Source organism: Desulfitobacterium sp. PCE1 (assembly GCF_000384015.1).
GTDB lineage: Bacteria > Bacillota > Desulfitobacteriia > Desulfitobacteriales > Desulfitobacteriaceae > Desulfitobacterium > Desulfitobacterium dehalogenans.
In genome coordinates this window covers 59,691-117,361 of record NZ_KB913023.1, presented here as the reverse complement: position 1 = coordinate 117,361, position 57,671 = coordinate 59,691, and the positions used below count along the sequence as shown (strand labels likewise).

Below are 57,671 nucleotides of genomic sequence, written 5' to 3'. Positions count from 1 at the left end.
CCTTGCCAACCGAGCGCCCGCCTGCGCATGGTCTTCCTGGCTTTCATATTCCACCCACCGGCCGATATCGTGCAAAATCCCCGCCGCATAGATGCTTTCCTTACCTACGCCATAACTCTCTTCCAACCTGATATTGGCATTATTTGTCCCGGCCTCAGAAAGACTGCCCCTGTCTTCTATGTATTTCTCTAAAAGATAAATGTAGGCAATTCTCGCTACTGCGAGGCCATGATCCGAGCCATGACGGCAGTACACTCGCTCCGCTTCAGCTTGTTTATTTTTGTCCGAAAACTCTTCATAACTCCTATGTTGAAGAATCCGGTTCACCCGAGGCATGGAGATCATGCCGGTACTCCTCCTGTCCAAGACTATCTTCTATAATCTGATTATACCTTTCCCACTTCCACTGTAAAACATTAAACTTAACAACCAAGGGGTTTTATAAAAAGCTTATCCGGGTCGGGTAGCTTTACGCACATCGCTCACTCAATAGCTCCAGAGCTGGTTAACTCGCTTTCTTAACAGCTACGCCAAACCTCTGGGCAATACCTGATGTGAACCGGTGGCTCCGCTATGTTAAGAAAGCCTCGTTAACCCGACCGCCCTTCCGCTAAAGCCGTTCGCTCTTGTGCGTAAAGCTACGCTCACGGATTTTCTTTTCGACTCTTTTCTGGGGTCTTTTTTTAAAGTAGCCATCCATGCCGCGGGGTGGCATCAGCAGCATGAAAACGGCTCGGGTCAGGTAGCTTGTCCGACATCCGCGCCACTCAAGCCCGAAAAGCAGCCTAAGGATTTTGCTTTAAGGCAGAGAACGGATTCTAAGCGAGCAGGTAAGCAATCTTCGCGAAAAGACTGCAGCGGAGTCGGGTTGGAAACAGGACGTTTCCAACCGCCCATTGAGAACAAGTGCGAAAGCAGTGCTTTCGAGGAGCGATTTGGGCACGAAAGCCGAATAAGGGTTTCGCCCAAGCCGCCACAGAGACTACTTAGCGGCGCAGGTAGACCCGGCGCAGCGGAGGTCTTGAGCGATTAGATTGCTCCGCGCAGCTTATAGAGTGAACGCCGAAAGCAAAATCCTGGAGAATCAGCTTTCGAGAAGCCGATGCCTAACGAAAATAAGCCCCAGAAAATTTCTTCCTGGGGCAAAGCCAGATGACTTATTTTAGAAGAGACCAGTAATGCGCCCTTCAGCGTCAATATCCATTCTTAAGGCAGCAGGACGCTTAGGGAGTCCGGGCATAGTCATAATAGCACCGGTAATGGCTACAAGGAATCCGGCACCCGCGGATAGACGGAGCTCACGGACTGTAATGGTAAAGCCTGTTGGACGGCCAAGAACATTCTGATCATCGGTTAAGGAATACTGGGTCTTAGCCATACAAATGGGTAATTGACCATAACCTAATTCATCATATTTCTTCATGGAGGTTAAGGCCTCTTTAGTGAAGTTCACACCATCGGCACCATAAACCTCTTTACATATGGTCTCGATCTTCTTAGCGATAGGCTGATCCAATTCATAGAGAACATGGAAATTGGATTCTTTATTATCAACAATATCGATAACCGCTTTTGCCAGTTCTATACCGCCTTCTCCGCCTTTTGTGAAGACTTCCGATAAGGCAAACTCAGCCCCCAGCTGGCGGCAACGTTCTGCTACAAACTCTAATTCTGCTTCGGTATCGGTGGGGAAGCGATTGATAGCTACTACTGCAGGCACACCAAATTTGCCGATATTCTCAATATGCTTTTCAAGGTTCACGATTCCTTTTGCTAAAGCTTCCAGATTCTCAGGCCCTAAATCTTCCTTAGCGACTCCGCCATTCATCTTAAGAGCGCGGACTGTCGCTACGATGACGGTTGCCGCCGGCTTCAGCTCGGCGAAGCGGCATTTCAGATCGTAGAATTTCTCAGCGCCAAGATCAGCACCGAATCCAGCTTCAGTAATGACATAATCAGCAAGCTTCATTGCCATTTTGGTGGCTACGACGCTGTTACAGCCGTGAGCAATATTGGCAAAAGGGCCTCCATGAATAAATACAGGAGTGTTCTCCAGAGTTTGAACTAAATTGGGTTTAATAGCATCTTTCATGAGCAGAGCCATAGAACCTTCAGCTTCCAGATCATGAGCAGTAACCGCCTTGCCGTCATAGGTGTAAGCTACCACAATCCGGCCAAAGCGCTCTTTCAGATCCATAAGATCCTTGGCTAAGCAGAGAATCGCCATAATTTCGGAAGCCACTGTGATATCAAAGCCGTTTTCCCGAGGAATTCCTTCAGTACGACCACCTAAGCCAATCACAATTTTGCGTAAAGCCCTGTCATTCATATCCATAACCCGACGGAATACAATTTGACGAGGGTCGATGTTTAAAAGATTGCCTTGTTGAATATGGTTATCTAAAAGTGCTGCCAACAAATTATGAGTCGAAGTAATGGCGTGGAAATCACCTGTAAAGTGGAGATTGATATCCTCCATCGGCACAACTTGAGCATATCCGCCGCCTGCAGCCCCACCCTTAACACCAAAGCAAGGGCCCAGGGAAGGTTCACGCAATGCAATCATGGCTTTCTTGCCAATCTTAGACATAGCTTGTCCTAAGCCAACTGTTGTCGTTGTTTTTCCCTCACCGGCAGGGGTAGGATTAATGGCAGTCACTAAGATGAGTTTACCATCGGGTTGATCCTTAAGGCGTTCCCAAGCACTGAAATTGACCTTGGCTTTGTATTTGCCATAAAGCTCAATCTCATCCTCCAGAAGATCCAATCCCTGAGCGACCTCCGTAATCGGTTTCATCGTCGCCTCTTGTGCAATTTCGATATCGGTTTTCAATTAAAATTCACTCCTTTTTCCACTCTTTCTTCTCGGACTATGAAAGTCCCTTTTCCAAATCCTTGAAAACTCCAGTCCAATTATACTAATTCGGCGAGAATATAAGATTCCCTGCTTGGATGCTAATAAATTTTTTGAAAATTATAAAATTTCCCCATTGGAAAAAGAACTTTTTATAGAACTAGGATTAAGGGTTTTTTACAGGAGATACTCCTTTATAGGAAGGAATTTGAACGGTTTTTCTGGACACGCTGACACTCATCCCTAAGCGTTTCAAATCTGGGGCTTCCAACTTTGTGAAATAATCCAGGAGTTGATCCTGATTCCCACTGGCGAGGATTTCATAGGGGACTCCTTCCGTTCGAGTGAAGGGAACTTGATTAATAAGTTTGGTGGTCCCGCTGTAAACGATGGAGGTTGAGGCAACAATCCGCTGACCGTTAATGCTAATCGCTTCCGCTCCAGCAAACTTTAGGGTATTGATTATTTTGAGCAAATCATCGTTGCTCAGAGGAAACACCACTTTATGCTCCTGCTGCCGGTCATCAATGGTAATCATGATCCCCGGACCTTGGACATTCACCGTACCGTCCATCATCCGATAGCGGTCCAACTCGGCGAGAAGGGCCGGACTGGTTCCTCCTTGGGTACGGGCTTGTTCCAACTGGGTTGTTAAGGCTGCGTGCTGCTCCTGAAGCAGCTTGTTTTCCTCTTGAGCTTCTGCCAGGAAATCTCTGGCGGAAGCGGCTCTTTGTGCTTGGAGCTTCTCCAGTTCGACTACGCTTTTCTGAGTCTGCATCTGCAATGTGAGTAAGAATCCCAAGACTAAGGCCACCAAAGTCAAGGGTATGGCCAGGGTACGCTTCTTCATTATTTCGCCTCCTTCATAGGTTCAGAATAGCGAAATTGCTGAGTCTTACCTGCCGGTATGACAAGGGGCTCCGTTGGCACCTCAAGTTTTCTTGTGATTCCATATTGTTGCTGATATTCACCCAAGCGGTCCCAGAAGTAAAAGTTCAAGGCCGACTGCAAATAGTTTACATCTCCTACAGCTTCAATCACATAGGGAGGCATTTGACGGGTCTGGCCAATCTGAATGAAGGCCCCGCTGCAAAAAATTTCCGTGCTGCCAATAATCCGCTGCCCATTGACCGCGATAGCTTCAGCCCCGCCGCTCCAGAGCGAGTTGATAATCTGGCGGATGTACTCTTCGTGAATCAGGTAATAATTGATATCCTCGTTATTAATATCCCGATTCGGTGCATCGTCCAGAGTAATTCGTATACCGGGTCCGGTGACCTTTGTCAGCCCGGCATTGCGTTTCGCTGTTTCCAGTTGTTCGAGAACTACTTTAGAGGCATTCTGGCCTTCTTGGAATTTAGCCAACTCTTCTTTAAGCTTCGTAATATCATTTTTTAATTGTTCGTTTTCTTGGCCGGTCTGAATCAATGAAGCTAGGGTTGTATCTGTTCTCGCAGTGGATCCTGTAGCCCCTGTCGCTTTCAGCAAGGATATGAATAAAATACCTAAGATAAGGCTTGCCACCGTAAGGATCATTTTGCCGTTTTTCGGCAAGTTCATGGTTAATACACCTCTAACTCTTATCAAGAATATATTTTCTTAAAAAGGACACCGAAATCGGTGTCCTTTTTAATTCGCTCTATTTATCACTGAACTAACCCGCCCTAATGCTCCGCCTCTATAGGCGGCGGGGCCCAAGGGCGGTTAAGTCCAGTATGGACTCGACTAACTTTAAGTGGGGGACGAATCCCCCCACTTAAAGAAGTCTCGTTCAATCGCTAAGCCACTCTTCGCCAGCTTTACGATATTCACAAAGTTCTTCGGGTTTAAAATAGAGGGCAATCTCCCGCCCTGCACTGGCCACGGAATCCGAGCCATGGATTACATTGCGGCTGATATCCATGCCAAAGCTTCCGCGAATAGAGCCGGGATTGGCATTGGCAGGGTTGGTAGCTCCCATAAGCTCCCGAGCAAGAGCCACTACATTTTTACCTTCCCAAACCATAGCCACTACCGGAGAAGACATAATATATTGGACCGTGGGTTCAAAAAAGCTCTTCCCCTTGTGCTCAGCGTAATGTTGTTCAGCCAAGGTCTGGTCAACACTCATGAGCTTCATTCCTACCAATTTACAACCCTTTGCTTCAAAGCGTGCGATAATTTGCCCAACCAACCCGCGCTGTACAGCATCCGGCTTGAGCATGATAAAGGTCTTTTCCATAGCCATCCTCCCTAGTCAATCTTATTTTTTTCTTCTTCTAAGGTTGACCCGCTTAATCCCCCGACTTCCGTCCTACCTTCTCCCTCCACAGAGGTCTCCCTTGTGGTCGGTAAAAGATCTTCATTTTCTGTTGTATTATTTTCAGCCTCTGACGGATCTGAGACTTGTGCGGTTTCCACTGGTTTATCAAATTGGGCCATAAGTTCGGCAAATTCTTTGGCTTCAATGGTTTCTTTCTCCATCAAAGTCTGGGCGATGGCGTTGAGCTTATGCATGTTCTCCTGAATAATGGTCTGGGCCTTTAAATAGCACTCATCGATAATACGGCGTGCCTCTTTATCGATAGCATAAGCTACCGCTTCACTGTAATTGCGATCCCGGGCAATATCCCGTCCTAAGAACACTTGCCCTTCCTTTTGTCCAAAGGTAAGAGGTCCAAGCTCCTCGGACATTCCCAGCTCTGTAATCATCTTACGCACAAGACCTGTAGCCCGCTCTAAGTCATTGGAGGCTCCGGTGCTGATCTCTTGAAGAACTAAGGCCTCTGCGACCCGGCCACCTAAGAGCATGGTTACTTGATCCAATAAATGAGACTTTGTCATATAGTTGCGATCTTCCTTAGGAAGGAGCAAAGTATAACCGCCGGCCCGTCCCCGGGGAATAATGGATACCTTGTGCAAGGGATCCGTATGGGTCAGCATCTCTCCTACTAAAGCATGGCCTGCTTCATGGTAAGAAACCAATTTCTTTTCAAAGTCACTGATGACCCGGGCCTTTTTCTCCGGTCCGGCAATAACCCGCTCTACGGAATCCTCAAGAGCATTCATCTTGATCTCCTTCTCATTCCGACGAGCGGAAAGCAAGGCCGCCTCATTGACAAGATTGGCAAGGTCTGCTCCGGTAAATCCCGGTGTGCGGCGGGCTAAGACATCCAACTCTACATCACTATTCATGGGTTTACCTTTAACATGAACTTTTAAGATCTCCTCACGACCTCTGACGTCGGGAACATCCACTACCACTTGGCGGTCAAAACGTCCCGGGCGCAACAAGGCCGGGTCGAGGATATCAGGACGGTTGGTGGCAGCAATAATAATGATCCCTTCATTCCCGTTAAAACCGTCCATCTCAACGAGAAGCTGGTTCAGAGTCTGCTCCCGCTCATCATGGCCGCCCCCCAGGCCGGCACCTCTTTGACGACCTACGGCGTCGATCTCGTCAATAAAGACGATACAAGGGGCATTCTTCTTGGCTTGTTCGAATAAATCACGAACCCGGGATGCTCCCACCCCGACGAACATCTCCACAAAGTCTGAGCCACTGATACTAAAGAAGGGAACCCCAGCCTCCCCTGCCACAGCTCGGGCCAGAAGAGTTTTACCGGTTCCGGGAGGGCCAAAGAGAAGAACTCCTTTGGGAATTTTAGCTCCCAATTCATTGAACTTCTTAGGAAACTTCAGAAATTCCACAACTTCCTCAAGCTCTTCCTTCACCTCATCGGCTCCCGCCACATCGTCAAAGGTGACCTTTTTCTTTTCATCCGTAACCAGCTTAGCCCGGCTTTTCCCGAATTGCATAACCCGGTTGCCGCCTCCTTGGCTCTGCTGCATCATAAAGAAGAAAAAGCCCACGATTAAGAGAATCGGCAGTAAAGTAGTAACCAAACCGGCCCACCAAGGTGTCGTAGCCGGCGGATTGGTCCGCATGCTCACATTATGTTCGAGCATTTGCTGAGACAGAGCAGTGTCACCCGACGGACCGAGTACCACATGCTGTTGACCATCTTTGGTTTTGACTTCATAGGTATTGACATTATCATCGGTACTGATTACAACTTCCGCAACCTGATCTGTAACCACCGCATTATAGAACTTGGTGTAATCCATATCTAAGGGCTGAGTTGCCGGTGGGTTGGCCCATCTTATGAGCATAATCGCAATGAGAATAATCAGTAAATAAACCGCAGCGTTTTTGAAAAATTTCAAACGTCTGGTCCTCCCCTCTTCTGAGAAAAAAATGTCTCATTTTACAAAGACAATATTACATATTATACCACGGGAAAGCCCCTTTTACAACGAATCCGGCCCTTCTTCTTCCCTTTCCTTTTCCCAAGCTTCAAAAAGCTTATCCTTAGATGCTTTGCAACATCTCAGCGTTTAACAAGAACACCAACAGCTCCCCCTCCCTGGCGAAGGGGATAACGATCTCCCCTCTTCACTCCAGGTATCCAGAGAATCTCATTCTCCAGTGCCAGAAGAGGAATCTCCTGTCGTTGATTAGCCGGTACTTTGGCATCCTGGAAAACCTTTTTGAGGGACTTATGCCCTAATCCTGCAATCCACAGGCTGTCTCCATCCCGCCGATACCGCCATTGCAGCTTGTCACCGTTTCTTATTAAACCTTGCCCATCGAAGAAGACTTTATCCACACATTGACCTGGATAATCTTCGTCATCAGCTTCATTTTCCAAGCTGAAAAGACCAACCTGCCAATTCTGCCCCTCTCTATCCCGCCAAGGGATCCATTCACCCCAATTGGCGTCTATAGGTAAAGATGGGGATAGAATACCCGCGGATTCATTAATATATTGCCCCCAGTCCGCCCTTTGAAACCATACCCCTTGATAATCTATCTCGATTTTTAGTCCCGGCAGATCCTGGCTCCAGCCCACCTGGCCCTGAGAAGCCATAACCTGCTCTACATAGTGAAAGGCAATTCCTCGGGGTTCTCCGGAGACCAGCGTGGCAGCTCTGCGAATCAATCGGGATAACATGGCTTTGGGAAGGTCGAAGATTGTCCCCCTCAAACCCACCCTATGCTCTGTGCTAAAGATAGCAAACTTTTTCCAAGCGGCCCGGACTCCCTCTTCCAGGTATTCCTCATCCCAACGTAAAACCTCAGCCGTACGCCCTAGAGTCTCTACAATCTTAGGGTTGTATTCCCGCTGAAGTTCCGGTAACAGCTGTAAGCGGATTTTATTTCTGGCATAGATGGGCTCCTCATTAGAGCAATCTAAAGCATAAGGTAAGTTCTCATTTCGACAATATTCTAGGATATCCTCCTTAGTCACCGAAAGAAGGGGACGGATCAGCTCACCCTTTTGCGGATAAATTCCCGCCAAGCCCGCTGTACCGCTCCCCCGCAGGAGGCGGTAAAGTACGGTTTCTGCTTGATCCCCGAGATGATGAGCCGTCGCAAGCAGGGTGCAATTTTCTTTCCTCATATCTTCCTTCCAGCAGGCATACCGCCATTCACGAGCAGCGGTCTGAAAGGATTTTCCCACCGACTTAGCATATTCTTTGGAATCAAAACGATGAATAAGACAAGGAATCTCCCAATCCCTTGCCATGCTTTTTACCATCTTCTCTTCATCATCCGATTCCTCACGTACCCCATGATGGACATGAGTTATAACGAGAGTGATCTTTTGCTCCTTCATTTCCTTAACATAACGCCACAGTATGTGGGCAAGAGCCATAGAATCGGGCCCTCCCGAAACAGCCATCAAAACCCGGGAGCCGGGCACAATGAGCTGTGGCAATACCTGCTGCTTTAGTTTTTCATACAATGCCCCTGACCCTCCCTGCGGTTATTCAAAAAACGTTCTTTTTCACCACCAGGACGACTCCATCGTCCGCCATGTCATTGCCGCTCATGGCACGCGCTTCCCCCACGATAGCCTCAGCCAATTCCTGGGCGGTCTGTGGATGTTGGCGATCCAAGAACTTTTTCAACCAATCCTTCCCATCTTTTAGTATATCCTGAATTCCGTCCGTAACAAGCACTAAATACTCTTCAGAGCGTAATTTTTCTTCGATAACCGGAATCTCCACATGGTTTAATATCCCTACAGGCAGACTGGAGGACTGAAACATATGAACTTTATCCTCGCGGACAATATAGGAAGGGCAGGCACCTACTTTAATCAACGTAAGATCATCGGACTCACAATCGATGATACCGATATCCAAAGTAACAAAGCTCTCCTCCGGGGAACGCAGGACCAAAATGGAATTCAACGCCTGAATAGCACTTTCCGGTTCAAAACCTGTGGTCAGGAGCTGCTCCAAAAGATTCAAGGCTGTGGAGCTCATCTTGGCAGCCCCCTCCCCTACACCCATGCCGTCACTGACGATGAAGGCGTGCTTGGTGGGGGAAAAGGCCAATGAGGCATAATTATCTCCGGATATACTGTTCCCTTTCTTCGTAAAAGCGGCCACTCCCACATCCAAGAACTGTTTGCGCCGCCGGGCCAGACTGGCCGGTTTGACCTGCTCCACATTGTGGCGGGCATTAAGCTCCTTGGCCAAGTGGCCGATGACTTGGGAAACACTTTGGAATTGACGGGCTAAGGCTTCCTGATTAGCTGTCAGCCTGGAGCGCCAGGATTCTATGCTTTTTTCATGCTCCATAATAAACTGGACCCCCAGCAGCATTTCCTTAAGCTTCCCGCAATGACGCTTCCATTCCACAGGGAGATTCTGTACATTAATATCTTCCTCCCGTTCTACCCATTCGAACAGATTGAACAGCAGGTGGTAGGTCCGATAAAATTCACGAGTCCAGCAGGTGTCAAGGGTGGGACAATTCTTGCAGACTCGTTCCACTAAAACATTCATCAGTTCCGGAATCTCCGGTTTGGACTTTCCTACTTCAGCCTCTGCTGCCTGGGCACTGTAAGCAATTTGATCAAAAATGTCCGCTACCGTCTTCACCTTCGTCACTGTGGACTCTACTTCCGGCATGGGCTTGTCCTTCAAAAAATCGTGTTGGGAGGTTGTGCTGGGGAAAAGCAAAAAGAGCAACAGACCAATCCCCGAAGATAACAACTGTGAATAAAGCACCTCCGGCTGAAGGTAGACAGTGAACATCAGGGTAATACTCATAAAGGCGACCCCAAGCCCCAATTTTCCCAGCTTCTGAAAAGCTCCTGTACCAAAACCCGCCAGACCATAAATTCCGGCAGCCATTAGGTTCTGGGGATTAAACTCCAACTGAGGGAGAAAACCCAACATGGCTCCCACCCCAGCTGCTGCCCCTGCTCCAAAACGCTGGGCAATGAAAAGAATGAAAAAGCTCAGAACCACTACCGAGAAGTTAATCTCTTTAAACATAATGCCATGCAAGCCGCTCAACACCCCGATAAGAATGAGCAGCCAGGCCATTCCCTGTTCACGGGTAAAGCTTCCCCGCCAGAGGGCATCTTGATAACGCAAAGCAAACCAAAAAACCACCGTCAGGCCACCATTAAGGATGCCGAGTACTGCGGCTTTCATCCCCAATGAGACTTCGAATTGTCCGAAACTCAGCACCGCCAAGGCAACACCCCCCGTTACAAGGGCCGTGGAAAGCCCGAGATAAAGGCTCTCCCGTTTGTTGCCGCGAAGCCTGGGCACGAAAAGACTCAGGATGAGCAGAGTCAATAGAATCTCCAACCCGGAAGCCAAGTCCTTCAGGAACAAGGAGGTCACTCCCGCCGTCACCCCCAGCAGTCCCATGATGGTGCCTTTGCGTCCATGAAGCATTAATGCCGCTCCAAAGGCTATCCCAAAGGGGTATAACCCCAAGATACTTCCGCGGGCTATCAGCAATCCTAATAAAAAAGGCCAAAAATGTCCCTCTAAAGTCAGCTTTTCCTTGCGCAAACCCTGCTTGGGTTTCAACGTCGCCCATTCAGCCATAATCTCACCTCTTACCATATAATACCAACATTATACCTGATGACTATGGCAAAGCTTGTCTAGGGAAGGCAGGGATTTGGATTACTTTTCGACTCATTTCATGAATATCGCCTTAATCCTTGTCTTTTCACTCTCAACCTTCAGAATTCTACAACAAAAGATCCTCCGCTCATGTTCAGCATGACACCGTAATGACGGTCTAGTCCTGCTTAACAGAGCGAAGGATGCTAAAAAGACCGCCTTTCAGCGGTCATTTATTCTATAGCACCTCAAGCTTCTAGTATCGGCTTGATCCTCTTCCCCCGCGCTTTGATTCAGTGGCACGACGGAATTCCAGCTGCCGTTCATCGCTATCCTTAATAAACTTGGCTAGTTTGTCTTCAAAGGATACGGTTGGCTGGCGACGTTCCCGTGTCGTATTTCTTGGGCTCGGGTTAGCCTGTTTAATCGATAGTCCAATTTTCCCTTTTTCATCCACATGGATGACTTTGACCTTAACACGATCTTGTTCCTTCAAATAATCCCTAACATCTTTAACATATGCATCTGCAACTTCTGAGATGTGCACGAGGCCTGTGACTTTCTCGGGTAATTCCACAAAAGCACCGAAATTGGTAATTCCCGTTACTACACCCTCAACTATAGTGCCAACCGCAATGGCCATACGAAGCAAACTCCTCCTTGTGATGATTTAAGTCATTATTTTTATTATATCTGTCTGCTGAGAGGACTGTCAAGATAACAAGTCCTGAACAGCTTTACATTTTATACAAAACCCTGGGGTATTTTATTCCATTTTAGGTGCAATACGAATCTCACCCTTACGGACTAAACCTAATTGCTCCCTTGCCAGCTGTTCGATATAACTGGGGGTGTTCAATCGCAGAATTTCTTCCTCAAGGAGTTTTTGTTGCTGAAGTAAATTCTCCTTCTCCTGATTAAGCTGGGCAACGCTCTGATTAACTTCTTTACGGAGTTCGTAAAGCTGATAAGCAGAGCTCAATAATACAAAAAAGGCAAACAAGACAACAAGCGCGGATAGAGGCCGGAAACGGCGCTTTCTGGTCTTGGGGCGGGACTCTTTAATTGTCGGATTCATCTTCGTCAAAATCAAACCCTCCTAGACCTAATTCAGCCTCCGGAATAATACACACAATCTCATAGCCCTTCCCCTTAGCCCGATTAAGCAAGGTTGCTACGGAGCTGGGACTGAGATGCAATTTCTTGGCAATCTGTTCCTGAGACTTTCCGCTTTCCTTTAAGATAACGGCTTGACGTTCCCTAAAGCTCAGCTTCTCCAAACCCCGAATTTCTAAATGCACAACATACACCTGTCTTATGCAAATTATGTCATCTCTATATCCATTCCCACAAGTTATCCACAAGTTGTGCTTAACTTGTGGACAAAACATGGACAAACTGCGGACAAAGACACTACAAACTGTGGACATCTTCTATTATACAGATGCCCACCCCTTTAATCAATCCTCTTCTGTTAATTTTACCCATTAGTCCTAGGCGGAAAGAGACGATCCCGGAGACTTATCATTTTTTTGCGGGTTTTCGCTATGGGTTCTCCAAAGAATGCCTCCGCTATACGAAAAATCAATAGACTGAACCACCGTAAAACAGCATAGGGAGGGACCATGAGTACAGCCAGTATCTTAAAGGGAAACTTCAGCACCTGCAGAATAAGCCAGGCACACCCTTCTATGAATCGGTAGCATTTAAAAAACAACCAAAGAATTATCTTGCTGAGGATTCGTGTATACAGAAACAACCCCAATACACTTCCCCACACAATATAAAACCGAAAATCCAAATGATTGGCCCTGAGAAAGAATTTAAAAAGAAGGAACAGTGCCACAACAGAGAAGATCAAATCTCCGACCATTGTTGTTATTTTTCCCCACCTCAGCCATTTACCCAAGGAGCGATAAAAATCAAAAACAAAGCCCACTGCCGCACCGGCTGCAACGACCCAAATCAAGGCTTCAAAGTCAGAAATCTTTCTCCCCCCTCTCCTTCCCTATCCAATCGCCCTCAGGCATGTCTACCTAGGCAATCAGCGGAAGATTTTAGCCCAAGCATTTTGTCTCGATCCTGAATTGCGGGGATACACCAAAGCATCGATCTGGCCCTCCACCTCCACTTGTCCGGCTTTGAGATCCAGATGTTTAATCCCTAATTTATCCCCTTTGATGCTCAGTACCCCTTGAATGGTCTCCAACAATATTTCCTTCGGATCAAAGGATTGCACTTTAGACACCCCGGTTAATGAAAGGAATTGCCGATTATCCATGGTCAGCCGGTGATTGGATGGATTTTTTTCCATTCCTCCCAGCCCTCCTTTTTCCATTTTTCTTCTTAAACCATATTCCTGGAAGGGCTAATTTATGCCATATTTAGAGCAATACAAAAAAACAAGGCCAGTCTCTCCCTTCATCCGAAAATGAGAAACTAACCTCGTTTATAGCCGGTCACTGAATATACAGCGCCCTTAGGGCTGCTCTGAAAGAGACCTGAAAGCTGATTCTCCAGGATTTTGCTTTCGGCGTTCACTCCATAAGCTGCGCGGAGCAATCTAATCGCTCAAGACCTCCGCTCCGTCGGGTACACCTGCGCCGCTAAGTAGTCTCTGTGGCATTGGCGGCTTGGGCGAAACCCTCGCCCGGGTTTCGTGGCCAAATCGGCTCCTCGAAAGCACTGCTTTCGCACTTGTTCTCAATGGCCGGTTGGAAACGTCCTGTTTCCAACCCGACTCCGCTGCAGTCTTTTCGCGAAGATTGCTTACCCGCTCGCTTAGAATGCGTTCTCTGCCTGAAAGCAAAATCCTTGGGCTGCCTTTCAGGCTTGAGCGAGCGGGGCGTTATGGGAAATGTGGGGCAAGCCGCCTGACCCGAGCCGCTTTTTCCGTCTTTACCGACGCCGCTTGAGCGGCATGGTCGGTTACCTTAAGAAGGACCTTACAAAGGCCCCAGGACACCAAGGGAAAGTTGAAAAAGACCCGCAAGCGTAGCTTTACGCACAAAAGCGAATGGCTTTTAGCGGAGGGGCGGTCGGGTCAACGAGGCTTTCTTAACGTAGCGCAGCCACCGGTTCACATGCAGAAAGCAGCGGGGTTTGGCGTAGCTGTTAAGAAAGCGAGTTGACCAGCCCTGGAGCTATTGAGTACGTGAGCTCCGATGAAGAAAGCCTCCGGTGGAGGGTTTCAGGAGCTCACGCCCGAAGGTTCGTTGTGCGTAAAGCTACGCGACCCGAGCAAAAGCTTTCATCCTCTGCCGGCACTCAGCATGGCCGGTTGCTTCAGATATCCCCCTGCTCCCCACGCTTTTCATCCTTCAGCACCTCATAAAGCAAATGAGCCTCATTAGCCTTGGCACTGTTGGGCGTGGAAAGAACCCGCACCTCCAGAAGATGGCGCGCCATCTCAAGGGTCACGATATCCCCTGGCTTAACCTCCGCCGACGGCTTGGCAATCCGACCATTAAGCCGGATTTTTTCTCCTTCACAGATGTCTTTAGCCACCGTTCTGCGTTTAATCAACCGGGAAACTTTTAAATATTTATCAATTCGCATGGTAATCCCCTCAAATGTCGTGTTATCTCGACCCAGCGGTCTATAGTAAAGAAAACCCGGCTTCGCCGAGCATTAAACGCATGCTTGCAAATGAGGCGAAGTCGCTGGTTGCACTTATACTTAGAAAGTATATAGCGCAAGCTTATACTTTCTGACAGTGAGAAAAATCAGGCCCTGACGGACCTGATTTATTTCTCAAAAGATTTATTGTTGGACAGCGTCTTTTAAAGCTTTTCCTGCTTTAAATCCAGGAACCTTAGAAGCTGGAATAACAATAGCTTCTTTGGTTTGAGGATTTCTGCCGGTACGCTCTGCGCGATCTTTCACTTCAAAAGTACCAAAACCAACTAATTGAACCTTCTCGTTTTTTGCCAATGCTTCTTCGATTGAAGCAAATACAGCGTTGACTGCCTTTTCAGCGTCCTTCTTGGATACTTCGGCTTTTTCTGCAACAGCAGCCACTAAATCAGCCTTATTCAAAACGATTCCCTCCCAAATATGTATTGAGTTTCAGCGTTATATTTTCGCGATAAATATTCAAACTCCTGCTTTTATTTCTGGATTGTTACCAATCTCTTTGTTTTTTTCTTTGCTTTTGGCCATTTCCCAATAATGATCCATCTCTTGGAGAGTTAAATCTCCTAGTTTTTCTCCTGCATGAGCCGCTAATTTCTTCATTTCCAGGAAGCGCAATTGAAATTTTCGGATCGTTTTGCGCAAAGAATCTTCCGGGTCACACTTTATGAATCGGGACAAATTAACAAGAGCAAAGAGTATATCTCCGAATTCCTCCTGGATTCCTTTTTGTTCCGCCATGGCCTCTTCTAATTCCCTTAATTCCTCATAGACCTTGGCTAAGGGGCCGTTAACATCCGGCCAGTCAAAGCCGAATTTAGCCACTTTCTTTTGAGTCTTCACCGCCAACATCAAAGCAGGCAGACCCTTAGGAAAATTAAATAATCCTTCTTCAGCATGTTCCCCCTTTTCCTCTTTTTTAATCTGATCCCAATTGCTGAGAACCTCGGCAGAGTTCTTTACCCGGACATCACCGAAGACATGGGGATGGCGGCGAATCATCTTCTCAATGATGCTCTTGAGAACATCTCGAAATTGGAATTCTCCCGCCTCCTGAGCCACTTGAGCATGGAATACTACTTGTAATAATAAGTCTCCCAACTCTTCAGCCAAATTATACATATCCCGGGCCTCAATAGCCTCAAGAACCTCGTAGCTTTCCTCGATAAGATAGGGTTTGAGAGAATCATGAGTCTGCTCGGCATCCCAGGGGCATCCCCCCGGACCCCGCAGGGTACTCATGACCTCCAAAAGCTTGGTCATCGAAATACCCTCATCATAAGGAGGGACAACTACCGTGGTTAAGTGGTCAAATTTCTGATGATCCAACTGATACAAGGGACATTTTAAAACCTTTTGCATTTTTGTCCCCAGAGCCTGAACTACATAGAGTTCAACCTCATCCGGATAGATATCCATTAAATCCAGCTTCACCTCTGAAGCAATAAGACCATCATAAACCTGGGGTACAATCAGCCATTCCTTACCGGTAATCCCGCTTCCTTTAAGGGCATCATAATTGCGCAGCAAAAAACCTTCCACAGGATCCATAGGTATCGCCGAGAAAAGGGGATCGAGAAAGCTCAAGGCCGGATGCACCTTAACCTGAAAGCGTTTCGACAGTTTGTCCACCAAAAGCACAACGCTGCGTTCGGCTACCGTAGGATGACCCGGAACCCCATACACTACTTCAGGGTATCTCTCACACTCCTTCTCCAAACGGTTGACAATCTCCTCATAGACCCTCTCAAAGGAATTCTCCTGCTCATAAAGATAGTCAAAGGATTCCACTTGAAGCCCTTCTGCAAGCAAATCCTGAGCACAGGGGTGGTTGACCGTCCGGAAAAAAATTCGCTGGGCCTGCTTAAGCATCCGATAATCACCAAGGGTCATGGATTCCAGTCCTGCCGGTCCCAAGCCCACCACATGCAATACATTACTCATCGACATCCCTCCTAGACTTCCTCTAGTGTATCACATCCTTATCCCTTAATAAAAATTCATTAAGAAGAGGGTGAGATGGTTATCATAAAAAAAATTGAAGCGGCCTGCTGCCGCTCCAATCTCTGTAAACCATTATTGTTCCATTTGCTTGGCTAGAAAACCAGCAGCTGTCTCCACTAATTTTAATTCCAACTCACCCATCTTCACATTCGGGTCCTTAGACATCAGAATCACTGCCCCAATGGGATCACCTTCAGCAATGACCGGAGCTATCACTTGGTTCGTCAGCTTACCATGTTCTTCCTCTTCATCCGGCTTACCTTCACCAGCTTTAAGCTGCATGGTCTTCCGTTCAGCCATAGCTTGCTCTATGCTGGTCCAGATGGGCTTATTTAAGTATTCTTTCTTGGAAGCACCCGAGACAGCGATAATCACATCCCGATCGGCGATACATGCGATATGACCGGTTGCCTCATAAAGAGAATCCGCATATTCCTTGGCGAAGTCACCCAACTCACCAATGGGAGAGTACTTCTTAAGGATCACTTCCCCTTCCCGATCTACGAAGATCTCTAAAGGATCTCCCTCACGAATGCGAAGTGTCCGACGTATTTCCTTTGGAATAACAACACGACCAAGATCATCAATTCTTCTTACGATGCCTGTTGCTTTCATGTACGCTCTTCCCTCCTTATAAGTCACTACGAGCCACCTAGTATGGGGCCGTTACAGACACAGCAAGACCACACTAAAGCTTGAGTTAATCCGACAACTGTCCTGCCTGTGGAAAATTTTGCGTTGTCTTTAACTTCATAGATAGTATATATCTGGTGATTCTCTATTATTCATTTTTTTCCATGAAGTTACTAAATTGGATGAGGAAAGTTTAGGGAGTGAAAAAAAGATATACTTAAAAAGAATCTCTTCTTTCTAAATATATCTTCATGAGTCGTCAACCATTCATCTTGTTGAGAATCCTTATCCTTTAAGACGCCGGTTTATATTTCTCTGAGTACTCGATATTGGCCTCTGCCTTGGTCTGCAGCTCGGAGAAATAACTTTCAAATTTCTGAGCCTTGGCATCCGCTAAAGCATCTTCCGCCACTTGATCCTTCACAGCTTCATAATCCGCTTTGGTAGCAGCCTTGTGATCTTCGACTAAAATAATATGATAGCCAAACTCGGACTTAACGGGTGTTTTCGTATAGGTACCTACCTCTTGAGCAAAAGCAACTGCCTCAAACTCGGGAACCATTCTTCCCTTGCCAAAAGATCCCAAATATCCGCCGGAGCTTTGGGATCCGGTATCGGTGGACTTTTCTTTAGCCAACTCTGCGAAATCCGCTCCGCCATCCAGTTGTTTGATAATGGCTTTGGCTTCATCTTCCGTCGGCACCAGGATGTGACGAGCTTGAACCTCTTCTCCCTTACCGCCGTAAAGCTCTTGGTTATTGTCAAAGAAGGTTTTCTCTTGTTCTTTGGTTACCGTCACATCTTTGGTTATTTCAGCGGATAAAGCAAAGTAACTCCTCACTTCATCTTCCGTCATGGCCTGTTGTTTAAGCCATTCTTGATATTGAGTTTCATCCCCAACCATTTGAATAATATTTTTTTCCTGCTCCAAGATCGATGGATCATTGGGGTCCAAATTAAGTCTTTGAGCTTCCTGTATGACAAGCCGCGAAGCAATCATCGCTTCAAGAATCTGGCTTTTCACTTCTTCTAACGCCTCTTTGCCTTGTTCGGTGCTAAAGTCCATTCCCATGCCTTCATAAGTCTTTTGCACATTGGAGACTCGAGCTGCAAAGTCCTGCTCTGTGATGGTTTCCCCATTTACTTTGGCAACCCACTGATTCCCACCTGCAGAAGAACATCCAGCTAAGATTAAAGTAGAAACCAGCAACGCTGCAATTATTCCATTCCGGAAACTCCTCATTATTACACACCCTTTCATCCGTTAAAAGCAATTATATCAGGATGCGGATTTTGACGCAATACCATTAAATACCATTAACGTTTTGTGAATAGCCTCTAAAATCTCCTCTTGAACCACAGAGCGCAGACGGACTTTAATCTCAAGATTGCCATTTCCTGTGGTTCCAAAAGAAACCGGATAGGGAGATTGGGTCGCCATGGTCATCAGCATTTCCCCGGATATGCCCGGGTCGGCCGCAAAGCGGAACACAACCTGCTGCTTGACCTGCTGGATCTGTTCGATCTTCATCCTTGAGGCAATCCATTTAATCCGAACGATCTTCAAGAGGTTCTCCACTTCCCGTGGCGGGGTACCGAAGCGGTCGATCAATTCATCGATCATCAGACTGAGATCCTCTTCATTATCAATGGAGACCATCCGCTGGTAGAGGGCTGCTTTGAGCTGACGCTCCCCAATATAGATATCCGGCAGATAGGCATCCACCTGAACCTCGATACTGGTCTCGATTTTTTCCTCCACCTTCTCACCCTTAATCTCTTGGACGGCTTCCTTAAGCATCTGACTATAAAGTTCAAATCCTAAGGCAGCCAAATGACCGTGCTGTTGAGCTCCAATCAAATTCCCTGCCCCGCGGATCTCCAGATCCCGCATGGCAATTTTAAGACCGGAGCCAAACTCGGTAAATTCCCGTATGGCTGCCAGGCGTTTTTCAGCTACTTCTGTCAAAACCTTCTGGGGTTTATATAAAAAGTAGGAATAAGCTCTCCGATTGGAGCGTCCTACCCGTCCCCGCAGCTGATAAAGCTGCCCCAGACCAAGGCGATCCGCTTCATCAATAATCAGAGTATTGACATTAGGCATATCCAAGCCCGTCTCAATGATGGTGGTACACACCAGGACATCGCTTTCATGCTCCAGGAAAGCCAGCATCTCCTGCTCCAGTTCTTTTTCACTCATCTGCCCATGGGCGATTCCATAGCGCGCCTCCGGTACCAGCTGACTGAGGAAATGAACCACCTGCTCCATATCTTCCACACGGTTATGGACAAAAAAGACCTGACCGCCCCGCTGGATCTCCCGGCGAATGGCTTCCCTCACCACATCCGGCCGGAATTCTGCCACATAGGTCTGGACGGGAAAACGATCCTCCGGCGGGGTCTCGATAACACTGAGATCCCGAACCCCTACCAAGGACATATGCAAGGTCCGTGGAATAGGGGTGGCCGACAGAGTCAAGACATCCACATTGGTTTTTAGAGTTTTTAACTTCTCTTTATGGGCAACCCCAAACCGCTGCTCTTCATCGACGATCAAGAGTCCCAATTCCTTGAACTTAACCGAATCCGCGACCAACTTATGGGTCCCCACCACGATATCTATGGATCCTTCCTTTAAACCCTGAAGAATCAGCTTCTGCTCCTTGGCGGAACGAAAGCGGCTCAGCATCTGGATGCTCACGGGATAGCCCATAAAGCGCTCCTGAAAGGTGTTAAAATGCTGCTGAGCAAGGATGGTGGTAGGAACCAGGACCGCCACCTGCCTGCTGTCCATAACCGCTTTGAAGGCCGCTCGCAAGGCCACCTCAGTCTTCCCATATCCCACATCTCCGCAGAGCAAGCGATCCATAGGACGCTGACGCATCATATCCTGCTTAACCTCGATGATGCATTGCATTTGATCCGGAGTCTCCTGATAGGGGAACTTTTCCTCAAATTCCTGCTGCCAAACATTATCGGGGGAAAAGGCGTAACCCTTGGTAGCCTCCCGTTGGGCATAAAGTTTAACCAAATCGAAGGCCATTTCCTTAATAGCACTTTTCGCCTTGGATTTGACCTTTTTCCATTCGGAGCCCCCCAGCTTATAAAGCTTGGGCAGGGTCTCGGCATCACTTCCTAGATATTTTTGCAAAAGGTTAAGCTGATCCAGAGGAACATAGAGCTTATCCTGACCTGCATATTTTACGGAAAAATAGTCCTTATCCACTCCCCCTACGGAAATCCGCTCAATGCCAATAAATTGACCAATCCCATGATGAACATGGACCACAAAATCTCCCGACTTAAGATCCGAAAATTGCAGCCTTTGCCCCGTCTTCTCAGAGGTCTTTCTTCGTTTCATCGGAGCTTTACGCTCCCGTTTATAAATCTCCGCCTCACTCAATACAATCAGCTTGCTTAAGGGGAGTTCAAACCCTTGATCAATAGAGGAAGGATAGACATAGACCCCACCCTCCTGAACCGGCTCGTTGAGTTCATGTTTCTTGGCCAGAGCCCCTCGGTCCCTTAAGCCTTGCAGCATCCGATCCGCATGCTCCTCATCCCCGACAAAGAGAGTCACAATATGGCCGGATTTTTGCCAATGCTCAATCTCATCCACCAAAATTCCGGTTTTCCCCATAAATCCCGTCAAAGGCCGGGCATTTAAGTTGAAGATCCGTTTTGGAGCAACCCCGGGAATTTGCCTGGGTAAGGTGGAGATTAAAACAAAAGGATGCTCTTCCCCATAGTTCAATAATTGTTCATAGCTTACGAATTGATCCTCAGGGCTATAGAATTCCTCACCTTTGGCCAAAGCCTGAGTATATTCCTCAAGCCTTTCCTTCTGTTGGAATTCGAGCTGTTCTTTCAGTCGTAAGGGTTCATCCAAAATCACATAGCGATCCTGGGAAAGCAAGGAGAAAAAAGGCTCCAAGGGCTCCGAAAGGAGGCTTAAATAAGGATAGATGCTTTCATCTACTCTACCCGTCTTCAGCCTTTCTTCAATCCTCTGAGCTTGTTTCATAACCTGCTCGGCCACATCGGAGCGGCCGCTACGACTTAATCGTCCGGCTTGTTTTCTGGCTTGAGCCCGAACCTCCCAGCCCAGCTTTTCAAATTCCTCAGGACGAATCACTACCTCCAAGGCAGGGGCAATTTTAATACTTTTTAAAGTCTCGGTGGATTTTTGTGTCTCGAGATCAAAGACCCGGATGGAGTCCACTTCATCATCAAAAAACTCTATCCGTAAAGGTTCCCCATCCAAGGGAGCAATATCCATGATCCCCCCCCGAATAGCGAATTGGCCTTTGCCGTCCACTACATCCAGCCGCTCATAACCTGCTGTGATCAGCTTCTGAGCAAGGTCCTTCAAGTCATAGGATGTCCCTTCCTTTAACTCCAGTATGTACTCCTGCCAGCGGCTGGGGGAAAAACTCCGCTGATTCACCGCCAGTACCGGTACGACCACCGTACAGCGATTATCCTGTGCCAAACGATTCAGAACCCGAATTCTCTCAATGGTGGTTTCCCGGCTTTTTCCAAGCACTTCAAAAGGCAGCCACTCCGAGGCCGGAAAATAGAGCACATCTTCCTCCGGAAGCCAGGAACGCAAATCATTGACCCATTTTTGCGCAAGCTCCTCCGAATAGGTAATAACCAAACCCGGTTTTCCCCTTTTAAGAAGCTGGGCTGCAAAGGCAGGCTTCTGACTTCCTGTTAAGTTATAGATCATTTGCGGCCATTCCTTATAGGAAATCGCCTTGTCCACTGCCTCAATATCGAAGCCTAAACGCAGATAGTGGCTGAGGGTTTTCAAAAAATCCTTCCTTTCAGGCAACACAAAAACATGAACGTCCGCCAAGGGGACCCCCATTGTAGCCTAGTTTTAAGCATAATCTAATGTAATTATTCAGATATCGAAAGAACTGTAAAGGTTAGGGGAACATATACAAGTGCAAGTGTGGACAAGGCGGAGAATAGGGAAATTTCACCCTAAAGAAAAGCGGTAAAGCTTGCTTGCAACGCCTAATTTAATCGGCGGTACTCTCCAACTTCCAATTCACTCATACAGTCTGGGCAAAGGGCATAGGCCACATTCCCAATGATATTTATTATAGAGTCGGGACGCTCAGAGGTCAAGTCATCCAGCTCCATCTCCCCTAAGACTTGATCACAGACCTGACAAACCCTCATCACCAGCATAAAAAGACACCTCCCAGGAATAGGTTTGCCTGAGAGGTGCAGGGTTATTCATCCCATTGGAGGCCCTCCTTTGTAACTCACTTTAAAGGAATAAACCCCCGGTCCCTTACAGCGGCGGCTCCTTCATCCGATTGCAGCCATTTTATGGCCCCTCTGGCACTATGTCCTTCAGGCAAATCCTTTCTCACCACGGCATAATACCCGTCGGCCAAGGAATAAGAACCCTTGGCAATATTCTCTTCCGTAGGCTTTACTCCTTCAAAGGAGAGGATTTTCAATCGCGAACCGACTCCCGTCACTTCATTCATATTCTGGAGATAGGTATACAAGGTATAACCTAAGGCATAGCTGTCGGTGGGCTTGCTATTCAAACCCCCGTTATGATAAAAAGCTACCAATTCGAGCATTCCCTCCATAGTCAGCTCAACATAGTTCTTTTGGATATTAGGGTGCATAGGCTGATCATATAAAATCAGGTTATCCAGCTGAGATTGACTGCCGCTGTCGGCATTCCGACAAATGGGGATCAATTCCTTATTCGGTCCTCCCAGCTCAGACCAATTTTTTATTCCATAATCAAGATAAATGGTTCGTACCTGGTCCCCTGTGATACTATCTGTAGTGTTCTCCACCGGTGTAATAAAGATGAGGGCTTCCGCAGCCACAGGGTAGAATTCCAATTCCACTCCGGATTTTTGAGCTAAAGCCAGGACCTCCGAAGAAGCGTAAGGCACAATAATCAGATCTACTTCTCCGGCGATTAGGCGTTTATAGGAGGGCACCGTCTTTGAGACATCCTCCGGCCTATTATCGTTTTCCGAGTAACGATACATGGCCCGATTGATAGCCATGGCGATTCCTTGAGTGGAAGTCGAGCCATCGATGCGGGGGTAGTTCTCATGGGTAATGCCATATTGAGCAGCTGTTTCACTCATGGTGTTATAGACATTGTCCGGTCTCACTTCCTGTGTCGGCACCGGATGACCAGATACAGCCCTTTCCTGATGGGTGCAACCGCTCAGAAGCACAGCTGTTATAACTATAAGGATCAAAAACTGTCTTTTCATACGAACCTCCAATTTCTTACTCCGGCGGACATCGGCAAAGCCTCGCCCCGAAGTCTTGTCTGGGTAGCCACAAACACCAAATGATTGAGCGTTGAACTCAACTTTTCCAGTTGAATTCTGCAGCAATGATCTGTTATCCTCCTCTTTTGGAAGATTCATGGTGATCCCTCAGAAGCGAGGGAAAATCGCAGCCTCAATTCCCCATGATTTACTCCAGATAAGTCCTGGAAAAACTTCATGAACTTTACTTCCTAGCTTAAGTAAGCTAAATTGAATAGGAAAACATTATTACCTTGGGGGTGCAATCAAATGAACCTTGTCGTTTACCTAGCTGGTGAAATCCACACACAATGGCGTGAAGAGCTTAAAGAAAAGGCTGCTGCACTTGATTTGCCTATTGAATTTGTAGGTCCCATGCAGGATCATGACTATTCAGATAGTGTCGGTGAGCAAGTTCTCGGAACTCAACCCAATGCTGTTTTTCGTGATGAGGCCGCTTCAAAGATTAACAACTTAAGAACACAGGTTCTCTTAGGAAAATCCGATCTGATTATTGCTCTTTTCGGAGAGAACAAATATCGGCAATGGAATACAGCAATGGATGCCAGTACCGCCATTGCGCTGAATAAACCCCTTATTATTATTCGTCCCGAAGCACTTCACCACCCATTAAAAGAGCTTTCCCAAAAAGCCAACGTAACGGTTGAAACCATCGATCAAGCGATAAAGGTACTTTCCTACATTTTTGAGACAAAAGCCTAATTCCTAACTATAAAAAGCTCGTGTTAAAGAACTGCAAGTTCTCTGACACGAGCTTTTATTTTTAAAAACTCCATAGCAAACTGAGTCTAGGAACCTGAGCCAATAGACCAACTAATATCTCTTGGTGAACAGGAGATGGCGCCGCCTGCCTATATGCTGTGCCGTCAATGATCTCCCAGCGTTCATCTTCAAGCCAAGAAAGATAATCGGCGTAGGTATAGCTTCCTTCTCTTGTGGCAGTGGCATTTAATCAGTCCACTCCTTATTATAATTTTCTACTCTACTCCGGAAAAAATCCTTCACATAGACTCAACATGAGCCTTTGGTGATGCTGCTCATGCAGCCCGAATTGATATCCACATTATACCGAATTTTCTTATGAATTTCACCTATTATACAAATTCATGGCCTTATCCCCATCTCCTTTGGCCCACAGGGCTACCGCCTTCATCCCCTTATCCAGGCTCTCTTCCAGGACGGGGATCTCCTCTTTAGTAAAGGAAGCCAGCACATAACGGGCAGAATCCCAGCCGGCAGGGGGTCTACCAATGCCCACTTTAAGCCTCCAAAACCCCTCTGTTCCCAGTTCAGCAATGGTGGATTTGATGCCGTTATGGCCGCCGGCACTTCCCGAGCTTCTTAGCCGCAGACGCCCTAGAGGAAGATCCATATCATCGTAGACCACTATAATATCCTTTGGGGTAATCTTATAGAATTGAGCCAACTCCCGAATGGAGCGGCCGCTTAAATTCATAAAAGTCTGAGGCTTGAGAAGATAGACCTTCTCTCCTCCCATCATTGTCTCTGCCACCAAGCCTTGAAACTTGGGGCGAAAATCCAGTTTTAATTCTTCAGCTAAGCAATCCAGGAGGAGAAATCCGGCATTATGCCGGGTCTCCGCATACTGTCCTCCTGGATTGCCCAGACCTGCTATGAGCTTCATGAAACTCCACTCCTCTAAGCATATTGCAGACATCCCGTGAATACATTGATGATAGCAGATTTATGTGTTTTTGCACAGGAAATAAAGGGGGTATTACGATTGAAACCAAGTAAACAGTTTTTATCCTTACCGATCGTCTCCCTAAGCGAAGGACAGCATATTGGATATGTGAAAAGCCTGGTCATAGACTCTCAGTCCAAAGCCCTGGCTGCCTTGGTCATTGATCCCAAGGGATTTTTCAAAGACCAACGCATTATTCCCTATGCTAAAGTCGTTAGCGTAGGGGCGGATGCCATTACCATTGACAAAGGCTCCTATGTGGAAAAGTCCGCCAGCTTACCCGAGATCTTAAGCCTCATCAAGGAAAAATTGACCATCATCGGCACCCGGGTCATTACGCAAAGTGGTAAAACTCTTGGCGTTGTGGAAGAGTTTTATGTGGACCCGGATACAGGCAAGATCACTCAGATGGAGATCTCCGGCGGAAAAATAGAAGGGTTCTTCAGTGGCAAGGCCATCCTCGATGCTGATTATGTAGTCACCATCGGTCAGGATGTTATCGTGGCTCAAAAAGGCTGCGAAACCAGCCTCATGATAGCCGATAAAGGAATCAATGATACCTTTAAATCCGTTTTCCGCTCCACCTCCAGCCTTGCCTCCGGAACGGGCCAGGCTTTTGGAAAAATGCTTAGTAAGAATAAAAATAAGGACCTATCTAAGCACCATACCAAGGGAAAACACAAAGGTAAAGGAAAGAACATAGAAGCTGAAAGCGTGAACCCCATGCAGGATCCTCCAGCCTCAAAGGATGAGGATATCCTGTCCCCTCCCAACAACCAGCAAGTCGATGTAGCCATTTTGGATGAACCTTCTCCGGAGTCTCCAGATGCTTTTCCTGCTGAGCAATCTCCCGAAGTTAACCCGGAGCAGAGCCAAGTGGCTGAAGCCCCTTCGACAAAAGAACCTGTGGGATAATGGGCTGATGCAAAAAAGCAACTATATAACCCCAATAATAAGGAAATAGATCACTCCCCTTATAGCTAGTGTACTCAAAGTACACTAATCTATAAGGGGAGTGTACTATTGAGCGCATTAATATCCTCATTGTCTCATGGTGGCCTTGCCTTCACCATCCAGAGCCCGTCTACATATCTTATAGGTAGATTGACAAATGAAAGGACGGGCCGGCAAAATGAATGCTCCAAACACCGAACGCACGCCCCCTGTCATCGCGGCGGAAATTAACGCGATTAACCTGGAGTCCAGAAAAATGCTGCTGAAGAATGCTATCGAGGTGGGCCGCCGTCTGAAAGAAGCCAAGGAATTGCTCAAACATGGGGAATGGCTGAAGTGGCTTAAGGAGTCGGTCAATTATTCCAAGAGCACAGCTGCAAACCTGATGCGTCTATATGAAGAGTATGGATACCTGCTCCTCAACCCCTCTGAAGAGGACCCAAATTTCCAAGCGCTTGGAAATTTGACCTACACTCAGGCGGTTCTGCTCCTGGGCCTCCCTGAAGAAGAGCGCGAGGAATTTGTAGCGCAGAATGATGTTGCAAATATGACGTCCCGGCAATTAAATCAGGCTGTCAAAGAACAGAGCGAGGTCGCTCCGGCGAAAGCGCAACCCCAAGCTGAGCCGCAAGCCCAGTCCATGCCCAAAATTCCGGAAGATATCCAAATCCAATACGTCAGCAAAACCATCAATCCCCGGAGGGGAAGCAGCCGGGAAACCGCCCCCTCCCCCTCCCTTATCGTGAACTATGAAGAAAAATGCACCGCTTGCTGTAAAACCATCGCCGACACCTTCCAGGAACTGCTGACCGCACTGGGCCAGCTATCCAGGCTTGATCCACAGGTCAAGGAAAAATGCAGCCAGGACGCCGGCCAACTGGCCGCCTATATGGTGGAAAGGCTTAAAGACTGGCCCCCTGTTGCCGGATCAAATATGGCGGGGATTGAAAGGTACTCCACCTATGAATGGTGATGAACTTGTCACCCCTGTCCACCCGGAAGCATAGACTGTACGGACGGCATAACCGTCAAGTTTCGAAGAAGGGAGGCGGGAAGAATGCCCGTAAATTCACTGCCTTTAAGGGCGGCAATGGTGGTCTCTTTTCAAACTGGGCTTTCTCCGACCGGGGTTCCGATCATCCGAAAAAAAACATTGGGCAATGTACGGTTTAACGCGGCTGAACAAGACATTTATGACGTAGCCCATGCCCTGTTCAGTTTAACCGAACATCCGGCACTGGATGTGGTCCTGCGGAAAGAGTTTGACCTTGTTGATGAGGGGTAGTCTGGAGGAAAATACGATATGGGAGGGAGGTTAGCCCATGCCCATTTCAACCAACCGTGTACTCCGGCTGACGTTCGGCACAACCGGTGGCGGTACGGCCTCCATTACCCTGGCCGATCCTCGGTCGGATTTGAATCCGTCCGAAGTGCTGGAGGCTATGAACACGGTGATCAGCCGAAATATTTTTGTTTCGCCTGCGGGTACTCTTACAGGCGTTCGTGATGTCAAAGTAATTGACACCACGACAAACGACCTGTTTGATCCGCAACAGGCTTAGAACAGCGAAGCTGCCGGCGGATTTTGCTGGCAGCTTCGTTTGGCTTGGGGCTTGTTAACCGAACCCTTTTTTATTCATTCAAACAAATACCTGCCGGCGTGCGTTCATTTTCCATCCGGCACATATTCAAGTAAATCCTCTATCTTACAGTCAAACACAGCACAAATCTTATCAATCTGCTCAATCTCAATTCTTTTGGTTTCTTCGTAATACATCTTGGATAAAGTTGCAGGCCTGATTCCGGTGAGTGCTGACAACGTCTTCTGATTCATTTTATGTTTCCCGAGCAGTTCGGACAGTTTGATTCTAACCATGGGAACACACTCCAATATCTTTGTCTTTTGGCTTGATTTTATCAGCAAGCGTAATAAAAAAGTACATTTACGCATCAATATAACCTCAGCGGTAAATTAATGTAGAATAGAAGTAACTTCCATGTTATGATTACCTTAACAGTCATTATATTTCTCTTAGCGTTATTCAAATACTGCCTTAGTATTCTCACAGAATCCCCCACAGTATTCTTTCCGCTGATGTTCAATCCGCTGCGGATTCTTTAAGATTACTATAGGGGAGGCTTGAGGAAATGGAGCTGAATCCCAAAAGGCTGGGCGGGGCCATCAAGAATGCCCGCTTAGAAAACAACTTAACCCAGGAAGAACTGGCCGAGCGGGTGGATATTGCCACTGTCCATATGAAACAGCTCGAAGCCGGCAGCCGGAAACCTTCGGTCGATGTCCTGTATAAGCTGGCCAGGTTCCTCAATTTCTCCGTGGATGCCGTATTCTTTCCTGAGCGGATGGAGGGGCGGGAGCTGCAGCGTAAAATTGAACGCAGCCTGAATAGCTGTTCCCTGCATGAACTGCATGTCATTTACAGCACTATGATTGAATTGCGACGAATCCTGTCCTCTCTTCAGTCCCAAGAGGCTCAGCCGCCTGAACGCCCGGAATAATGCAAACAAAGCCCCGCAAGCGCGGGGTGAAATAGATGTAGACAAGGAGAATTCGCCTTATGAAAATCGCTCTATGTGACGACATCCCGCTTCTGCGCCGGATACTGGAGGAGATAATCAGGGAATACGAAGCCGGGAGGAATGTGCGGTTTCAAATCCACCAGTTTGGGAGCGGCGAAGAGCTACTAAGGCAAGCAGAGAAAGAGCAAATCCGTTTCGATCTGATTTTCCTGGACCAGTGTATGAAAAAGCTCTCCGGCGCGGAAACAGCGCTGCGCATCCGGGAGTATGACACGGTCTGTCAGATCGTGTTTTGCACCGGATCTGGGGCTCACCCACAGTTCGCGGAGGCCTCACCGCTGAGAATCCTGGAGAAGCCGATCAACATGGAAGATATCTACGCCATCCTGGATAAGGTAATAAGCGACAGCAAACCACTAGGGAATTCCTGGTAGTTGCATTTGGGTGCCATTTATAGATTCCGCCGTAGAAGGCCGATTATAACTTTTAACATACTGAAAATGATAAAGTGCGCTTCCGTAATTTGGAAACGCACTTTTTATTACCTTTGTCTTCATTATTAAGCAACAACAACTTCTATATTTTTCATATTCACGGGGAAAATCTGATCTTAAGCCCCGAATGAACAGCCCGACCGGTGCGGACAGTTTAAAATTACCCGTCAACATAAGCCCAAGATAAGACGGCTTCCAGACGTGTGTTGACCCCAAATTTGAGAAGGATAATCTTCACCTGAAGATGAGCCGCCCGGACGGTTATCCCTAAAGCTGCGGCAATCTCTCTGTTATGGAGACCCTTTGTTAAAAGGCACATAATTTCTTTTTCTCGAGGCGTTAACAGCCTTTTAAGAACTTCGGCAGGCTTCACAGGGAAATACAAATCATTGAAATCTATTTCAACTTTGGGAAACGCCGACAGGCTTGGAGAAAAATATACACCCCCTTTAGACACACTTAAGACAGCCTGTATCATTTCCTCAACGGCACAGGTTTTCAACAACAGCCCTTCGGCTCCTTTCCGGCTTGCCGCCAGAACATAGCCCTCCTGGCTTTGTTCCACCATCAGAATAACCTTTAGATCAGGGTGGGCCGCTTTTATTTTATCCATTAAGTCTAGTCCGCCGATATCCGGAAGATAAAAATCCAATAAAACAACATCCGGCACGGAATCACAGAGAAAATTCAGACACGAATTTTTATCCCCGGCAATTCCGATGGTCACTATGCGCGGTTCAAAAGACAGCAACGCCCTGGTCCCTTCCGCAAAAGGCCGGTGACTGTCCACGATGAGCAAATGTACCTGTTCTTCTGTCTCTTTTGATTTTTCCCAATGAATGGACATCCTATCTCACGCGCCTTCATCCATATTTGGGGTCCCGATGTGGGTTTTCACATTATAAAACTGGGATAAGCGCCTTAAGCGTTGTTCCGCGGTTTATTCCCGAAATGATCTGAAGTTCCCCATCCAGGCTATCAATGCGCTCCTTCATTTCAGCCAGGCCGAAGTGAGTCCCTGTCAATAACCAGCTTTCTATCTGGTCGGCGTCAAAGCCCCGGCCGGAATCACTTACTGTCAATTCAAGCCCGGTTTCGTTCAGGGCTATGTGAACTGTTTGCATATTGGAGCCGGAGTGCCGCACCGAGTTCATGATCCCTTCCTGTAAAAAACGATAGGCGGTGACTTCCACATCCTCTTTAAGCCGGCTTTGATGGTCCAGTCCGCTAATTTTCAGAGAAATCAGGGACAATTCTTCTGTCATGATTTTCTGACACAGCCATTGGACTGCAGGAACCAATCCCAGGTGGGTTAGAATCGGGGGGCCCCAAGCATTGACAATACCATTGAGTTCATAATTCAGATCCTCCGCTCGTTCCTGCAGATAAGAAATCACCTTCAGCGTCTTGTCGTCGGCGGGGCATTCCGTTTTCAGGTATTTCAGCCACCGGCTCAGGTCCATGCTCCACTGCAAGGGACCGGCGCAGATTTCGTCGGTGAGGAGTTTCCTTTTTTGCTCATCCTTACGGAACAACGCGTTGGTGATTCCCTGGAGCTCCATTTTTCTTCGCTGTGAACGCCCGGAACTTTTGGTCAGGAAATGTATTTCTTTGGTCAGCTCGCCGATCACCAGCGACATAATGATCTGATACTGCAACTGACCGGCCAGCAGGGTAAGAAAAGGCAATTCCGATTGCTCAAATTTGATGCGAGAAGAACGCCGGCCAAAGAAAATTCCGCAGGTAGAGTCTTGGGCAATAAATGGGACATAAATCCCGGCCGGGCAGTCGTCGGGCAGCATTTTGGCTTCCAGATCAAGCCTTTGATTCTGATAAAAAAAGTTCTCCAGCATCTCCAATTCCCTGGGATTCTCCTTAAAACGTCCCGCCGCTTTTTTCAGACAGCCGATCTGTGCATTCTCCATAATCATAAAAATCCCGTCAATGCCCAGGCTATTAATCAGCTCATCCAATATCCTATCCTCGGCCAAAAGAGAGGAGAGATTTTCATTCAGGGCAGCCATCTTCTGCTTGAAAGCTTGTTTGTCTTGGGAAAAGCGGCTTCTTTCCCAGAGCCTGTTGATGCCAATCCGGATTAAATGAAAGCAAAGAATAGACAGTAATGTGAAAAGCAGCAAAGCCGAATAGATTTCAAAATAGATCGTGGGCACGATTTGCAGGAAAAAAAGCGCCAGGAAAACAACCAGGCTCAGGATAGCTGCCGCACCGATATAAGAAAGGGCTGTTTCATAAAGCCGGCGGCTGTCTGGCAAATATTTGTTGACAATTATATAGTATAAAGAGACTGGGACAGCAGCTACGAACAAGGAACTCACTTGGGTATAAAGCAATTGTTCAAAATTTAAAATGATTGGAAACGCGGTCAATAATACGAACGGTAAAAAGCCGATCCCAATCCCTAATAGGATAATACCGACTTCATTCTTTTTGGGATGATCTTTGGGCAGCTTTATGAGTAATCCAAGATTCCAAAGCGTAGAAAGAATGCCGATGATCATATTGAATAACATTAATCTTCTTATTAAGCTAACGAGATGAACAATACCCAAAGAATGCAGGAATAATAAGCCAAGAATAGTCAGGAATAGGATGATTGTAATTTTGTAGCTGATTTTATTTATTTTATTTTGATTATAGGCAGGAAAAACTGAAATAAAAGCAATAAGGAACACAGGGACCAACGAAAACGTGATGCTCTCCAATTCTTTAGCCAATAATAAACAACGGCTGGAAGCGTGTGCTAAGACAATCGCCAGGCCAATTATCCAATTCATCCAAAATAAGGTGCGCGCCTGTTCCAAAAAAGGACGCTTGTACCAGGTCATAAACCCTAAAAACCAAAAAGTAAACCCCAGGATGACCAGAGGGGCTTCGCTAAATACCATCAACAGAGCAGGTTGTTTGGATATAGTAACCGTTTGGGCCGTCAGTTCATCCGGTTTCCGAAACTCAACCGTTGAAGCCCCTTCTGCCTCTTCCCATTTGTGGACAGAACGGTGTCCACCGGCATTCACCCCGTTGATTTTCAGGATTTCGTCCCCCACCTGGATACCTGACCGGTACCCCTCGCCATAAGGATTAGCGGTTGTCACCAGCCATTGTCCATTGATGTTCTTAAGCCCGAGACCTATGAAGGGTTGGGTCAGACAAGCAGCAAAATATCCCAACCCCAACACAATAAAGACAATACTGGCAATATAATAAATTTGCCGTTTAAACACTTTCTCCAACAAGTTCTTTCATGTTCTCCTTATACTTTTCGGGAACAGGAATTCCCTCCAAAATTTCCCTCGCTTTTTGGCAATAGATTTCAAACATCACGGTACAGTATTGCGAAACGCCTTCTTCAGCAGCCAGCTGCCTGACATATTCCCTTTCTTTATCCCCGAACCCGTGCGATCCTTCGCTACCCCCTTGCGTCAGCTCTTTAAACCGCTCGGCGGTTTCATCTTTAAGGGTATTTAACAGGTAAACATAGGGCAGGGTTTTTTTATTATTCACAAAATCTTTTTTTCTGGAAAAATCCAGGAAATCATTTAAATCGTTTTTGATTTGATTCAGGATCCCAAGGCTTATCCCAAACTGTTCCAATGAATGGACCACCGTTTCTTCTGCACCACCTAAGACGGCTCCGATTCTACAGGCACAGGCAGCCAAACTTCCGGCCTTTTGTTCCGCCATCTCAAAATATTGCTCAAAAGACACCTGTTGCCGGCCATCAAATAAAAACTCCTGAAATTGCCCATGGCTGGCGCGTATTCCTGTACAGTGTAAGGTTGCCGCAACTTCTCGAAGCATCCTGTTGTCCGGGATGACGGAAATGGCCTCATCACTGAGCATGAGCAGGCAGATGGCCAGATTGATGGCCTGAGCGTCCGGAAGCTGGCGCCAGGGCATATGCTCATTATCCTGGTCCTGCACGTCATCGAAAATATCCAAGGCCAGAGCAAAAAACTCCATCCCAATGGCACCCGGCAGCACAGCTTCCAACTCCCCGCCCGCACATTCACAACTCATACGCGTTAAATGGGCCCAGCGAAACAATTCCCCCGTAGGGCTGTCGGCATTGAGGCATGCGCGGATCATTCGATCCATTTCCGCACCCAGCCGAACTTTTGTCAAAGTACTATCGATTTCTTTTAAAAAAATCTGGTCAAGCTGAAGGTTCATCAAATTTACCACCACAAATCTAGAGGAGTGGGTCCAATCGCTACAGTGCCCCCGGATACTTCATGCCGGGAAAATACATTTTGAATAACAGAAAATTCGCCAGGCTTTATTTTGCTTTCGTCCGACTTTTCATCTTGCGTTACCAAACGCGTGGGATTTTTGACAGATTCATGGACCAAATTCGCGATAGCTGCATAATTCATCTTAAAACCCCTTTCTGATTAAAACGTAACCTACAGTTTTCCACAGTGTCGCTTAATTACAAAGATGTCCTTCAGCTTGATCCTATACTCACTGTACTTCTCTATTTTACTTATTTTTCCTCTATCGAAATTTAGTTTATTGTGTCGTAATTTGCTTTGGCTCAATTGCCGATTCCCGAAAACTTTACTGATAACATTTTTCGAGGATGAAAAAAGAGAACTATTCTTTTTCTCTCTTCCTGCTCTTACTCTTTTGACTATGTTAAGGCATCTCGGACTTGTCGTGGGCCCCTTGGTACACAATGTGGGATCGGTGGGTGTTATTATCAATCCATCCCTGTTATTAAAATAGAGGAAAACCAAGTGAGAGCTTTGATAGATATAATCCACGCAAAAAAAATCAGAAGGAAGGGCTTTGTCCCTCACTTCTGATTTTTTTATCTAAAATATCAACTCTCCCTGACATTCACGGCCTTTCCGCCCCAGAGAACAGAGACTAACTGAACAGCTTGCTTACAGAAAGGTCCTCATGAATACGCACGATGGCCGCTCCCAATAAAGGAGCCACCGAGAGGGTTTTAATCTTGGGGATCATGTTTTCCGGATGAACAGGAATGGTATTGGTAATGACCACTTCTTTGATGACGGATTTCTCCAGGCGTTCAAAGGCCGGTCCCGATAAGACAGGGTGAGTACAGCAAGCGTAGACCTCCAACGCACCGCGATCCATCAGGACTTGGGCGCCTTGAGTGATGGTCCCTGCTGTGTCGATGATATCATCGATCATAATCACATGCTTGCCTTGAATATCGCCGATAACGTTCATAATCTCTGAAACATTGGGTTCCGGACGACGCTTGTCGATGATGGCCAAAGGCGCTCCGATGCGTTCTGCCAGATTGCGAGCCCGTTGTACCCCTCCATGGTCCGGAGAAACAACCACTACATTCTCCAATTCCTTGCTCTTAAAGTACTCAGCCAGGATGGGAACACCAGGGAGATGGTCTACCGGAATATCAAAGAAACCTTGAATGGCCGGGGCATGGAGATCCATGGTTACGACCCGGTCGGCACCTGCAGTGGTAATCAGATTAGCCATGAGCTTGGCAGTGATCGGATCCCGGGCCTTGGATTTCCGTTCTTGACGAGCATATCCGTAATAAGGGATAACTGGAGTGATGCGGCGAGCCGACGCTCTTTTCAGGGCATCAATCATGATCAAGAGTTCCATGATATTATCATTGGTCGGATTACAGGTGGGCTGAACCACAAAGACATCCGCCCCCCGGACGCTTTCATCAATGGCGATGGTAATTTCCCCGTCCTTAAAGCGTTTTACTTTAGCTTCTCCCAGAGGAACCCCCAGATAATCAACGATTTCTTCCGCTAATGCTCGGTTGGCATTGCCGCAAAAGATTTTCAACTCCTTGACAGACATTCCAAAATATCCCCCTACTTTTTCTTATTTCGAACCCAATTTTCGATATTCTTTTGAGTACTGCGCTCTACGGCTAAGGTGTGGGCCGGTACATCCTTGGAGATAGTGGATCCCGCTCCTGTCACAGCACCTTCACCGATTTCCACCGGAGCTACAAGATTAGTATTGCTTCCCAGAAAAGCCTTATCCCTGATAATCGTTTTATATTTATTGACCCCATCATAATTACAGGTAATGGTTCCTGCCCCTATATTCACAGATTTCCCCACTTGGGAATCTCCTACATAACTAAGATGAGGAATTTTTGACCCTTCACCGATCTGGCTGTTTTTAATCTCTACGAAGTCTCCCACTTTAACCTTATCCTGAAGAACCGTACCCGGACGCAGGTAAGCATAGGGGCCAATGGTGCAATGGCTGCCGATAACGGCTTGATTGCCCACGGTATGAGATACCTCTGATCCTACTCCCACAGTGCAATCCTTTAAGGTCGTACTGGGACCAATGACTGCATCCTCCGCCACCAGAGTCCTGCCCTGAAGAATAGTAAAGGGCTGAAGTACCACATCCGGTTGAAGCACTACCTCGGCTTCGATAAAAGTGGAGTGAGGGTCGATGATGGTCACCCCTTCCTCCATCCAATAGGACAGAATCCGCTGGCGAACCACATCCTCGGCTGCCGCCAACTGGGCCCGGCTGTTTATCCCCAGCGCTTCATGGACATCCTCAGTGCAGTAGGTACGGATGACTTCCCCTTGAGTATGAAAAACAGAGAAAACATCGGTTAAATAATACTCTCCTTGAGCGTTCTTGGGAGTTATGTTCTTTAGGGCATCCCTAAGCTTGGCAACATTAAAGCAATAGGTTCCCGTATTAATCTCTTTAATCAGCCGTTCCTCAGGAGTGGCATCCTTCTCCTCCACCACACGCAAAAACTTATCTCCCTCTTTAAGAATCCGCCCTAATCCGTAAGGATTCTCAAAGCAGGCCGTTAAAAGAGTAGCTGCCGCATTATTTTCAGTATGAATCTTTACCAATTGTTTGAGGGTCTCCGGCCGGATGAGGGGCTGGTCTCCACTTAAAACAATAATATGATCAACCTCATGGCAATGAGGTATTGCTTGCATAATAGCATGTCCCGTTCCACATTGTTCCTCTTGAACAACCACTTCAGTCCGGTCATCCAAAGTGGCCTCTATCTGTTCTCTGCCATGACCTAGAATAACCATAGAACGGGGAATCTCCACGGAGCGAACACAATCCAAAACATGTTGAAGCATGGGTTTTCCGGCAAGTGTATGCATGACCTTAGGCAATTTGGACTTCATTCGGGTACCTTTGCCTGCAGCCATAATCACCGCAGCCCAATGTGGCATAAACTTCGCCTCCATCAATAGTTTACCCTGATTAATATTCAATACCCAAAAAACTTTAATTCGTCAAAAAACAGCAAATTCCTCTTTCATTATACATCTTCTCTGCCTGTTTTTCATCTTTCTATGGAGTCTTTTCCCTAACTCATGAGCAAAAGAGACCCCTATACAGGGTCTCTTCCTCCCAAATGCTTGTCTTACATTGCTTCCTGGTAAGCTTTTAATACTGCGTTTTGAATCACTTCGCGGGCTGCAGAAGAGATAGGGTGTGCTATATCACGGAATTCACCTTCCGGAGTTTTCCGGCTGGGCATAGCAACGAAAAGCCCGTTTGTCCCTTCCACTACTTTCACATCGTGAACGACAAACGAATTGTCGAATGTAACAGAAACAACTGCTTTCATCTTGCCCTCGACATTCACCTTCCGTACCCGTACGTCAGTAATGTTCATTATGAATCACCACCCTTCTCATCCGGTGACCAGCAATATTCTTACCAAACATATTCTCTATATGGTAAAAAACTCCTTCTTTTAAGCGAAAAAATTCTTTTTTTCGCTTATATGTCCCGATCTTTCTGTAAGGGAAGCGTTTTTTAGAGTGATAAGTAACTATTCTGAGGAATCACCTGGACGACTCCCTTAAAAGGATCCAGCTCCCTGAGCTGAAGAAGGGATAGATAATGATCGACAAGCTTGGGTTCTTCTTCCCGAGGTGTCTCCATCAAGACCCCTAGTCCGACCACATCGGCGTCAAACTCCTTCAAAAGATTGATCATTCCTAAGGCAGTTCCGCCGGCCTTCATAAAATCGTCAATGACTAAGACCTTCCGCCCGGGCTCTAACGCTCTTCGTCCAAGAGTCATGGACTGAATCCGTTTTGAAGAACCGGAGACATAATTGATACTGACAGAAGTTCCTTCCGTGACCTTGTTACCATGACGGATGATGACCATAGGTACCCCTAAGGCCTCTGCTGTAACCAAGGCCAGGGGTATGCCCTTCGTCTCGATCGTAACCACCACATCCGGTTTTTTCTCCCGAAAAACACCGGCAAAGATTAAGGCTAAAGGACGTAAAATAGAGGGGTCGTAAAGAAGATCCGTCATATAGAGGAACCCACCGGCTAGGACCCTGTCCTGACTGCTTAAGCGCTCCGCTAAATTGACAAGAAATTCGCGGGCTTCCTCTGCTGAAATCTCCGGAATATAACGAACTCCCCCGGCAGCACCTGACACAGTCTCCAAACGTCCTTGACCTGTGCAGCGCATGCTTTCCTTAACGGCCAGCAGATCTTCACTGATGGTGGATTTGGCAGCCCCAAAGCGTTCAGCCAGCATGGTCAGAGGAATCAACATATTAGGTTTTGACATGAGCACTTGCATCACAGCAACCATTCGCTCAGCGCGTTTCATCTTTTCCACGGACTAACCCTCTATTCTTTCTCAGAATTGGCTTCACTGCTCTCCTTAGAGTCTCCCAGTTCCTTGGAAAGGCGCAGGGCTTCAAACATAACATTCTCAGCCGTCACAATATGAGCCGTCGCTAACGTTTGTGCCTCTTCCACATCATGGCGGGCTAACGCCTCCACAATGTTGCGGTGTTCATCGATGGCATTCTTAAGCCGTCCCGGAACGGACAGGGAAGTAGCACGAAACCGTTGGATCTGCTCCCGCAAATTGGCCAGGATCTGAATCAGGCGCTCGTTGCGGCTGGCCTTATAGACCAAAGCGTGGAAATCCGTATCCGAGTTCACCATCTGCTCCAGACTCATCTCTTGCCCTTCATAATAAAGGAGGAACCGTTCCATCTCTTCAATTTCCTGATCTGTAGCCCGTTCTGCCGCCAGTCCGGCAGCTAAGCCTTCCAGAGCGGAACGGATTTCAAACACATCCGCCACATCCTTATGGGACACTCCGGCCACATAGGCTCCTTTACGTGGAATCATGACGACGAAGTTTTCCAGCTCCAGCTTACGAATCGCTTCTCTGACCGGGGTGCGGCTTACCCCCATTTCTTCAGCCAATTGGATCTCCATTAAGCGTTCACCGGGTTCAAGAACTCCATTGATAATGGCCTCGCGCAAGGATTCGAACACAATCTCTCTTAAGGGTTTGTAACTATCGAGTTTTACTGGCACCAGCTTTCTACCCATAAATATTTCCCCTTTCTATAGTATGCGTTATCCAGACATTATATTGTCTTTCTCTCCATATCGCAGCAATTCTTTCCGCTTGTTCCGCAGCTTCAATGATTCCAAACACTGCGGATCCGCTGCCGGACATTAAAGCTCCCAGACATCCGTTTTGCTTCATTAATTCTTCTTTGACCCAGGCTATTTCCGGGAGAATCTTCATGGAAGCCGGCTCTAAATCGTTATACAGGAGGGGGATAAGGCTTTCTGTTCTTCCTGATGCCAAAGCCCCTTGCCACATTGCATAATCCAGATGAGAGAATCTTCCTTCCTGGTCAAAGGTACGGTAGGCTTCGGCAGTAGTTACCCCTTGGTCAGGTTTAATGAGAATAAGATTGATTTTCGGAGCATAAGGTAAATCTCTTAATTCTTCACCCACACCGGTTGCCCATTGGGTCCCACCCTTCAGACAAAAGGCCACATCCGCACCCAGCTGGGCGGCAAAGCTCTTCAGTTGCTCCTGAGTATAGGGCTCCTTAAAGAGTTTATTCAGAGCCTGCAAGGTTGCCGCGGCGTCTGCGCTTCCTCCACCTAATCCTGCTTGAACAGGGATATTCTTCTCAATTTCAATATAAATACCCTGGCTGCTCCCCAGCCCGCTTAAAAAGGCTTCCGCTGCCCGGTAAGCCAGATTCTCCGGGCCGCTCCATACTCCGCAGGAGCACTGAATTCCACTCTCCGCCAAGGTCACTCGTATCCGATCATAGATTCCTATGGACTGCATGACGCTTTCCAACTCATGATACCCATCGGGACGACGGCCTGTTATGGCCAGAGCAAGATTTATTTTGGCGTAGGCGAACATTTCAACCTGATTCTTAATCATTACCCTATCCCTTCCGAACGTTCGAATAGTATTTCTATTTATTATACCCTAAGATAACCCGGTTCTTCTAGTATCTGTCTTATTTAATTATTTAACTCAACTTTTGCACCGTGAAAGGTTCTTATTCATGATGGCAAGGAAGAATATACTTATTCATTCTCTTCTTTATAAATTAATTGCATGTATTTATTTATCAAATAACCAAAGATCGTCTCAAGCTCCTTACGCATAGCTTTTGTAAGTTCTTGTTCTTCTTCCGAGTCTAATCCTTTTGCATATTTGTGATAGAGTTCATGAATCTCATATGCTAATGTTTCAGTTTTATCAGCTAATTTTTTAATATCAGAAACTGTAATCCCATAGTCTTTCAGCTTTTTAAACGCATTTGCTACAAGCAAGTCTTCATTGCAATATAATTCACTTCCTGATGGAAAAAGCAATTCGCTGTTTTCCAATTGGCGAATTTCATGAGATTCCAGGTTTGAGATATTTATGAATTCTTTGCTATTATAAAAAACATGATCTTCCTTTTGCTTGAGCGGGCTTAGGAATGTTTCATAATAATGAATCGCATTTTCTGTTGTAAATCTTTGAAAACCAATATTATCAATTAGTTGTTTTATAATACCCAAAGGCAAGTGCATTTTTTCCTGGAGATATCGGATTACAGGGATAATATCAAGATATATAGCAGGATAATATGCCATGTTTTTTGATGTTCTTATTGGATCCGGAAGTAGGCCTAAGGATAAATAGTATAAAACTGTTGACTTGTTAATGCCGGTATTTTTGGTGATTTCGTTCATTCGAAATTGTTCTTCCAATTAGATCTGAACCTCCACTTATCAGAATTATACACTTATTAGAATTATACATTGACAAGTTAAAAATAACAATTTAATATAGTAATCGATAAGTGTCACTTTACACTTTATAGTATGGGGGGAATGCTTTTTGCACAATAATTATTTAGTAATTAACACAAATCTCTGCAAGGCATGTTGGAAATGTATCCTTTCCTGCAAGAAGAAGGTACTTGGAAAAGTTAATCTGCCTTTTCACAAGCATGTTAGGTTTGCTCATCCCGACAATTGTGTTGGTTGCTATCAATGTGAAAAAGAATGTGAATTTGGAGCCATCATTAAATATTCAAAAAAGGGGGATGAATGAGCTTTTTGGCCAGGGGAAGATGTTTAATTTAGACACCAAACACAAAGGAGGTAAAGAGTATTGAATAAGAAAGAGAAAAACCGCCGAATAAATATATTCCTTCTTGCAGTATATCTTGGTGTGTTTGGTACAGGGTTAATAATGTTTTTAAAATTCCACGTGGGTGACGGCAGCATACGCGAAACGTTTATAGGTGTGCAGAAGTCAGTATGGTTAAATACCCACAGAGTAATGGCAATCGCATTTCTGACTGGTTGTATAATTCACAAGAGACGCTATTGGAAACTCCTGACTAGGCATCGACTTCTTTTCATTGAATCAATTCTAGTAATGGGAACCGGTTTTTACGCTTGGATAGCTCTATCCCAGGCAGGAAGCATTTTTCAGGAATCAATACAACATCATCACTTGATTGATTCGCATAACATTATCGGTCTCTTTCTACTTTTCAGTCTAACAGTACACATCAAACGGCGCTGGCATAGGTTTTTTCACATGCAAAAGAAAATTTGAAACAATTAGAAGACTTAAAATGAAAACGGTGATTGTATTCAATCATCCTACCGTTTCCAAGCACGCTCTCCTCCTGCCAAGCACTTTAGCAGTAAGGAGAGCATGCTTCATTGCGATAGCTTTGGAACTAGATGGCTCCTAGATTGCCTACTTCAAGAAACCCTTCTTTAGTTAATTGGCCGCATTCGAGACGGAGGGCGATTTCTTCCTCAATAGGCTCCAGGTGTTCATAGAACATTACGAAAATCTCTCCGGGTTTGCAGGTATCCAAGCCGTGGCAGAAAGCTTCCCGTTCTGGAAGAACAACGGAAATTCTTCGGGGATCCATACCTGAAGCAATAGCTTCCTCCATGATAATCCCGGCAATTTCACCAGGCTGCCGTCCCCTCAGATCCCCATCCTCGCGAATAATCAGCCGATGAAAACCTCTGGCCGCTACCTGGGCGACTTCCCGGATGGTTTCATCCGGCCGGTCTCCTGGTACGGTCACACAACCCACCACTGCGGGAGCCTTAAACTTCCTCAAGGTCTGGGCAATGGCCTTAACCCCCGCCGCATTATGACCATAGTCGATGAAGACCTGAACTCCCCCAATCGTATAAGGGTTCAAACGTCCACGATTGCATTCCGGATCGGATGTAAACTCCGACAAAGAAGTGCGGATTCCCTCACCCTCAAGCCCCAGGGACCATCCCACGGCGATGGCCGCTAAAGCATTCTGTAAATTATGGAGGGCCTTCCCATTCCAGGTCACCGGCAGATCTTTTACCCCGCAAATCTTATGGGACTGCTCCCCTTGGCAAAGGAGAATATTCCCCCTGCGTACGAAGACGGCGATCCCTCCCACAGCCAAATGCTTGCGTATAGTAATGTTATCTTTTTCGGTACTGAAGAAAATAACTTTGCCTTTAGTTTTCCGGGCAAAGGAAGCAACTAATGGATCATCGGCGTTGAGGACCACATAGCTATGGGGACGAACGACCTCGGCTATAAGACTTTTGACATGAGCAATATCTTCTAAGCTTTCCATTCCATACTGGCCAAGATGGTCGTTGGCTACATTGGTCACTACTGCTACATCGGCATAATCATAGGCCAGCCCGGCTCTCAATATCCCGCCTCGTGCCGTTTCCAGCACAGCCACCTGAACATCAGGGTGACGAAGAACGATCTGAGCACTTTCCGGTCCGGTGGTATCTCCCTTGAGAAGGAGCTTACCCCCTACATAAATACCGTCTGTGGCGGTCATTCCCACTACTAAATCCCGATTCATCAGCATTTTTCCGATCATCCGCGTGGTTGTCGTCTTACCATTGGTTCCGGTAACCGAGATGACGGGAATTCTTCCATTTCCCTTGGGCAGGACACGGTCAACGATGGTCTTCCCCACATCCAAAGGCCGGCCCACGGTTGGGGATTGATGCATTCTTAAGCCCGGAGCCGCATTGACCTCGATAATCGCTCCACGTTGCTCCTGGTAAGGCTGCTCAATATCCTCCAGGACCATATCTACCCCTGCAATATCCAACCCAACGATTCGCGCAGCATACTCGGCTAAAGCAGCATTATCAGGGTGAACTTGATCCGTAACATCCACGGAAATTCCCCCTGTGCTTAAGTTAGCGCTATCTCTCAGATAAACAACCTCCCCATCGGCAGGTACGGTCTCCAAAGAGATCTGCTTTTGGGTCAAGGTCATCAGGACAACAGGGTCAATTTTTATCTTGGTTAAGGCCTTTTCATGGTCCTCTCCCCGCTGGGGATCGGAGTTGGCGAGATGAACAAGCTCTTCCACCGTAGAAGCCCCATCTCCGATGACATGAGCCGGAATACGCTCGGCAGCTGCCACCATTTTTCCACCCACCACAAGCAGCCGGTAGTTCTTTCCTTCAATATACTCCTCGACGACCACTTGATCCCCATAGGCCTGAGCCACTCGAAAGGCCGCCCGAACCTCAGCCTCGTTCTTAAGCTTCAGGGTCACACCTTTTCCCTGGTTTCCGTTATAAGGCTTGACCACGACAGGCTGAGCCAGCTGGTGAAATCCTTCCACTGCCTCTTCTTCATCCCAGGCAATCACCCCATCGGGAACGGGAATTCCCCCTTCATAGAGCAGCTTTTTCGTCAACCCTTTATCACAAGCAATGTCCACACCGATACAGCTGGTCTGGTCACTCATAGCAGCCTGAACTCTCCTTTGGTTGCGTCCATAGCCCAATTGCAGAAGACTGCTGTCATTTAAACGTATAACGGGAATACCCCGCCCTGCGGCAGCTTCAATAATTGCCCGGGTAGAAGCACCCAGCTCAAACCTTCGAATAACTTCCTTAATGCTCTCGATCTTGCTTGTGACAATGGGTTTTTGTCCGGATAGCAACTCTTGCACCAGGTTATAGCCTTGCTTGAAGCCTTCGATTCCTCCTTCAAGTGAATCGTAATTGAAAATGATTTCATAATGACCTGGATGTTCAGGCAGACATAGGGTTTTCCCATAAGGAATATTCTGTCCTGCACGAGTGAGGAGCTCGATGGTTACATGTTCAATAATATGTCCGACTAAAGTTCCCTCATTCAACCGTTCTACAAATCCTCCCGGTTTGCCCCGGGAGCAAAAATGCTCGTAAAGAGTGGGCAAACATTGAACCAGACGGGTATTAAAGTCTCCAAAGGTGTCGCTTGTTCGTTCTGTCCATTCCTGGAGATCCACGACGGCCCGGATGACCGGTCGATAGCTGTAGACATTAGCTCCCGGGATCGCCTGGATTTTCAGTATCTCCATTGTGCTATTTGTCCTCCTTCAACCTATGGGAAAAGTACACCTCTAGTATTTTTACCTTTTTCCGGCACAATATTCTTTTTTCCCATTTTTCCAGATGTTCTAAGGTAAATACCCTAAGTAAGATTTATGTTTGCCGCTCTTCTTTTGAGGTCGAAACGATAGCCATCGGACAAGATATGCATGAGAACAGGGGTAAGAACGAGGGCTTGGCCCGGCGAAATTTCCGATACATTGCTGGCCATGGTAGGGGAAGCATCCACCACTGTAACGGTCTGGTTACCTACCACAGTAAAATGCCCATCCGAATAGACAAGAATGGAGGTATCTTCATCAATACCCACCCCGAGAACATTAGGGTTTTGGGCGATGGCTGAAAGCAGTCGACCGATACGACCCCTCTGGGCAAAATGTTGATCCACGACAACTGAATGAAGCAGACCAAGACCAGGCGCCATCGTTAAGGTATCTTTTTTGGGCGTACCCGCCTCCCCGCCCACGATCATAGTATCGGACATGGCTGAAGCCCCGGCACTGGTTCCGGCAATAATGACTCCTCTTTGATAAAGGCTATGTAAGGTTGTCCCTAAACGGGTTCCCCCTAAAATTCCTGTGATGCGCAGCTGGTCTCCTCCCGTGAAAAAAACCCCGGTAGCCTTTTGCAATTCCTGAGATACGGATTCCCGATTGGCTGAGACCCTTTCGTCTATATCCAGGACCTGTACCTCAGGAGCCCCTAAGCTTTCAAAGAGCTCCTTATATTCAGAACCTACCTGCTCCGGCATTTCCGTGGCAGCGGTCAAAACCACCACACGGCTTTCCTTTCCCCCCGCTTCTTGGATAAACCGCTTCAGTATTTTACACTCTCCCTTTTTGTCTTCGGCTCCACCGATGATTAAGAGCTTGCCCTCCACGTAATGATTCATGAAATTCCTCCCTTTGCTTGCTTCTCTTATTTTCCGCTTTAACCCCTGCGGATTATTCAGAATCTAAAAAGATTGAGTTTCCTTTACCTTCAGAAAACATACACTGATTAAAGGAATAGGGAAGGAGGTAACCCGATGAATCCGATACCCCAGCGAAAAATTATGATCCGTCGTTCCTCGCGACAAATAGAGCTCTATGATGGCAATCAACTCTTAGCCTGCTATCCTTGTGCCGTAGGCAAAAACGCAACCCCCACTCCTCTAGGGAACTATGCTGTGTCTACTAAGGTTATTAATCCCGGCGGAGCCTTCGGAACCCGTTGGCTTGGCCTATCCCTCCCGGACTACGGGATTCATGGAACAAACAAGCCCTCCAGCATCGGTACTCAAGCATCCTTAGGCTGTATTCGTATGCATAATCATCATGTGGAAGCTCTTTATAACCAAGTCGGCGTGGGGACGCCGGTGGTTATAACGGAGTAGCTGGCCATACCGTGCCCAGGGCCAGTAAAGGATGAAAAGCGTTGTCTGGGCGGGTAGCCTTACGCACATCGCTCACTTCATAGCTCCAGGGCTGGTGAACTCGCTTTCTTAACAGCTGCGCCAAACCTCCAGGTAGTACCTGATGTAAACCGGTGGCTCCGCTACGTTAAGAAAGCTTCGCTTACCTGACCGCCCCTCCGCTAAATCCGTTCGCTCCTGTGCGTTAAGCTACACTTGCGGGCCTTTTTTAGCACTTTTTCCGGAGCTTTTTATAAGCCTCTTTCAGGGTAGACACCCATGCCGCGGGGTGGCACCAGCAAAGGATAAAAATGTTGCTCGGGTCGTGTAGTCTTATCCTACATCCGTACTGCTCAGGCCCGAAAGATAGCCCAAGGATTTTGCTTTAAGGCAGAGAACGGATTCTAAGCGAGCAGGTAAGCACTCTTCGCGAAAAGGCTGCAGCGGAGTCGGGTTGGAAACAGGACGTTTCCAACCGCCCATTGAGCAGGAGCGATTTGGGCACGAAACCCGGGCGAGGGTTTCGCCCAAGCCGACACGCCACGGAGACTACTTAGCGGCGCAGGTACACCCGGCGTAGCGGAGGTCTTGAGCGATTAGATTGCTCCGCGCAGCTTATAGAGTGAACGCCGAAAGCAAAATCCTGGAAAATTGGCTTCTAGGAGCCTTTTTCTGAGCAGACAGCTAAAAATGTAATAAGCGCCTGCGTGGATGAATGCAGGCGCTCTTCCATGATTAATAAGGGCTTCGCGGATACCCCTTGCGGAGATGACCCCGGGTCTCGATTCCGCCAAGGCCGTCGGTACCGGTGACCGTATGCTGAATGATTTCCTTCAGGGATACCATCTGATCAATGGGAGTAAAGGCGATTCTCTCCACGATAAAGACCGGGTCAAAGGCATGGATCAAAGTCCTTTTGGGAGAGGAAGCAAAATTAGCTCCTGCTCTGATAATGGCTTCGTAATTGGATTGGCAGGCCCCGGCAAAAATTACCAGGGCATCCCGATTAGGCTGGAAGCGGCGGGCCTCAATGACGGATTGAACGAAGAAGCGGGAACTCCGATAGCTATCAAGGCTCTTGAAATCCTTTTTTCCTTTGAGAAACCCGTCATGTCCCGTGAGGACCACGATATCCGTAGGATTTTCCTGAAGAATCTGCCGTATCTTCTTAGGCTGCTCCACTTCAGATATGCAGATTCCTTTAGCGTCCAGTCCCAGCTGTTGATATGTCTTGATGCATTGACTTAGATATTCCTCATCCCCATCCAGGTGAAGCACCCGCCCTGGAATTTCATAGAATTCATCCTGAGCCTCTGGAACATATTTACGCTGATTGACCACTATTTTCAGCTTATTGTATATATCCTGGTAATCTTCCCGTTGATAATGAGCGACTTCTGATGGGTTTTTTTCCACCAAATCCTGAAGAGGTGCATCAGCTATAAGCCTAAGATTAATTCCCTTTAAGATTGCAATCCGCTCTCCCTTAACCGACATTATTTGCTCAATACGGAAAAATAAGTCTTGTTTATGGGATTTTCTAGCTACAACGTCGCCAACTTTTAACATTTGCGCCCTCCTTCCGACCTCTTCCCTATATCCTATGACCAAAGAAAAAAAAAGGCATATAAATATAGAAAACTCTGCTTGGAAAGTAAGGTTTACAATACTATTCTTTGAAAGACATTCTGAACAGCTAAAATAAGCTTCCCTGAGGAGGGATAGCATGTACGATGTGATCATTCCCGCCCAAAACGAAGAAAAAAGCATCCTGGCTGTCTTAGCAACCGTATTAAGATTGCCCATAAAAAGAGCCATCTTGGTTCTTAATGGGTGTACCGATCGGACTCTGGATTTGACCCGCTCCATCCTGGATCAGCGCATCCATACCATTTATTTTGCCGACCCCCTGGGCATCGATGTCCCCCGGGCCATTGGGGCTCTTTATGCCCGTTCCCTTAATACTCATGGAGTCCTTTTTGTGGATGGAGATACTTCGGGAGATATTTATGACGGCTTATCAAGACTCCTGGCCGCCTTAGACGAAGGTACGGATGTAGCCTTAACCAACTGCTATCCTTACATTACTCACCGCGCTAAGCTGGCTAATCTTGTCCTGCGCTTTAGGGGAAGTTTGAATAAGGAATTAGGCTATTTTCAGTTTTTAGGAAATGCTACCCCTACCCATGGACCCCACGCCTTATCTGCTCGGGCACTGGAACTGCTTATCCCTGAAGCAATCGCTATTCCTCCCCTGACTCTGGTCTTAGCCAAGCGTTTCGACCTCAAGGTTAAAGTAGCCACCTCCATACGCCATCAAGATCTTAAATCCCCTCGCAAGCACCGCCGCCATGCTCGTCTCATCGCCGAGACCATCATCGGCGACTGTGTGATGGGGCTGACTTTGGCTCGTAACGAAGAGGTCACACGTTCTCTGGGAAAACACAAAATGCTGGGATATCATCCCGAACGGCGCTTTGATATTCTCCAGCTTTGGGCAGAATCTTTAAACGCCTCTCATTCCTATTGTGAAAATCATTTAATCATTCCAAGAGATGTACAGTTTAGCGGGTAATTTATGAAACTGGTACCTTGGTGTTCACTTTCTGACCTGATATAATATGAGTAATATAGAAAATTCGGCGTCGCCTAAAGGCATTGCCTTTTCAAAAGCCCGTCATGATAATGGCAGGCTTTGATTAATTGTGAGAGGATGAAGCTCTTGTCCCCAAACCGTTTTCCCGTCATTGATAGTTTACGTACTCTGGCTCTTGCCTTAATGATTACTTATCATCTCATTTATGATTTAGATCAATGGACCAATTTGGCTGTTGATGTGAATAACCCTTTATGGTTTATCATCGGTAAAACGGCTGCTCTGCTTTTTATTTTCCTTTCCGGCCTAAGCAGCGGTTTAAGCAAGCATCCCCTTAAAAACGGACTGCGGGTTTTATTTTTTGGGATGATTATTACCCTGGTGACCTATGTCGCCTTTCCCGGGGAATATATCCGCTTTGGAATTCTCCATTTCTTAGGGGTTATGATGGCTCTCTATCCTCTGATTCGAAAACTTCCCAATGGCGTACTCCTTCTATGCTCGGTTCTGGCCATAGGCATCGGATTTATTATTAAGAACCAAGTAGTGAACACCCCTCTTCTCCTTCCTCTGGGGTTCATCTATCCTGACTTTTCCACTTTGGATTTTTACCCTTTATTTCCTTATAGCGGGGTAACCTTCTTGGGAGTTCTCTGTTATCGTTATTTCTTTGCGAATCAACAAGTGACTAAAGCCTCTGCTGCTTTGGAGAAAAAGAAATTAAAAAATAAGAAAAATCATAATAGCTTTCCCCAAAAGAAAAGAGCGGCTTACCCCATGTTTACATGGATCAGCCGCCACTCCTTATGGATTTATTTAATACACCAGCCCATTTTAGTTGGGCTTATCTTTACCTTAAAAAACTTCGCCTTTATATCTTGAATCTACGAAGTGCCTGCTCCATATCCTCTGTCATTTTGGCCAGCATTTGGCTGGAGGAGGCGATCTCTTCCACAGAGGCCGATTGCTCCTCAGTAGAAGCCGACACATTGAGAGTCTGTTCGGCAATGGATTTGCTGATCTGATTGACTTCATGAATGGAGGAAACAATCCGTTCATTGCCTCGGGAAATTTCCTCAATCTCATGGGAGATACCCCGAACTTGCTCGGTGACCTCTTGAATAAGTCTGGCAATCTCTTCAAAAGCACTGCCTGCCTCATAGACCACCTTGGACCCTATCTCAACCTCTTGTGTTCCATTCTTCATAGAGTCTACAGCTTTATGGGTATCCTCTTGAATCTCCCCAATGAGATCGGCTATTTGTTTCGCTGCAATCTGGGATTGCTCAGCCAGCTTCCGAACCTCTTCAGCAACCACCGCAAATCCTCTTCCTTGTTCTCCGGCCCGTGCTGCTTCGATAGCTGCATTGAGAGCCAAAAGATTGGTCTGATCCGCGATCCCGGAGATGGCCTCAACGATCTGTCCAATTTCTTGGGAACGAATACCCAGTTGCTCCACTAAAGAAGCACTATGATTAACCGCTTTTTGGATATGGTCCATTTGATTAATGGTTGTATGGATAGATTGTTGACCTTTCTCGGTGGCTTTTGCTGTTCCCTCAGCTGAACGAACCACATATTCCGTATTGTTTAACACTTGCCCCATTCCCGCTGCCATTTCTTCCACCACGGCAGCCACATCATTCACTGCGGTCATCTGCTTTTCTGTCCCCTGAGCAACCTCAGTGATAGCACCTGCTACCTCATTAGAAGCCTGGGCTGATTGTTCGGCCCCAGCAGATAATTGTTGAGAAGAAGAGGCGATGTGTTCCGAAGCCAGAGAAACCTGTTTGACCAATTGAATAAGATTCTCCGTCATATGGTTAAAATCTTGAGCCAATTGACCCAGTTCATCCTGTGAATCCACTTGGATTTTCTCAATATTTAGATTGCCCTGTGCAATTTCATTGGCGCCCTGTGCCACGATTTTAATTCTCCTGGCGAAATTCTGGCTAAGCTTAAAGGCAAATGCACTCACCAGGGCTAAACCCAAAATCATGGCGACGGCAATCCGGATAATATCATTTAACATCTGATCTTGATAGATCAGCTCTTGTTTAACAACCTCCACCTCAATATCGTCCACCCAGTTGCCGGTTCCTACCACCCAGCCATAGGGTTCAAAGAGCTGGGTATACCCTCTCTTGGGTTTAGGCTCCGTCTCATTGGGTTTGGCAAATTCATAATTGGAGAAGCCCCCACCAGCCAGTGCATTTTTAACAAATCCATCCCGCACATAAGCATAACCGTTCGGATCTACCGCATCAAGACGACTTTTTCCTTCTGTATCCCGCCCCAGCAGAACCACATTAATTCCTTCAGTTGTATCGACCCAGAAGTAATTCTCCCCTTCAAAGCGAAGATCCCGAACTAAGTCGGCGGCCTTGACCTTAGCCTCTTCCTCTGTGAGCAAACCTCCTTGCTGTTCCTTATATACCTTCTCAATGACGCTGATAGCAATTTCTACATCCGTTTTAATTCCCCGGTCGTATTCGGCAAAGAGGGTCTCCCTGTAGGTTGCTACATTCTTTTCTACCATATCCATCTGCCGGTAAATATTATAGCCCCCAACAACAATGCTCATTAGTACTGATGTCAAGATAAATGCTAACGTTAGACGTGCCCTGATACTTTTCAATTTTCTTGCTCCTCTCTTTAGTTTTTACTCTTTTTTGTAATACAGGCATTAATTATGTAAAAATTGGCGGTCAGACCCTTAAACCATTATTCATTATTTGCTTCCATAATGCAACATAATTTTATTAATTTTGCTTATTGCCAATAGTCATTATTTTGGGAATATTCGACGATTAATGCAAAAAGGTCACAGCTAAAGCTGTGACCTTTAATATAAAACTCCGATTTTTTAAATGATCTCATTCACACTTTGAATCTTGCCAGGATCTTTTCCAATTCAATGGCCATATTCTCCAACACCTGACAGGAGGAGGCAATTTCTTCTACAGAAGCAGACTGCTCTTCAGTGGAGGCGGATACACCATAGGTCTGATCCGTAATCTCCCGGCTGATCTGATCCACTTCTTCCACCGCCCGAATAATCCGTTCATTTCCGTGGGATATTTGCTCAATCTCAGCAGATATACCCCTGACTTGTCGGGTTACTTCTTGAATGAGCTGTGCAATCTCTTCAAAAGCACTTCCCGCCTCGATGACCACCATTGCCCCTTTCTCTACTTCATGGGTTCCATCCTGCATAGCCTCTACAGCTTTCACTGTATCCGTTTGGATTTCCGAGATCAGAGCAGAGATTTGCTTGGCCGCCCCTTGGGATTGTTCCGCCAGCTTCCTTACCTCTTCGGCAACCACGGCGAACCCTCGCCCTTGTTCACCCGCCCGGGCAGCTTCAATGGCTGCGTTCAGGGCCAGGAGATTCGTCTGGGTCGCGATGCCGGAGATAGTCTCTATGATTTGACCAATCTCCTGAGAGCGGAGCCCCAGATGTTCCACTAATTCCGCACTATGGTTAACCACCCTTTGGATATGATTCATTTGCTCAATAGTGGTTTGTACCGACCCCTGACCTTTAGCAGCAGCTTGAGAGGTTCCCTCAGCTGAACGAACCACATAGCCTGTATTGGTCAAAACCTGCGCCATCCCTGCCGCCATTTCCCGCACGACTTCGGAGACCTCGCTGACAGAACTTATTTGCCTTTCCGTACCTTGTGCAACATCGGTGACTGCCGCGGCAACCTCCATAGCCGCTTGCGCAGACTCTTCAGCACCGGCTGAAAGCTCTTGGGAGGTCAAGGATACTTGCTCGGAAGCGTAGGCAACCTTCTTCACTACTTCCGCCAGATTTTCGGTCATTTGATTAAAGTCCTCAGCCAATTGACCCAGCTCGTCTTGAGTGTCCACCATAATCTTTTCAATGGTCAGATTACCCTGAGCAACCTCTCTCGCCCCCTGGGCGATTCGCTGAACTCTTTGGGAAATGCGCTGGCTGATGACAAAAGCCAGGACGGCAACCACTCCTAGGCCAATAACCATGGCGGACACTACTTTAATAATATCTTTCAACATTTGTTGTTTATAATAAACTTCTTTTTCACTAACCTTGGTTTCGATATCGTCGACCCAGTTCCCTGTTCCCACGATCCAGCCATAAGGCTCAAAGAGCCGTGTATAGCCCCGCTTTGGTTTAGGCTCTGATTCATTGGGCTTGGCGAATTGATAATCCGTGTACCCTCCGCCCTCCTGCATCCCGTTCTTGATCAGTTCTTTTATGTAAAGGAAGCCAGTGGGGTCTACTGCATCAATCCGGCTTTTTCCCTCGGAGTCTTTACCCAGATAGGCTACATTGATTCCCTCGACAGTATCCACCCAAATATAATTTCCATTATCGTAGAGGATCTTACGCACCAGAGCTGCGGCTTTTTCCTTAGCCTCGGCTTCAGTCAATAACCCCATTTGCTGCTCCTGATAGACCCCTTGGATCATGCTTATGGCGATCTCCACATTCATTTTGATCCCTCGATCGTATTCCTCATATAAAGTTTTGCGATAGTCATCCACATTCTTTTGCGTCAACACCGTTTGGTTATAGATATTAAACCCGCCAACAATGCCGGCCATCATAATGGATGTCAAAAGGAATACCAAAATCAATCGAGTTCTAATGCTTTTCAACCGCCATCCCTCCCTTTCCTGTCTTCACTTCAATTGATAATTCTAACTTTTGAGAATTCTCTTGAGCCTGATGCATTGAAAAGATGTTATGGGTGGTGTAATATTTGGGTAGATTCGTTCATTCCAGATTTTGTCCCTCAACAAAACTGGACAAACCATTTAAAATTAGAATAGCTATAGTTTACTATGTATTATTAACCAAAACATTCACTTTGGCAAGATTATTATAAAAGTTATTTTTAAACGAAAATTTTCTCGAAAATAATGCATTTTTTAATTGAAAGAATTGTCTAAATTGTTATACAATCTTATTGACATGCTTTGCCTGGGTTTATCTCTATGAGGAAGGAGGCAATACGGAATCCTAGAGACTAAATCCAATAGATAAGGTGGAAAAAACACTTAGAGAAGGGAAAGGGATAGAAATGGAGAACCGTTTTAAACAGTCTTTATTGGACCCTAACACCCTCTCCGTCACTTGGGAACTGGTCCCTGGGAGAGGAGCACGTGAGAAAGCTCAAGAAAGCGCATTGCTTGCTGCAGAACAGGCAGCTAAGGGCGGTAAGGTTCATGCCCTGACCATCACCGATAACCCCGGAGGAAACCCTGCTATTCTCGCCGATTATCTTGGTCAGGAGATTCTCAAGCTGGGAATAGAGCCCCTTGTCCATTTTACCTGTAAGGATAAGAACCGCAATCAGATGGAGAGCCAGCTTTATGCTCTTGATCGGGCAGAAGTCCGCAGCCTCTTGGTAATGACCGGAGATTATACGGTCTCTGGCTTTAAAGGCCGCCCCAAGCCGGTCTTTGACCTTGATCCTACCCATGCTTTAGAACTCATCACCCAAATGAATCAAGGGCTTGGTATTCCTGGCCCTAAGGGAATGTCTTATCACCAAACCAGTGATTTCTTTGCCGGTGCCGCCGTTTCTCCCTTTAAGGGCACGGAAGCAGAGCAAATGGTCCAATATTATAAACTGAAGAAAAAAGTGGCCAGCGGAGCCCAATTTATTGTCACCCAGCTTGGCTATGATGTCCGTAAAATCCATGAAGTCCTCCAATTCATGAAGCTTAATGATCTGAATGTTCCCCTTGTAGGCAATATCTATATCCTCCCCTTCGGTGCAGCCAAGATTATGAACCAGAATCAGCTGCCGGGCTGTGTTGTCACGGATAAGCTCCTGGCTGAAATTGATAAGGAAAGAACAGCCGAGGATAAAGGGGTCGGTGCCCGCTTGCTGAGAGCCGCTAAGATGTACGCTCTCATGAAAGGCATGGGCTTTGCCGGAGTTCATATCGGCGGGCATAATATCAAATATGAGCAAGTGGAATATGTGATTGAAAAGGGCGAGGAGCTCAGCAAAGACTGGATGGCTCTGATTCCTGAGTTTGATTATCCTATGCCCAATGGTTTCTATTATTATGAAAAGGATCCCAAAACCGGCCTCAATACCACCACACCTGTCAATCGGAAGAACTTGCCTCTGGATGCCCCTGTGGGAGTAGCTTACAGCGGTATGAGAATGATGCACAGCATGCTCTTCACCCCCGGCAAAAACTTCTTCCCCGTCATGCGCAAGATTTATAAAGGACGTAAGGATAACCGCAAACACGGCTTTGAACACCTGGCAAAAGTCATCACCAACGACTGTAAGGACTGCGGGGACTGTGCTATGTTCGAACTGGCTTATCTCTGTCCTATGTCTCAATGTCCCAAGAACCAAAGGAACGGTGCCTGCGGCGGAAGCTATCAGGGCTGGTGTGAGGTTTACCCCAACCAGAAGCAGTGTATTTATGTCAGAGCTTATGCCCGCTTGAAGAAATATAGTGAGGAAGGGGATCTGGATTCTCATCATATTCCCCCGGCCAATTGGGATTTGTATCAAACCTCCTCATGGTCTAACTTCTTCTTAGGACGGGATCACTCTGGAGAAATCTTGGGTATTCCCACTCCTGAAGAAGAGGAGAAGGCTAAGGGCGTAGATTCGACTAAGCAAGACGTGTCTAAATAAAAAACTATAAATAATAAAGCAGCAAATTCTTTGTAATTTGCTGCTTTTTCTATCACTTTTTCCATAGCTATTCGTTATCATTTTCAAAATAAGTAAGGCCAATGCCCTATTTATTGAGTTCTGCCACTTTGACCTGGATTTTTAAAACCGCTTCCGTCACCGCTTGAAACTCCTCTATGCTTAAGGTTTCCGCTCTCCTTTGTTCATCCACTCCGGCTGCGGCGAGAATCTCACCGACCTGCTGCTTAGGGATGCCAAGTCCTCCGGCCAAGGAATTTCCTAAGGTTTTGCGCCTTTGACTGAAAGAGGCCTTTACTACTCGAAAGAAATCCTTTTCCTGTACCCGGAATCCCGGGTAAGAGCGCAGGTCAAAGCGCACTACTGCTGAAGTGACTTTAGGTGCCGGCCAGAAAGCTTGGGGCGGGACTTCAAACAGTTTCTCCGGTTGGGCTGAGACCTGGGCTGCTATGGAAAGCACTCCGTAGTCCTTTCTGCCAGGTTTGGCAACTAAACGATCTGCCACTTCCTTTTGGACCATGACCACCATACTATGCAAGGAGTCCTTTTGCTCCAAAAAATGCATAAGCAAAGAGCTGGTAATGTAATAAGGGAGATTCCCCACCAGTACCCCTTTCTTTGTTCCCCAGATGTCCTTTAAGTTCAGCTTTAATGCATCCATATTGAGAATCTCTATCGGTAATCCTTGCAGTTCCTTCTGCAGTACATTCACTTTTCCCTGGTCCAGCTCTACCGCCCATACCTTCTGAGCTTTTTGGGCCAAGACCCGGGTAAGGACCCCCAGTCCCGGTCCAATCTCTACGATGGGGATTGCCGGCTCTTTGACACTGGCTGCCACTATATTCTCAATGACCCGGTCATCCATCAAAAAATTCTGCCCTAAGGATTTATGGGCTTTAGCACCGCCCTTAAGGATGCGCCGGGTATAATTCGCTGCGTTCTCCATGAATAGCCTCCCTAACCGCCTTGTCAAATTCCTCATGGGTAATCCCAAACCGATTTAAGCGATGTAAAAATTGCTTGCCATTAGCATCCCCAATACCTAAGATTTTCCCCACAGCCAAGCGTCGTTCTGCAGAATGGTTCAATCCCACCAGCCCTGCTTCCAGCAAATCTTTTATTTCAAACAGCACCTCTTTAACCTGAACTCCACTGTTATTTTGTTCAGAATGGAGTGCATCCGTCCTAATCTTCTGGAAAGCCTTTTGAATATCCTCGGGGCTTGCATTTTCTACGCCAATATCATCATCTTTTGGGGAACGGGCATCTTTTTTGGACAAATAAACATGCTTGGCTTCCGGCACGTATCGCCGGATTCGTTCCCGGATTTGCTCCCCCACGGAGTCAGGATCCGTAAACACGATCACTCCCCGGCGCTTTGCCATCTCGGCGATGTAAAGCAATTTTTCCTGGGTCAACCCATAACCTTCCGTCCAAAGTACATCCACATTCCCTAAAGCTCTGCGCACTGCATGAGCATCATTTTTACCTTCCACTACGATTAACTCTTCAACCATGTTTTTCGACAATTCCTCCCGGGACTATAAATCAAATGAATGTATGTATTCTTATCTTTTCTATCTTAACCTACCTTCACAAATTTCACAAATAGGCACCTACAAAAAAGTGAAAGGAGCAGAAGAGATTCTTCTGCTCCTTACGTGTGTCCCGTTTCGGATCTGCCTGGTTAGCTATTTCTTATTTTTATTGGTTCCGTAGGTCTTAACTAAGCTGTCCCAAATTGCCGGATCTTCCATCCCTATTCTCCAGATAGCCACGCCATGGAGTTTATGCTCCCGGGCATATTCCATCTTGGGTTGTAAGCTTTGCTTATTTTCAAAGTATACTTCATGACGAACGCCATTGGCTGTGTAGGTATACCAGGGAACTTTATGCTCTTCATCGTATCCTACCTGTACCCCATGTTTTTTCGCACGGGCCATGCTTTGATCAAAGGAGAGATAATCGGGCATGGTGGGCTTGTTGGAGCCCCAGTCAAAGGAGTAGACAGGAAGTCCTAAAACGATCTTTTCCCTTGGGATTTTGGTGACGGCATAGGAGATCACCTTATTCACCCAAGCGTGGGAAGATATCGGTCCGGCGGTGGTTCCCAGTCCATGCTCATCATAGGTCATCAGCACGATTTGGTCGGCATTTTTACCGATGGCTGCATAATCGTATGCACCAGACCAAAGGTCGGATGGATAATCGATGAACTTAGCCGGAATGGACACGTTGAGCACTTTGTCTTTGGCTTTTAAGGCACCATGGAGTTCCCCTAAGAAGGTTGTGAAGTTATTGCGGTCGGCGGGTGGAGTTTTTTCGATATCAATGGCCACTCCATCCCATTTTTCATTCAGTGTCAATTGCACAATATTATTGACAAATTTGGACCGGGTCTGAGGATTGGCGAAGACACTGTGAGCCAGATTGGCATCGAAGAGACCGCCACGCATATTATGGATCAAAGCGTAGGCTTTAGCTCCATTCTTTTGCGCTGCTTCTTTGATGCTGAGATCCTTTTTCCCAGTGGTGAGGATTTTTCCATTGGCATCAAAGGAATACCAGAAGAAGGAAACCTCATCCATCAATTTGATGTTCTTCATCATGGATTCTTTGGATCCGGGAATTTCCCCTTCAGGATCCGTATAAAAGCCCATGACCACACGCTTCTCGTTTCCTAGAACATCCTCACGGGTCTCTGCCTCAGCTTTTGGAGGTTCGCCGCTTTCAGTAGCGATCTGATTCGGCGCTTGGGTGCTTTGCTGTTGTTGTTGAGGTTTATTACACCCGACTAAGCTAAGACTCAATACCAGAACAGCTATTAAATTTAAAGTCAGAAACCGCTTCATTCTGAGATCAACTCCTTCATCTTGATTCGGTCACTGACTTTATTGTCCCCTCTTCAATTGTCCTTATGTATAAGTATTGCTGGAATACCAATCCACTATTTTACATTAGAGATTTAACCTCATTATAAAACAACAAAAATACGGCGCAAATTCCTTGTTTCTAATGTTCCCGATAATAAGTTAACTATCCGGGAAACTATAAGCATATGAAAGAAAAGAAAAAAATAAAAGCTCCTCGGGCCAGTAGCTTATCCTATATACGCACCGCTCAAACCTGAAAGACAGCCCAAGGATTTTGCTTTAAGGCAGAGAACGGATTCTATGCGAGCAGGTAAGCAATCTTCGCGAAAAGACTGCAGCGGAGTCGGG

The 57,671-nt window shown here is 46.8% G+C and carries 56 protein-coding genes and 1 pseudogene (1 of these 57 only partly in view); 14 read left to right on the top strand and 43 right to left on the bottom strand.

Features of this window, described 5'->3' with window-relative positions; genetic code table 11:
• Positions 1-345, bottom strand: the 5' portion of a protein-coding gene (locus DESPCE1_RS0100575) for an HD domain-containing protein (RefSeq protein ID WP_019849137.1). Its footprint begins 210 nt before the window's first position; only the first 345 of its 555 coding nucleotides appear in the window; it begins with the start codon at positions 343-345; its stop codon lies beyond the left edge, outside the window.
• A gap of 283 nt (positions 346-628) precedes the next feature.
• Between DESPCE1_RS0100575 and DESPCE1_RS23545 the strand changes: the two genes are divergently transcribed.
• Positions 629-1,033 carry a hypothetical protein gene (locus tag DESPCE1_RS23545; protein ID WP_019849136.1) on the top strand — a complete coding sequence of 135 codons (405 nt, stop codon included), beginning with the start codon at positions 629-631 and terminating at the stop codon, positions 1,031-1,033.
• 129 nt (positions 1,034-1,162) lie between these two features.
• On the opposite strand, the gene DESPCE1_RS0100565 is transcribed toward DESPCE1_RS23545, so the two are convergent.
• The 20 genes from DESPCE1_RS0100565 to DESPCE1_RS0100465 form a co-directional block, all read right to left on the bottom strand.
• Positions 1,163-2,833 carry a formate--tetrahydrofolate ligase gene (locus tag DESPCE1_RS0100565; RefSeq protein WP_014792108.1) on the bottom strand — a complete coding sequence of 557 codons (1,671 nt, stop codon included), beginning with the start codon at positions 2,831-2,833 and terminating at the stop codon, positions 1,163-1,165.
• Positions 2,834-3,020: 187 nt separating this feature from the next.
• Complete coding sequence (locus DESPCE1_RS0100560; RefSeq protein WP_014792107.1) at positions 3,021-3,704, bottom strand: DUF881 domain-containing protein; 684 nt, start codon at positions 3,702-3,704, stop codon at positions 3,021-3,023.
• Positions 3,704-4,414 (bottom strand): DUF881 domain-containing protein, encoded by a 711-nt coding sequence (locus tag DESPCE1_RS0100555; protein ID WP_014792106.1) that lies wholly within the window; start codon positions 4,412-4,414, stop codon positions 3,704-3,706. The genes DESPCE1_RS0100560 and DESPCE1_RS0100555 overlap by 1 nt, the downstream gene beginning before the upstream one ends.
• 211 nt (positions 4,415-4,625) lie before the next feature.
• Positions 4,626-5,075 carry a nucleoside-diphosphate kinase gene (gene ndk / locus DESPCE1_RS0100550; protein WP_014792105.1) on the bottom strand — a complete coding sequence of 150 codons (450 nt, stop codon included), beginning with the start codon at positions 5,073-5,075 and terminating at the stop codon, positions 4,626-4,628.
• Between the two features lie 11 nt (positions 5,076-5,086).
• Complete coding sequence (gene ftsH / locus DESPCE1_RS0100545) at positions 5,087-7,060, bottom strand: ATP-dependent zinc metalloprotease FtsH (RefSeq protein WP_014792104.1); 1,974 nt, start codon at positions 7,058-7,060, stop codon at positions 5,087-5,089.
• A gap of 164 nt (positions 7,061-7,224) precedes the next feature.
• Positions 7,225-8,643 carry a tRNA lysidine(34) synthetase TilS gene (tilS, locus tag DESPCE1_RS0100540; RefSeq protein WP_014792103.1) on the bottom strand — a complete coding sequence of 473 codons (1,419 nt, stop codon included), beginning with the start codon at positions 8,641-8,643 and terminating at the stop codon, positions 7,225-7,227.
• Between the two features lie 25 nt (positions 8,644-8,668).
• Positions 8,669-10,774, bottom strand: coding sequence for a SpoIIE family protein phosphatase (locus DESPCE1_RS0100535; protein WP_172637573.1), 2,106 nt, complete (start codon positions 10,772-10,774; stop codon positions 8,669-8,671).
• 259 nt (positions 10,775-11,033) lie between these two features.
• The gene (locus DESPCE1_RS0100530; protein ID WP_014792101.1) at positions 11,034-11,420 is read right to left on the bottom strand and encodes a S1 RNA-binding domain-containing protein; all 387 of its coding nucleotides are present in this window, start codon (positions 11,418-11,420) and stop codon (positions 11,034-11,036) included.
• Positions 11,421-11,543: 123 nt separating this feature from the next.
• Entirely contained in the window at positions 11,544-11,855 is a 312-nt protein-coding gene (locus DESPCE1_RS0100525) for a septum formation initiator family protein (protein ID WP_019849135.1), read from the bottom strand.
• A complete protein-coding gene (locus DESPCE1_RS0100520) occupies positions 11,839-12,078 on the bottom strand; it encodes a sigma factor-like helix-turn-helix DNA-binding protein (protein ID WP_014792099.1) in 240 nt (79 codons plus the stop codon). The genes DESPCE1_RS0100525 and DESPCE1_RS0100520 overlap by 17 nt, the downstream gene beginning before the upstream one ends.
• 179 nt (positions 12,079-12,257) lie before the next feature.
• Positions 12,258-12,746, bottom strand: a complete 489-nt coding sequence (gene yabQ, locus DESPCE1_RS0100515; RefSeq protein ID WP_019849134.1) for a spore cortex biosynthesis protein YabQ — start codon at positions 12,744-12,746, stop codon at positions 12,258-12,260.
• Positions 12,747-12,821: 75 nt separating this feature from the next.
• Positions 12,822-13,091: a sporulation protein YabP gene (gene yabP, locus DESPCE1_RS0100510; RefSeq protein WP_014792097.1), complete on the bottom strand. Its 270-nt coding sequence runs from the start codon at positions 13,089-13,091 to the stop codon at positions 12,822-12,824.
• 971 nt (positions 13,092-14,062) lie between these two features.
• On the bottom strand, positions 14,063-14,335 hold the full coding sequence (locus DESPCE1_RS0100500; protein WP_014792096.1) for an RNA-binding S4 domain-containing protein: 273 nt from the start codon (positions 14,333-14,335) through the stop codon (positions 14,063-14,065).
• A 204-nt stretch (positions 14,336-14,539) separates the two neighbouring features.
• On the bottom strand, positions 14,540-14,815 hold the full coding sequence (locus DESPCE1_RS0100495; RefSeq protein WP_005814866.1) for an HU family DNA-binding protein: 276 nt from the start codon (positions 14,813-14,815) through the stop codon (positions 14,540-14,542).
• Positions 14,816-14,872: 57 nt separating this feature from the next.
• Positions 14,873-16,354 (bottom strand): nucleoside triphosphate pyrophosphohydrolase, encoded by a 1,482-nt coding sequence (gene mazG / locus DESPCE1_RS0100490; protein ID WP_019849132.1) that lies wholly within the window; start codon positions 16,352-16,354, stop codon positions 14,873-14,875.
• A gap of 132 nt (positions 16,355-16,486) precedes the next feature.
• Positions 16,487-17,029, bottom strand: a complete 543-nt coding sequence (gene spoVT / locus DESPCE1_RS0100485) for a stage V sporulation protein T (protein WP_014792094.1) — start codon at positions 17,027-17,029, stop codon at positions 16,487-16,489.
• A 310-nt stretch (positions 17,030-17,339) separates the two neighbouring features.
• Positions 17,340-18,290 carry a peptidylprolyl isomerase gene (locus tag DESPCE1_RS0100480; RefSeq protein ID WP_019849131.1) on the bottom strand — a complete coding sequence of 317 codons (951 nt, stop codon included), beginning with the start codon at positions 18,288-18,290 and terminating at the stop codon, positions 17,340-17,342.
• Positions 18,291-18,326: 36 nt separating this feature from the next.
• Positions 18,327-21,920, bottom strand: coding sequence for a transcription-repair coupling factor (mfd, locus tag DESPCE1_RS0100475; RefSeq protein ID WP_033422374.1), 3,594 nt, complete (start codon positions 21,918-21,920; stop codon positions 18,327-18,329).
• 152 nt (positions 21,921-22,072) lie between these two features.
• The gene (locus DESPCE1_RS23080) at positions 22,073-22,249 is read right to left on the bottom strand and encodes a hypothetical protein (RefSeq protein ID WP_019849129.1); all 177 of its coding nucleotides are present in this window, start codon (positions 22,247-22,249) and stop codon (positions 22,073-22,075) included.
• 77 nt (positions 22,250-22,326) lie between these two features.
• A complete protein-coding gene (locus tag DESPCE1_RS0100465) occupies positions 22,327-23,316 on the bottom strand; it encodes a substrate-binding domain-containing protein (protein WP_028305411.1) in 990 nt (329 codons plus the stop codon).
• Positions 23,317-23,625: 309 nt separating this feature from the next.
• On the opposite strand from DESPCE1_RS0100465, the gene DESPCE1_RS0100460 reads away from it, so the two are divergent.
• Positions 23,626-24,078: a YtoQ family protein gene (locus DESPCE1_RS0100460; protein ID WP_019849127.1), complete on the top strand. Its 453-nt coding sequence runs from the start codon at positions 23,626-23,628 to the stop codon at positions 24,076-24,078.
• A 94-nt stretch (positions 24,079-24,172) separates the two neighbouring features.
• On the opposite strand, the pseudogene DESPCE1_RS23540 reads toward DESPCE1_RS0100460, so the two are convergent.
• Positions 24,173-24,324 (bottom strand): annotated as a pseudogene (locus DESPCE1_RS23540) (Uma2 family endonuclease); the annotation flags it as partial.
• A 139-nt stretch (positions 24,325-24,463) separates the two neighbouring features.
• Entirely contained in the window at positions 24,464-25,021 is a 558-nt protein-coding gene (gene pth, locus DESPCE1_RS0100450) for an aminoacyl-tRNA hydrolase (protein ID WP_014792088.1), read from the bottom strand.
• 99 nt (positions 25,022-25,120) lie between these two features.
• On the opposite strand from pth, the gene DESPCE1_RS0100445 reads away from it, so the two are divergent.
• The 4 genes from DESPCE1_RS0100445 to DESPCE1_RS0100430 all read left to right on the top strand — a co-directional run bounded on the left by DESPCE1_RS0100445 (position 25,121) and on the right by DESPCE1_RS0100430 (position 27,597).
• Entirely contained in the window at positions 25,121-25,996 is an 876-nt protein-coding gene (locus tag DESPCE1_RS0100445) for a PRC-barrel domain-containing protein (RefSeq protein WP_019849125.1), read from the top strand.
• Between the two features lie 217 nt (positions 25,997-26,213).
• Entirely contained in the window at positions 26,214-27,008 is a 795-nt protein-coding gene (locus DESPCE1_RS0100440; RefSeq protein WP_028305410.1) for a DUF3102 domain-containing protein, read from the top strand.
• 84 nt (positions 27,009-27,092) lie between these two features.
• Positions 27,093-27,320, top strand: coding sequence for a DUF1659 domain-containing protein (locus DESPCE1_RS0100435; protein WP_014792085.1), 228 nt, complete (start codon positions 27,093-27,095; stop codon positions 27,318-27,320).
• A 37-nt stretch (positions 27,321-27,357) separates the two neighbouring features.
• Positions 27,358-27,597: a DUF2922 domain-containing protein gene (locus DESPCE1_RS0100430; RefSeq protein ID WP_014792084.1), complete on the top strand. Its 240-nt coding sequence runs from the start codon at positions 27,358-27,360 to the stop codon at positions 27,595-27,597.
• A 104-nt stretch (positions 27,598-27,701) separates the two neighbouring features.
• Here DESPCE1_RS0100430 and DESPCE1_RS0100425 read toward each other — a convergent pair whose 3' ends face one another.
• Complete coding sequence (locus DESPCE1_RS0100425; protein ID WP_014792083.1) at positions 27,702-27,911, bottom strand: helix-turn-helix transcriptional regulator; 210 nt, start codon at positions 27,909-27,911, stop codon at positions 27,702-27,704.
• 272 nt (positions 27,912-28,183) lie between these two features.
• Between DESPCE1_RS0100425 and DESPCE1_RS0100420 the strand changes: the two genes are divergently transcribed.
• Together DESPCE1_RS0100420 and DESPCE1_RS0100415 are read left to right on the top strand one after the other, a co-directional pair.
• On the top strand, positions 28,184-28,552 hold the full coding sequence (locus DESPCE1_RS0100420) for a helix-turn-helix transcriptional regulator (RefSeq protein WP_019849123.1): 369 nt from the start codon (positions 28,184-28,186) through the stop codon (positions 28,550-28,552).
• 59 nt (positions 28,553-28,611) lie between these two features.
• Positions 28,612-29,007: a LytTR family DNA-binding domain-containing protein gene (locus tag DESPCE1_RS0100415; RefSeq protein WP_014792081.1), complete on the top strand. Its 396-nt coding sequence runs from the start codon at positions 28,612-28,614 to the stop codon at positions 29,005-29,007.
• Positions 29,008-29,227: 220 nt separating this feature from the next.
• Here DESPCE1_RS0100415 and DESPCE1_RS0100410 read toward each other — a convergent pair whose 3' ends face one another.
• The 11 genes from DESPCE1_RS0100410 to DESPCE1_RS0100360 all read right to left on the bottom strand — a co-directional run bounded on the left by DESPCE1_RS0100410 (position 29,228) and on the right by DESPCE1_RS0100360 (position 40,115).
• Complete coding sequence (locus tag DESPCE1_RS0100410; RefSeq protein WP_019849122.1) at positions 29,228-29,914, bottom strand: response regulator transcription factor; 687 nt, start codon at positions 29,912-29,914, stop codon at positions 29,228-29,230.
• Between the two features lie 52 nt (positions 29,915-29,966).
• A complete protein-coding gene (locus DESPCE1_RS0100405) occupies positions 29,967-32,321 on the bottom strand; it encodes an ATP-binding protein (RefSeq protein WP_019849121.1) in 2,355 nt (784 codons plus the stop codon).
• A complete protein-coding gene (locus DESPCE1_RS0100400) occupies positions 32,302-33,258 on the bottom strand; it encodes a polyprenyl synthetase family protein (protein WP_014792078.1) in 957 nt (318 codons plus the stop codon). Before DESPCE1_RS0100400 ends, DESPCE1_RS0100405 begins: the two co-directional genes overlap by 20 nt.
• Positions 33,259-33,263: 5 nt before the next feature.
• A complete protein-coding gene (locus DESPCE1_RS0100395) occupies positions 33,264-33,461 on the bottom strand; it encodes a hypothetical protein (protein WP_014792077.1) in 198 nt (65 codons plus the stop codon).
• A 496-nt stretch (positions 33,462-33,957) separates the two neighbouring features.
• Positions 33,958-34,899, bottom strand: coding sequence for a ribose-phosphate pyrophosphokinase (locus DESPCE1_RS0100390; protein WP_014792076.1), 942 nt, complete (start codon positions 34,897-34,899; stop codon positions 33,958-33,960).
• A gap of 14 nt (positions 34,900-34,913) precedes the next feature.
• Positions 34,914-36,275, bottom strand: coding sequence for a bifunctional UDP-N-acetylglucosamine diphosphorylase/glucosamine-1-phosphate N-acetyltransferase GlmU (gene glmU / locus DESPCE1_RS0100385; protein WP_019849120.1), 1,362 nt, complete (start codon positions 36,273-36,275; stop codon positions 34,914-34,916).
• A gap of 194 nt (positions 36,276-36,469) precedes the next feature.
• Positions 36,470-36,724 (bottom strand): septation regulator SpoVG, encoded by a 255-nt coding sequence (gene spoVG / locus DESPCE1_RS0100380; RefSeq protein ID WP_005814955.1) that lies wholly within the window; start codon positions 36,722-36,724, stop codon positions 36,470-36,472.
• 143 nt (positions 36,725-36,867) lie between these two features.
• Entirely contained in the window at positions 36,868-37,695 is an 828-nt protein-coding gene (gene purR, locus DESPCE1_RS0100375; protein WP_014792074.1) for a pur operon repressor, read from the bottom strand.
• Positions 37,696-37,706: 11 nt separating this feature from the next.
• The gene (locus DESPCE1_RS0100370) at positions 37,707-38,426 is read right to left on the bottom strand and encodes a GntR family transcriptional regulator (protein ID WP_014792073.1); all 720 of its coding nucleotides are present in this window, start codon (positions 38,424-38,426) and stop codon (positions 37,707-37,709) included.
• Positions 38,419-39,291 carry a 4-(cytidine 5'-diphospho)-2-C-methyl-D-erythritol kinase gene (gene ispE, locus DESPCE1_RS0100365; RefSeq protein WP_014792072.1) on the bottom strand — a complete coding sequence of 291 codons (873 nt, stop codon included), beginning with the start codon at positions 39,289-39,291 and terminating at the stop codon, positions 38,419-38,421. Before ispE ends, DESPCE1_RS0100370 begins: the two co-directional genes overlap by 8 nt.
• 149 nt (positions 39,292-39,440) lie before the next feature.
• Complete coding sequence (locus tag DESPCE1_RS0100360) at positions 39,441-40,115, bottom strand: MerR family transcriptional regulator (RefSeq protein ID WP_014792071.1); 675 nt, start codon at positions 40,113-40,115, stop codon at positions 39,441-39,443.
• Positions 40,116-40,245: 130 nt separating this feature from the next.
• Between DESPCE1_RS0100360 and DESPCE1_RS22185 the strand changes: the two genes are divergently transcribed.
• Positions 40,246-40,461, top strand: a complete 216-nt coding sequence (locus DESPCE1_RS22185) for a ferredoxin family protein (RefSeq protein WP_156831314.1) — start codon at positions 40,246-40,248, stop codon at positions 40,459-40,461.
• Between the two features lie 60 nt (positions 40,462-40,521).
• On the top strand, positions 40,522-40,974 hold the full coding sequence (locus DESPCE1_RS0100350; RefSeq protein WP_019849118.1) for a DUF4405 domain-containing protein: 453 nt from the start codon (positions 40,522-40,524) through the stop codon (positions 40,972-40,974).
• 127 nt (positions 40,975-41,101) lie between these two features.
• Here DESPCE1_RS0100350 and cphA read toward each other — a convergent pair whose 3' ends face one another.
• Complete coding sequence (cphA, locus tag DESPCE1_RS0100345; RefSeq protein ID WP_014792069.1) at positions 41,102-43,753, bottom strand: cyanophycin synthetase; 2,652 nt, start codon at positions 43,751-43,753, stop codon at positions 41,102-41,104.
• A gap of 113 nt (positions 43,754-43,866) precedes the next feature.
• On the bottom strand, positions 43,867-44,676 hold the full coding sequence (locus tag DESPCE1_RS0100340; RefSeq protein WP_014792068.1) for a cyanophycinase: 810 nt from the start codon (positions 44,674-44,676) through the stop codon (positions 43,867-43,869).
• Positions 44,677-44,811: 135 nt separating this feature from the next.
• Between DESPCE1_RS0100340 and DESPCE1_RS0100335 the strand changes: the two genes are divergently transcribed.
• Positions 44,812-45,159 (top strand): L,D-transpeptidase, encoded by a 348-nt coding sequence (locus DESPCE1_RS0100335; RefSeq protein ID WP_014792067.1) that lies wholly within the window; start codon positions 44,812-44,814, stop codon positions 45,157-45,159.
• Between the two features lie 753 nt (positions 45,160-45,912).
• Here the strand turns inward: DESPCE1_RS0100335 and yabG are convergent.
• Complete coding sequence (gene yabG, locus DESPCE1_RS0100330) at positions 45,913-46,746, bottom strand: sporulation peptidase YabG (RefSeq protein ID WP_014792066.1); 834 nt, start codon at positions 46,744-46,746, stop codon at positions 45,913-45,915.
• A 157-nt stretch (positions 46,747-46,903) separates the two neighbouring features.
• On the opposite strand from yabG, the gene DESPCE1_RS0100325 reads away from it, so the two are divergent.
• Both DESPCE1_RS0100325 and DESPCE1_RS0100320 read left to right on the top strand, forming a co-directional pair.
• Positions 46,904-47,752 (top strand): glycosyltransferase, encoded by an 849-nt coding sequence (locus DESPCE1_RS0100325; protein ID WP_014792065.1) that lies wholly within the window; start codon positions 46,904-46,906, stop codon positions 47,750-47,752.
• Between the two features lie 147 nt (positions 47,753-47,899).
• Positions 47,900-48,655 carry a heparan-alpha-glucosaminide N-acetyltransferase gene (locus DESPCE1_RS0100320; RefSeq protein WP_019849117.1) on the top strand — a complete coding sequence of 252 codons (756 nt, stop codon included), beginning with the start codon at positions 47,900-47,902 and terminating at the stop codon, positions 48,653-48,655.
• Here the strand turns inward: DESPCE1_RS0100320 and DESPCE1_RS0100315 are convergent.
• Both DESPCE1_RS0100315 and DESPCE1_RS0100310 read right to left on the bottom strand, forming a co-directional pair.
• The gene (locus tag DESPCE1_RS0100315; RefSeq protein WP_019849116.1) at positions 48,645-50,411 is read right to left on the bottom strand and encodes a methyl-accepting chemotaxis protein; all 1,767 of its coding nucleotides are present in this window, start codon (positions 50,409-50,411) and stop codon (positions 48,645-48,647) included. The two genes, DESPCE1_RS0100320 and DESPCE1_RS0100315, sit on opposite strands and share 11 nt — an antisense overlap.
• A gap of 242 nt (positions 50,412-50,653) precedes the next feature.
• A complete protein-coding gene (locus tag DESPCE1_RS0100310; RefSeq protein ID WP_014792060.1) occupies positions 50,654-52,420 on the bottom strand; it encodes a methyl-accepting chemotaxis protein in 1,767 nt (588 codons plus the stop codon).
• A 425-nt stretch (positions 52,421-52,845) separates the two neighbouring features.
• On the opposite strand from DESPCE1_RS0100310, the gene DESPCE1_RS0100305 reads away from it, so the two are divergent.
• On the top strand, positions 52,846-54,432 hold the full coding sequence (locus tag DESPCE1_RS0100305) for a methylenetetrahydrofolate reductase C-terminal domain-containing protein (RefSeq protein ID WP_019849115.1): 1,587 nt from the start codon (positions 52,846-52,848) through the stop codon (positions 54,430-54,432).
• Positions 54,433-54,538: 106 nt separating this feature from the next.
• Here the strand turns inward: DESPCE1_RS0100305 and rsmA are convergent, their stop codons facing one another.
• The 3 genes from rsmA to DESPCE1_RS0100290 all read right to left on the bottom strand — a co-directional run bounded on the left by rsmA (position 54,539) and on the right by DESPCE1_RS0100290 (position 57,302).
• Entirely contained in the window at positions 54,539-55,396 is an 858-nt protein-coding gene (rsmA, locus tag DESPCE1_RS0100300) for a 16S rRNA (adenine(1518)-N(6)/adenine(1519)-N(6))-dimethyltransferase RsmA (RefSeq protein ID WP_019849114.1), read from the bottom strand.
• Positions 55,359-55,967 carry a ribonuclease M5 gene (rnmV, locus tag DESPCE1_RS0100295; protein ID WP_014792057.1) on the bottom strand — a complete coding sequence of 203 codons (609 nt, stop codon included), beginning with the start codon at positions 55,965-55,967 and terminating at the stop codon, positions 55,359-55,361. The genes rsmA and rnmV overlap by 38 nt, the downstream gene beginning before the upstream one ends.
• Before the next feature lie 174 nt (positions 55,968-56,141).
• Positions 56,142-57,302 (bottom strand): glycosyl hydrolase family 18 protein, encoded by a 1,161-nt coding sequence (locus DESPCE1_RS0100290; RefSeq protein WP_014792056.1) that lies wholly within the window; start codon positions 57,300-57,302, stop codon positions 56,142-56,144.
• Positions 57,303-57,671: the final 369 nt, after the last annotated feature.

Excerpts from the sequence above, each read along its gene's own strand:
- DESPCE1_RS0100430 (WP_014792084.1), top strand. The coding sequence starts at position 27,358 with ATGCCCATTTCAACCAACCGTGTACTCCGGCTGACGTTCGGCACAACC.
- DESPCE1_RS23080 (WP_019849129.1), bottom strand. The coding sequence starts at position 22,249 with ATGCTGGTGATGAGGGTTTGTCAGGTCTGTGATCAAGTCTTAGGGGAG.
- DESPCE1_RS0100335 (WP_014792067.1), top strand. The coding sequence starts at position 44,812 with ATGAATCCGATACCCCAGCGAAAAATTATGATCCGTCGTTCCTCGCGA.
- DESPCE1_RS0100465 (WP_028305411.1), bottom strand. The coding sequence starts at position 23,316 with ATGAAAAGACAGTTTTTGATCCTTATAGTTATAACAGCTGTGCTTCTG.
- DESPCE1_RS0100325 (WP_014792065.1), top strand. The coding sequence starts at position 46,904 with ATGTACGATGTGATCATTCCCGCCCAAAACGAAGAAAAAAGCATCCTG.
- ndk (WP_014792105.1), bottom strand. The coding sequence starts at position 5,075 with ATGGAAAAGACCTTTATCATGCTCAAGCCGGATGCTGTACAGCGCGGG.
- DESPCE1_RS0100395 (WP_014792077.1), bottom strand. The coding sequence starts at position 33,461 with ATGAATTATGCAGCTATCGCGAATTTGGTCCATGAATCTGTCAAAAAT.
- DESPCE1_RS0100460 (WP_019849127.1), top strand. The coding sequence starts at position 23,626 with ATGAACCTTGTCGTTTACCTAGCTGGTGAAATCCACACACAATGGCGT.
- DESPCE1_RS0100560 (WP_014792107.1), bottom strand. The coding sequence starts at position 3,704 with ATGAAGAAGCGTACCCTGGCCATACCCTTGACTTTGGTGGCCTTAGTC.
- yabG (WP_014792066.1), bottom strand. The coding sequence starts at position 46,746 with ATGTTAAAAGTTGGCGACGTTGTAGCTAGAAAATCCCATAAACAAGAC.
- DESPCE1_RS0100525 (WP_019849135.1), bottom strand. The coding sequence starts at position 11,855 with ATGAATCCGACAATTAAAGAGTCCCGCCCCAAGACCAGAAAGCGCCGT.
- pth (WP_014792088.1), bottom strand. The coding sequence starts at position 25,021 with ATGAAGCTCATAGCAGGTCTGGGCAATCCAGGAGGACAGTATGCGGAG.
- DESPCE1_RS0100480 (WP_019849131.1), bottom strand. The coding sequence starts at position 18,290 with ATGAGGAGTTTCCGGAATGGAATAATTGCAGCGTTGCTGGTTTCTACT.
- DESPCE1_RS0100435 (WP_014792085.1), top strand. The coding sequence starts at position 27,093 with ATGCCCGTAAATTCACTGCCTTTAAGGGCGGCAATGGTGGTCTCTTTT.
- mazG (WP_019849132.1), bottom strand. The coding sequence starts at position 16,354 with ATGAGTAATGTATTGCATGTGGTGGGCTTGGGACCGGCAGGACTGGAA.
- cphA (WP_014792069.1), bottom strand. The coding sequence starts at position 43,753 with ATGGAGATACTGAAAATCCAGGCGATCCCGGGAGCTAATGTCTACAGC.
- DESPCE1_RS0100440 (WP_028305410.1), top strand. The coding sequence starts at position 26,214 with ATGAATGCTCCAAACACCGAACGCACGCCCCCTGTCATCGCGGCGGAA.
- rsmA (WP_019849114.1), bottom strand. The coding sequence starts at position 55,396 with ATGGAGAACGCAGCGAATTATACCCGGCGCATCCTTAAGGGCGGTGCT.
- mfd (WP_033422374.1), bottom strand. The coding sequence starts at position 21,920 with ATGGGGGTCCCCTTGGCGGACGTTCATGTTTTTGTGTTGCCTGAAAGG.
- DESPCE1_RS0100555 (WP_014792106.1), bottom strand. The coding sequence starts at position 4,414 with ATGAACTTGCCGAAAAACGGCAAAATGATCCTTACGGTGGCAAGCCTT.
- DESPCE1_RS0100535 (WP_172637573.1), bottom strand. The coding sequence starts at position 10,774 with ATGGTAAGAGGTGAGATTATGGCTGAATGGGCGACGTTGAAACCCAAG.
- yabP (WP_014792097.1), bottom strand. The coding sequence starts at position 13,091 with ATGGAAAAAAATCCATCCAATCACCGGCTGACCATGGATAATCGGCAA.
- DESPCE1_RS0100420 (WP_019849123.1), top strand. The coding sequence starts at position 28,184 with ATGGAGCTGAATCCCAAAAGGCTGGGCGGGGCCATCAAGAATGCCCGC.
- DESPCE1_RS0100410 (WP_019849122.1), bottom strand. The coding sequence starts at position 29,914 with ATGTCCATTCATTGGGAAAAATCAAAAGAGACAGAAGAACAGGTACAT.
- DESPCE1_RS0100290 (WP_014792056.1), bottom strand. The coding sequence starts at position 57,302 with ATGAAGCGGTTTCTGACTTTAAATTTAATAGCTGTTCTGGTATTGAGT.
- DESPCE1_RS0100400 (WP_014792078.1), bottom strand. The coding sequence starts at position 33,258 with ATGAACCTTCAGCTTGACCAGATTTTTTTAAAAGAAATCGATAGTACT.
- spoVT (WP_014792094.1), bottom strand. The coding sequence starts at position 17,029 with ATGAAAGCAACAGGCATCGTAAGAAGAATTGATGATCTTGGTCGTGTT.
- DESPCE1_RS0100425 (WP_014792083.1), bottom strand. The coding sequence starts at position 27,911 with ATGGTTAGAATCAAACTGTCCGAACTGCTCGGGAAACATAAAATGAAT.
- ispE (WP_014792072.1), bottom strand. The coding sequence starts at position 39,291 with ATGATTAAGAATCAGGTTGAAATGTTCGCCTACGCCAAAATAAATCTT.
- DESPCE1_RS0100370 (WP_014792073.1), bottom strand. The coding sequence starts at position 38,426 with ATGGGTAGAAAGCTGGTGCCAGTAAAACTCGATAGTTACAAACCCTTA.
- DESPCE1_RS0100530 (WP_014792101.1), bottom strand. The coding sequence starts at position 11,420 with ATGGCCATTGCGGTTGGCACTATAGTTGAGGGTGTAGTAACGGGAATT.
- DESPCE1_RS0100390 (WP_014792076.1), bottom strand. The coding sequence starts at position 34,899 with ATGTCTGTCAAGGAGTTGAAAATCTTTTGCGGCAATGCCAACCGAGCA.
- DESPCE1_RS0100415 (WP_014792081.1), top strand. The coding sequence starts at position 28,612 with ATGAAAATCGCTCTATGTGACGACATCCCGCTTCTGCGCCGGATACTG.
- DESPCE1_RS0100500 (WP_014792096.1), bottom strand. The coding sequence starts at position 14,335 with ATGCGAATTGATAAATATTTAAAAGTTTCCCGGTTGATTAAACGCAGA.
- glmU (WP_019849120.1), bottom strand. The coding sequence starts at position 36,275 with ATGCCACATTGGGCTGCGGTGATTATGGCTGCAGGCAAAGGTACCCGA.
- DESPCE1_RS0100340 (WP_014792068.1), bottom strand. The coding sequence starts at position 44,676 with ATGAATCATTACGTGGAGGGCAAGCTCTTAATCATCGGTGGAGCCGAA.
- DESPCE1_RS0100305 (WP_019849115.1), top strand. The coding sequence starts at position 52,846 with ATGGAGAACCGTTTTAAACAGTCTTTATTGGACCCTAACACCCTCTCC.
- rnmV (WP_014792057.1), bottom strand. The coding sequence starts at position 55,967 with ATGGTTGAAGAGTTAATCGTAGTGGAAGGTAAAAATGATGCTCATGCA.
- spoVG (WP_005814955.1), bottom strand. The coding sequence starts at position 36,724 with ATGAACATTACTGACGTACGGGTACGGAAGGTGAATGTCGAGGGCAAG.